This is a genomic window from Streptomyces sp. NPDC024017 (assembly GCF_040638895.1).
Taxonomy (GTDB): domain Bacteria; phylum Actinomycetota; class Actinomycetes; order Streptomycetales; family Streptomycetaceae; genus Streptomyces.
In genome coordinates this window covers 55587-109595 of record NZ_JBEZYZ010000009.1, presented here as the reverse complement: position 1 = coordinate 109595, position 54009 = coordinate 55587, and the positions used below count along the sequence as shown (strand labels likewise).

Genomic DNA, 54009 nt, shown 5'->3' with positions numbered 1-54009 from the left:
AGCACCACGAGGTCCGGCCGGTCACGGGTGACCGCCCGCAGGGCGGACGGCCCGTCCGCGGCTTCGACGACGAGAAACCCGTCTGCCTCCAGATAGCCGCGCACGGTCATGCGGATCTTGGGCTCGTCATCGACGACCAGAACGCGCTGCGTACTCATCGTGCTCGCTTTCCATCGCCGAGTTGAGAAGAGGGAGGGGAGAGACCGTCATGGCCGCGGGGGCGCCGGCGGCATGGAGGCAGAGGACCTCGAATGCGGCAAGCGTACGGTTTCTGTCGTGGCCGTCCCCCTGTGTCCCTCGTCGGCGCAGGGCGGCCGCCAGGCTCCGGCGGACGGCGCAGTGGGACGGGATGTGCACGACGTCGGAACCGATCTCCTTCAGCGGCCGGGCGGCGGGCCGGGGGGCGTCGATTCCCGTCGGTGGCCCCTCCGTCGGCCGCCGGTGACCTTTGCCCAGAGCGCTGCCCGCGCCTCGTCGGCGGGGCAGCGGGCGGCTTGGTGTGCGGTCGCGGCTCAGCGCGAGCCGGCGCGGCGTATACGCGCCCGCAGCTTCGGGAATTGCTCGAGGGCGTTGGTCCGCTCGAGAGCGATCCGCCTGCGCCGGCTGTAGATCTCGTCGACGGTAGGTTCGGGGTCGCCTGTCTTGAGATTCGGCAGGCTGCCCTTGAGGAAGGGCATCGTCTCGACGTTGTCGGCCGCGTAGAGGTGTCGGGTCGCGGGCCAGTCGCTGCCGAACATGATGTGGTCGGCGGGCACCAGCGACGACAGCGGCTGCAACTGCGCGGCGGTGAACGCCTGTGCGTCGTCGAAGAACATCCGCTTGATGTACTTGAGGGGGCCTTCCGGCAGCACCTCGTTGAACGGCGGGAAGGCCGAGTGCCGGGTCGCCAGCCGGTAGGCCAGGAACGGCAGAGCTCCGCCGCTGTGCGTGAAGTGCCAGCGGATGTTCGGGTAGTCCCGCAGGACACCGTTGTAGATCAGGCTGGTCATCGCACGGGTCGCGTCGAAGGTGTACTCGAAGACGTTGTTCCCGGCCGGGATGTCGGGCCCGAAGCAGAGCTTGGGGGCCGGGTTGTTCTCCGGGCCTGTCGGGTGGACGTAGACGTAGGCACCGCGTTCGTTGAGGATCTCGTACAGGGGCGCGAACGCAGGGTCCCCCAGGTAGGTGCCTTTGTAGTTGGTGAGCAGGCAGATGCCGTCGAGATCCAGTTCGCCGAGCGCGCGGTCCACCTCGGCAACCGATCCCTCGATGTCGGGCATCGGGGTGACCGCGAAGATCCCGAACCGGTCACCACGGGTCTGCACGAGCTCGCGGGCGTAGTCGTTGACCGCGCGGGCGGTGGCACGCCGGTCGTCGACCGGACCGAGGGTGATCTGGAGGTCGCCGAACGACAGCACGCTGGCCTGGATCCGGTACTGGTCCATGAAGGCCAGGTGCCGATCGACCGACCAGGGACCGTACGCCCCGGTAATGGCGCCGAGCAGGCCATAGCGCTTCAGGTAGTCGTTGTACACGTCCGGGGAGTAGTGCGCGTGGGTATCGATGCGCCAGTTGCCCTTCGGCAGTCCCGAGCCGGACGGCGCTGCCTCCGGAGTAGCCATGGCAGCCGGCACCGTGGCCGCCGCCCCGACAAGCGCCGCGGCCGAAGCCCCTTCGATCATCCTTCGGCGCGAGATGTTCCGTCGCAGGTTCATGTCCCGTTCCCTCTTCATGCTGTGTGCGAGTCAGGTCGTATGTGTGTGCGTCACTGCGCCGTTGCCAGGCCGGGCACGGCCTGCGCAGGACGGCGATGGTCCGTGCAGGACGGAGATGGTCCGCGCCGTCATGCAGACCGCTGCCTCCACGCGCGGGCGTGCGCGCGGTGCAGACCGATCGCGGAGCGCAAGCGGGTAGCCGCTCCTCTGCCGGGCCAGTTGCCGCCGGCAGATCGATCAGGCGCTCATGCGTGGGAACCCCATGGCGCCGACGTAGCCGCGCCTGCGCGCAGTCGGCTGTGGAGCGGACCCGCGACCGGCGTCACCGGCCCCGCCGGCGCTGCCGCCACGAAGGTCAACAGATCAACGCTGTCCACTGGCGGGACGAGGAGTACGTGCATGACGGCCAGACAACTGCCGCCTCATAAAGCACGTACCACTCAGCACATGAAGCTTCCATGAAGCCGGCCGCCGGGCCGGCGGCCATGTTGGGTGTGCACGAGTGCTCGGCAGCGGGGCGGCGAGGCGCACTCGGTCTGAACGCGGTTGTCCCGGTCGGCCTCTGTCAAGAGCTCTCGGTGACTACTACGCGGAGTCCTGCGGTGCGTCACCACACTGCAGCATGGTGAGCCACTGGGCCACGACGGCGTCGATGAAGGCGTCGGTGACCTGGCCGCGGTCGAGGAAGAGCCGGGCGAGGACGGGCCCGTACAGCAGGGTGAACTCGTCTTCGCTGATCTCGACGCCCGAAGGCTCCAGCAGCCTGTTGAAGCCGGCGTAGCGGTCTTCGCCGATGCGGACGAGCGCACGGGCGCTGTCGGGGTCGTGGTCGGCCTGGGCGGTGACGGCCAGAGCCGCGGTGCGCACGGACGGCACGCTGACGCCGGCGCGCAGGCTCTTCAGCCAGGCGGTGGCCACGGCGCCCACGTCGCTGCCCGGTTCGGGGTAGGTGCCGAGGCCGGGACCTTCGAGGACGAGGTCGAAGAGCAGTGCGGCTCGGGTGGGCCAGTGCCGGTAGAGGGTCTGACGGGTGACCTCTGCCCGCTCGGCCAGCAGGGCATAGGTCAGCCCGGCGGGTCCGACCTGAGGCAGCAGTTCCCGGGCGACGGCCAGCACGCGGTTGCGGGTGCGCTGCACGCGCGGGTTGCCCGGGGTCGGCTGACGACGGTGGAGGGGCTGCTTCATGCCACCACCCTACCTGCAAATCATACATTGAGTGTGATTGAGGTCACAGCTCGAGCCGAATCATACGCTTCGTGTGATAAACCTAAGAGGGTAATCACACGCACTGGATGATTCTTGCGTGTCGGCGCATTCGAAAGGCAGACGGTCATGTCACCTCGCAACCTGATCGCACCCACGTTCTCCCGCACGCGCCTCGGCTCCGGCCCCGGCCTGCTACTCGCCCACGGCGCCGGCAGCAGCCTGGCCGGCACCTACGGCCCCGTCCTGGAAGCCCTCGCCGCCCGCCACACCGTCGTCGGCATCGACTACCCCGGCAGCGGCGACACCCCCCGCTCCACCACCCCGCTGTCCGTCGACGACCTCGCCGACCAGCTCGTCGCCGCCGCCGACGCAGAAGGCATCGACCGCTTCGCCGTGTCCGGCTTCTCCCTCGGAGGCCCGGTCGCCATCCGAGCCGCCGCCCGTCACCCCGAGCGCGTCACCGCACTCGTCCTGACCGCCGCCTTCCCGCACCGCGACAACCGGCTCGCTCTCGCCTCCTCTGTCTGGAGCAAGATCGCCGCGTCCGGCGACCGCGAGCTGCTCGCCGAATTCCAGCTCATGATGGCCCTCGGCACCCAGGCGCTGGAGTCCATGCCGTCCGAGCAGCTGCGACAGACCCTCGGCTACGTCGCCGCCGGCGCGGCCGACGGCAGCTCCGAGCAGACCGACCTCGTCGGCCAGGTCGACGTCCGTGACGACCTCGCCGGCATCACGGTCCCCACCCTGGTCATCTCGACCACCGACGACCGGCTCACCTCCACCGCCCTGCACCGCCACCTCGCCGAAACCATCCCCGACGCCCAACTCGCGGAAATCGCCACCGGCCACCTGCCGATGCTGGAACGGACCGAGGAGTGGCTGCAGCTCATCACCGACTTCCTCGACAAGCACCACGCCTGAACGCACACCACGAGTGGGGCCACGCACCGACCATCGGCGTAGCCGCCTTACCCGGACCACCCACTGATCACGACTCACCAATACGCAAACGGGCCGCCTCCCGGTCCCGGATCACTTGAATCCCTGTGGGTTCGTAGACCCACTGCCCCCTCGATTTCACGGAGAAATCATGCTCAAGTTCGGCAACCTCGACGAGTCCACCCACTTCCACGACCAGCAGAAGGAGAAGGCCGGCCCGGTCACCATCATCAACACGTTTGTCGCCCCGGAAGGCAAGGAGGACGAGGTGGTGGCCGCCTGGACGGACGACGCGGAGTACATGAAGAAGTCGGGGAGCCTTCTTTCGGTGCAGCTGTACCGGGGCATCGGCGGCAGCCGGCTTTTCACCAACGTCGCGGTCTGGAAATCCACCGAGCACCTCCGTGCGGCGCTCGGCACGCCGGAGTTCGCCTCACACCTGGAGCGCTACCCTGCCGGCACCGTCGCCTACCCGCACCTGTACCAGAAGGTCGCCGTCGAAGGCGTCTGCGAAGGGGAATGACGACCGCTGCCCGATTCCGGCCTGCCGTTCGCCACGCACACGACGTGCGGCAATCCCTGGGTGGCGGACGGCTCGCACCGATGACGCCGATCTGTTCCCTCTGACCGACCGGCCAGGGCTCGAATGGCTGGTCCGTTGGTCGGGACGGATCGACGGCGATGGCGGTACCTGGAGTTGTTCCCCAGGTACCGCCGGAAGGCCGGCAGGGAGCTACGCACGCCTACCAGCCTTCGAGGATCGTCATTACACCTCTCGGGCCAGGTCGTTCACCGGGCTCGTCCGGTGAGCACCGACACCGCCGAAGGACATCCCGGTGAAGGTGCGGTTGTAGTGGTGCACGAGAACGGCCCCGGCCCACTGCCTGGCACACCCGCGGGACGCGGTCTGAACCAAGATCCGACCACCCGGGCCAGCAAAACCATTCCTCAATAACCAGGGGCTCCAGCGGAGCCCCCGTGGTGGCCACGCGCACTGTGACACGGAGAACTGAATGGTGCCCCGCCACATGTGCAAGGAATTGGCGCACATCGCTGCCTCATCGGCGGCCTGAAAGCCAGCACCGGACTCAACCGTGCTGGCTGGGCAACAGACGAGAGCTCGCCTCAACACGAGGAAGAAGGCCCAGAGGCGGTAGTGTTCACAGACCGTAGTCACCCCCCCCCGTTTCGCAGGCGAACCACCGCGCGTCGCTCCGTCATGGCACCCGTGCGATGTGGCCTCATCTGGGAGCCGCTCCTCCCCCGCCGCCGCACGCACGTACCCTGCTCTCAGCGCTGCGGCGGACGGTCAGCGGCGCTCATGCCAGTTGCCGGCCGAGGCGTGTAGTGCTTCTCGAGTGCGGCGATTTCGTCGTCCGTCAAGGTGATGTCGAGGGCCGCGGCGGCATCCACCAGCTGTCGCGGTTTGGAAGCCCCGACGATCGGGGCGCTGACGACTGGATTCGCCAGGACCCACGCGAGCGCGATCGTGGCCATGGACACCCCGCGCGCCTGGGCTACCGACTGCACCGCGTTGACGATCTTCCGATTTGACTCCTCTTCGACGAACAGGCGCCCGTACGCGGGGTCGGTTTCGGATCGACGGGTTTCCTCACGCCACGGCCGAGTAAGCCGACCGCGTGCCAGCGGGCTCCAGGGGATACTCCCGACACCCTGATCGGCGAGCAGGCCGAACATCTCCCGTTCCTCTTCACGCATGAGCAGGTTGTACTGGTCCTGCATGGACACAAACCGCGTCCACCACCCGTGCAGGTCAGCGGTGTACTGCAGCTTGGAGAACTCCCACGCCAGCATCGACGATGCGCCGATGTAACGCACCTTGCCCGCCTTCACGACGTCATGAAGGGCCTCCATCGTCTCCTCGGCGGGCGTCTCGTAGTCGAGGCGATGGATCTGGTAGAGATCCACGTAGTCGGTGCCGAGCCGGGTCAGCGACGCATCGATCTGCTCCATGATCGCCTTGCGTGATGTTCCAGAGCCACCTGGGCCGGCGTGCATCGGGTAGAAGACCTTGGTGGCGAGCACGATGTCCTCGCGGCGCGAGTACTTCTTGATCGCGCGCCCCACAATCTCTTCCGAGCTGCCGAAGCTGTAGGCGTTGGCGGTGTCCCAGAACGTGATGCCCAGTTCGACAGCCTGCCGGAAGACCGGCTCTGATTCCTCTTCGCCAAGTGCCCATTTGCTGAATCCACTCGCGGTGTCCCCGAAGGTCATACAGCCGAGCGCGAGACGGCTGACAACGAGCCCTGAGGTTCCAAGTCGCGTGTATTTCATACGTACTCCAGTTGACGAAGGGTGTCGTTCTTGGTGTCGCGGTACTCGATCAAGCCGGCCGCCCTCGACGCCCCGCTCGCCGAATTACCAGGCGTACGCTTCGGGGGCCTCACCTCCGGGACCCGGCCAGATCTCGTCGAGCTCTCGAAGGGTCGCAGGCGACAGGGTCAGGTGCGGGGCTCGCAGTGTCTGGTGCAGCTGCTCCGGCGTTCGCGGCCCGACGATGGTGGTGGCGACCGCCGGGTTGTGCAGCAGCCACGCGAGGGCGACGTCGGCAGGCCGCTCGCCGAGGTCCGCGCACAAGGCTTCGTACCGTTCAAGCTGTGGCCGGTGCTGTTCGACGGTGGCCAGGAAGTCGGGAGACGAGCGTCGACCGCTGTCGGCTTTCTGCAGGGCGCCGCCGAGCAGGCCACCGTCCAGCGGGCTCCACGGGATCAGGCCCAGGCCGTAGTGGCGCAAGGCGGGGATCAGTTCGAGTTCGACTGTGCGGGCGTTGAGGTTGTAGAGGCTCTGCTCGGAGACGAGGCCGAGGAAGTGCCGCTTGCCGGCTTCCTGCTGGGCGGTGGCGATGTGCCAGCCGGCGAAGTTGCTGCTGCCGACATAGGTGACCTTGCCCTCGCGGACGAGTTGCTCCATGGCCTGCCAGATCTCTTCCCATGGTGTCGAACGGTCGACGTGGTGCATCTGGTACAGATCGATGTGATCGGTCCGCAGCCTTCGGAGGCTGCCTTCGGCAGACTTACGGATCTTGTAGGCGGAGAGGTACTTGTCGTTCGGGCCGGTCCCCATGGGCTGGTAGAGCTTGGTGGCCAGCACGATCCGGTCGCGCCGGCCACCGCCTTGAGCCAGCCACCGGCCGATGATCTCTTCGGAGAGGCCGTAGCCCACTTCCATGTCGGGCGCCTGCGGGCCGCCGTACACGTCGGCGGTATCGACGAAGTTGATGCCTTCCTCAACTGCCCGGTCGAGGATGGCGAAACTGGTGGACTCGTCCGTGACCCAGCCGAAGTTCATGGTCCCCAGGCCGAGCGTGCTCACCTTCAGGCCTGTCCGGCCGAGGTGTTGATACGTCATCGTCATCGGTGGTTCTTCCATCTGGTAATGGCAGTACGTCGTGTGGTCGACCAGCGCCCAGTCGGTCACTACCGGCCGACATGCCAGCCGGCTGGTCCAGGAACCAGCTTCATGGTCGGCGTCCCGCATCCATGGACGGCGACTACATCACCCGCTGAACTTCGATGCTGCTGGTCGTGGCACCTCCTGTACGCGGGCGCCCCGATACAGCACGAGGGGTGACACCGCTGCAGCGGCCTCACCCCTCGCGTGGTCAGGCCAGCGTCGCCATGTCGATCACGAAGCGGTAGCGCACGTCGGAGGACAGGACGCGCTCGTACGCCTCGTTGGTCTTCTCGACCGGGACGACTTCGATCTCCGCTCCTATGCCGTGCTCGCCGCAGAAGTCGAGCATCTCCCGGGTCGCGGACGACGAAGTCCTCGTTGACGACGATGTGGGTGCTGTACCCGCCCTGGGTGGCAGTGCCGTCCCGGCCCATGGAGCCGTAGGTGAGCGTGGTGCCGTTGAGGCAGTACCGTTGAGGCAGGAGTCGCAGGTACGGCAGGAGTTGACCATGCAGCCGACGCCGACGCGATCACCGACAGCGTGCTTGGCGACCCCCGAGCCGACCTGGGTAACGACTCCCGCGATCTCGTGACCGGGGGCCACGGGATAGCGCACCGGGCCCCAGTCGCCACGGACGTGATGGATGTCCGAGTGGCAGATGCCGACGTACTTGATCTCGATGAGAACATCGTGCGGGCCGACTTCGCGGCGCTCGATGGTGGTCCGAGTGAGCGGTTCGGTCGCGGACGTCGCGGCGTACGCGTTGACGGTGAACACGATTCTCCAAACGGGGACGGAACTGGCCGTGGCCGCAGCAACCACGGTCGTCGCGGCATCCCTGTAGGCATCCTTTGCCGCCATGGATCGCACCTTCAGGGACCTGCATTTCACCGGGCCGCGTATGCATCATTCGACCGAATGTGAGGATCCCCAGCCGAGGTCGCTGCTGGCTACACAAAAGGTTGGCACGGTCAGCTATCCGTGCGTAGGGGAAGGATTCATCCAAGGGAGGAATCCTTCCTCCCTTAAGGATTGACTTCGTGGGTATGCCGGTTGATGGCTCAGTGAGAGAAATGTGCTGAGGTTGAGCCAGTTCCCACCCCGAAGTACTGCGGTCGATCGAGCCTTCGGGCCAGCACCCCGCTCTTCGTCGAAGCCGGGTGGCCGTCCGCCGCGTGAGCCCTTGCGTAGGCGGGCGGCCTGGCTGTCGGTCTTCTCCGGGATGGTGTGCCGGACACCTCGACGCCGCAGGTACTCACGACAGGGCCGATTGAGGCCGCGTCGACAACCGTACGTACGCGGAGCTGCCGTCCGGCCTGCCGAGCCGGGCCATGCCGGCGAGGTTCGTCTCGACGATGCCCGGTTCCATGTGCTGCACGGAGGAGAGGCATCACCTACCCGCCAGTCTCGACTGTCCTAAGCTTGCGGATCCGTGTAGCGAGCCGCAGGGGTGGGCCGGAAGCCGCCCGCGATCAGAGCGGTCTCCGCCGTGAGCAAGGCGTCCAGAGCGGAGTCCTGGTCCTCCAGACCAGGGACGCAGACGGTCTCACCGAGACGCAGACCCGCCAGGCTGGCCGAGGCCACGTCCTCAGGCAGCATGGCCTGGGGGTTGCCGCGTGAGACGCCACCGTTCCACTCCGTTGCCACAATGCTGGGGCACACCACCTGGACGCGGACCGGGGTATCGGCGAGTTCACCCGCGAGCGTGCGTGTGAATCCCAGGGTGGCAGTCTTCGCGGCGACGTAGAGCGTGCGCCGGGGTGCTCGCGCCCGCGCGTCGTCCGCACCGCCGACGCCGCCGAGGGTGCTGCCCGCACTGAAGGCGAGGAGCGAGGCGACAGTGACGACGGCGCCTTCGCCTGCCGCGAGCATTCCGGGAAGTGCGGCGCGGACCAGCTGGATGGGGGCGACGGCGTTGAGGGTGAGCAGGCTGTCGATCTCGGCCGGGTCGACATCGGTGAGCGGGGCGTAGCCGCCGGCGCCGGCGTTGCTGATCAGCATGCGTACGTCGCCGGCGGCCAGGCGGTCGGTGACAGCGGCGATGCCGTCGTGGGTGGCGAGGTCGGCCGGCAGCACCTCGACGGTCGCTCCATGGGTGCGGAGTTCCTCGGCGAGGTCGGCAAGCCGGTCGGCGCGTCGCGCCACCAGGACGAGGTCGTGGTCGTCCGCCAGAAGACGGGCGTAGGCGACGCCGATGCCGGAGGAGGCGCCAGTGATGAGGGCGAGGGTGCGAGTCATGGGACCAGTGTCTCTCAAGCATTGGGCGAGTGTCAAACGCTTGATAGCTGTGAAGTGTCGTATCCTTCTTCCGTGATACGACACAACGACGAGCCCGTCGGGCCCCACGCACTTGACCGGGTGACCTGGGCGTTGCGCCGCGCGGAGCTGGCGGTGCAGACACTCAAGGAGCAGCGGCTGCGCCCGCTGGGCCTGGCGGCCTCGCACTACACGCTCCTGATCTCCGTGCATGCCGAACCAGGGCTGACCGGCGCCGAGCTGGCCCGCCGCCTCAACGTGACCCCCCAGGCCGTCGCCTCACTGGTGGCACGCCTGGAGAGCCGCGGACAGCTGGAGAGACGCGAGCACCCACGCCACCGGCACGTCCAGGAACTCCACCTCACCGACGCCGGGCGGGAGACGCTGCGCGCGGCCGACAAAGTGATCGCCGACATCGAGCTGCAGATCACCGATGACCTCGGCCCCGAGGAGACCACGCAGTTGCGGGCGTTGCTCGACCGGGTGGCCGAGACGGTTCGCGAGGACCGACCCCGCGGTCCCGTCGACTGAAAGTCACCCGGCCAAGCGGTGGCCTCCCCGCTGACCCGCTGGAAGGACCGGAGGCCCTCTCCTTCCTGCGACTGGTACGTACGCCACCGCCACGCGAGAGCTCCACACCGCCGGCACCTGCCCCGGCGCTCTCGCCTGACTGCCCGTCGGGCAGTCAGGCGTGCCCGGGTCACGTGTCACGCAGCGCCCGGTGACCGGTTGGTGGGCTGGACGAGGCCGATCTCGTAGGTGTAGATGACCGCTTGGACTCGGTTGCGCAGTTCGAGTTCGGCCGGGCAAAGACGCTCATGACGACGAACAAGCCCGTCGTCAAACGTGAGGGCGCTGTTTCCGGCGGGATAGGTACCTCGCGCGATGTACGACATCAGCCTCTCGGCGGAACCAAGAGTTCTTCATGCGCTTGTACATACTCAAGCGCTTGACATCTACCCAGGTGCCGTAGTCTCATCGCGTGACACACGAAGACGAACAGCCGATCGCCGCCGACGCACTGAACCGGGTGACCTGGGCGCTGCGGCGAGCGGAGTGGGCCGTGCAAGCGCGCAAGGATCAGCGGCTGCGGCCGCTGGGCCTGGCAGCCGCGCAGTACGCCGTGCTGATGAGCGTCCATAGACATCCCGGCCTGACCGGCGCGGAGCTGGCCCGCCATCTGAGCGTCACCCCACAGGCGGTGGCCTCCCAGGTGGCCCGCCTGGAGAAGCGGGGCCTACTGGAACGCCGGCCCCACCCGCGCCACCGCCATGTGCAGGAGCTTCATCTCACCGACGCCGGCCGCGACGCCCTGCGCCCTGCCGATGCCGTGATCGTGGAGATCGAACAGCGGATCGCCAAGAAGCTGGGACCCGAGAAGACCGCGCAACTGAGGGAACTTCTCGATGAGGTGGGCGACGTACTCCGGGAGGCGTGAGTGGGTGGGACCGCCTACCCTCGACCCCCTCGACTTCCAGATACTGCAAGCGCTGCAGCTCGACGGGCGTGCCCCGTTCAGCCGTATCGCCGCGGTCCTCGGAGTCTCCGACCAGACCGTCGCCCGGCGGTATTGACGGCTGCGCAACACCGTTAACGTGCGGGTGCTCGGTATGACGGACGAGAACCGCATCGGCCGACGGGCGAGTCGAGGGCCGAACACCCGCACCGGGAGAGCGACAGGCCGGAATCCCGCCGCGTTCACCACCACCGTGACATCGCCTTCCGGCAGCTCGCCGAACGCGAACGCACCGGATGCGTCGGTCGTTTCGGCGGCCAGTTCCTCTCCCCGCACCCCCGTCACCGCCACCGTCGCACCCTGCACGGGCCCCCGTCTCCGGCGGTGACCACCGTGTTCATCGCGTGTGCGAGTGTCGCAGCGGAGAGGCCGACGGCGTTGCTCGCCGGTCTGCTCCGAAGAGAGCGATGTTCACCCCGCGCCTACCACAGGAACCCGCCCCAGAGATGCGGCATGACGGCCATCTCGAGTCGATGGTCAACCTTTCGATCACGGCGGGCGACGGCGAGCGTCACTCCAAGGTCGCTGCCGCCGGCAGCGGCGTACTGCGTGCGTGGTACGGACAGTGACCGCCGTGGGGCGACGCGAGAACCGACCGCCTTGCAAGAACCTTGAGGCCTCGAACCGGAGGTGGATTGTGATCGAGGTGAACAACCTCAGCAAGAGGTACGGGGACAAGCTGGCGGTCGACGCGTTGAGCTTCACCGTGCGTCCTGGAGTGGTCACGGGATTTCTCGGACCGAACGGGGCGGGCAAGTCGACGACGATGCGGATGGTCATGGGTCTTGACCGGCCGTCGTCCGGAACCGTCCGCGTCAACGGCCGCCCCTACGAACAGCACAAGGCCCCCCTGCAGGAGATCGGGGCGCTGCTGGAGGCGAAGTCGATCCACCCCGGGCGCTCGGCGTATCAGCACCTGCTCGCGCTGGCCGCGAGCAATGGCATCGGCAAGCGGCGGGTGCTGGAGGTGATCGACATGGTCGGCCTGACGGAGGTGGCCCGCAAGCGTGCGGGCGGCTTCTCGCTGGGCATGGGGCAGCGGCTGGGCATCGCCTCGGCGCTGCTCGGCGACCCGCGGATCGTCATGCTGGATGAGCCGGTCAACGGACTCGACCCCGAAGGCGTGCTGTGGATCCGCAACCTGTTGAAGGACCTCGCGGACCAGGGACGGACCGTCTTCGTCTCCTCTCACCTGATGACCGAAATGGCGTTGATCGCCGAGGACCTCATCGTGATCGGGCGCGGCCGGCTGCTGTCCGCGGGCCCGCTCGCCGACTTCGTCGCCCAGTCCTCCAGCCGCAGCGTGCGGGTGCAGTCACCGCAAGCCGCGGCTCTGCGGGACCTGCTGGTGGGTGACAGCGTCTCGGTCACCAGCAGCCGGCCCGGCGTGCTGGACGTCCAGGGGCTGGAGGCCGCCGAGATCGGCGAACGCGCCGCGGCCGCCGGGCTGGTGCTGCACGAGTTGTTCGTCCAGGAGGCGTCCCTGGAGGAGGCGTTCATGGAGCTGACCCGCGACGCCGTCGAATACCACGCCGCCACCGCCGAATTCGCCACCACGGGAGGGACGAACTGATGAGCACCGCGGCCCTCGGCACACAGGACACACAGCAGACGGCCGGGACCACCGGTCGGCCTGCGGGCGGTTTGCGGGTGACCTTTCCGCGCGTCGTCCACATGGAATGGATCAAGCTGCGATCGCTACGCTCGACGCTCTACACCCTGGCGATCACCGTGGCCCTGGTCGTCGGCCTCGGACTGCTGTTCAGCAGTGTGGTCGGCTCGGGAGACGGTCCCGGAGAGGACGATTTCGGCGACCCGACCTCGATCAGCCTGGGCGGCGTGATGCTCGCCTCGCTGGCCGTCGCGGTGCTCGGGGTCCTGATGAGTGCCGGCGAGTACGCCACCGGGTCCATCCGCGCCACGCTGGCCGCGGTCCCCTCACGCCTGCCGGTGCTGTGGGGCAAGGTGGTCGTCTTCGCCGCGGTGAGCTTCGTGCTCATGTCGGTCGCGGTCCTGGGTGCTTTCCTGGCCGGTCAGTCGGTCCTGTCCTCCCGCGGTCTGGACAGCACCGCGCTGTCCGATCCAGGGGTGTTGCGGGCGCTGGCCGGCGCGGCGGTCTACCTGGCCGGCGCCGGCCTGATCGGCCTGGCGGTCGGCGTCCTGCTGCGCAACACCGCCGGGACGATCACCCTGGTGGTGGGGGCGCTGTTCGTGGTGCCCGGCCTGATCCAGCTCCTGCCGAGCAGCTGGAACGACGCCATCGGCCCATACCTGCCGTCGAACGCGGCGAACGCGGTCATGTCCGTGCAGACGGCCAGTGGCTCGCTGTCGCCCGGGGCCGGGCTCGCGGTGTTCGCCGGTTACATTGTCGTGCTCCTGGCCGGCGCGGCCGTCATGCTCAAGCGACGTGACGCGTGAGCCCGGTTGCCGCGGGCTCCCCGTCAACCTGCTCGTACGCCGTCAGGCGTGAGGACGGGCGGCCGCATCCGCCCGAACCAAGGATCCGTACGAAGGAACGGTGAAGCCGTGATCGGACCGGCGTCGCTGCGCCGGGTGACCGGCGCGCACCCGCGCCTGCTGGATGCCGCCCTCGCCGCCCTCGTGAGCGGTGCCGGGCTGCTGTCCCTGTTGTTCGGACAATGGCCCGACGGCGAACGACCGACAGGTGCCGACGCCGTCGCGGCGGGGGCCGCGTTTCTGCTACTGCTGGCCCGCCGCCGGGCACCGCTGCCCGTCCTGGCGCTGACGGTGCTCGGGGAGGTGGCCTTCACCGTCCTCGCGTCGTATCCGTCGCGGGTGCTGAAGATCGCCGCGTTGATCGCGGTCTACACCGTGGCCCGAACGGTCCGTCGGCGGATCGCCTTGATCGCAGTCTCGGGCACGGCCCTCGCCCTGTACGCCGTCATCACCTATGCGACGGATTCGGCCACCGGCCCGGAGGCCGGCGCCGTGTTCGCCTGGACCGGGATGTTCGCCGCCGTCGGGGCCACCGTACGCACCTGGCAGGATTACGTCGCCGCGATGGAGGAGCGAGCGCTGCGGGCGGAGGCGAGCAAGGAGGAAGAGGCCCGCCGCCGGGTCGCCGAAGAGCGGCTGCGCATCGCCCGGGAACTCCACGACGTGATCGCCCACCACATCGCCCTGATCACCATTCAGGCAGGGGTCGCCGGTCACTTCCTGCGAGGCCGGCCCGATCAGGCCGAGGTGGCGCTCGCTCACATCCGTGACGCCGGCCGCACGGTCCTGGACGAACTGGGCCCGCTGCTGCACGTACTACGGCAGACCGGCGACGAGACGGACCCGGCGGAACCCGTGCCCGGCCTGGCCCGCCTCGGAGGGCTCCTCGAATCGCTGACCGCTGCCGGGCTGAGCGTCCGCCACCGCCAGGCCGGCCATCCGCGCCCCCTGCCGACCGCCATCGACCTGGCCGCCTACCGCGTCATCCAGGAGGGGCTGACCAACGCCCACAAGCACGGCGCGACCCCCGAGGCGGACCTGCTCGTCGACTACGGGCCCGACGAACTGCGCATCCGGATCACCAACATTGACTTCGGCCTGTACGCGGCGTCGGCCACGACGGGCACCGGACACGGGCTGACGGGCATGCGCGAGCGCGCCCACGCGGTCGGCGGCAGCCTCCATGCCGGAGCAGACGCCGACGGTCGCTTTCACCTCGCCGTGCGTCTGCCTCTGCCCGCAGCCGGACCACCGACCGAAACCCGCACATCAGATGGGTCCGGCGCGGCCCCGCGCGCGACCGCCGCCGAGGGGAGGCAGAGATGACCATCCGCGTTCTGCTCGCCGACGACCAGGCCCTCGTCCGCACCAGCTTCCGCATGCTCATCGAGTCGGAGCCGGACCTGGAGGTCGTAGGAGAGGCGGCAACGGGCGAAGAGGCGGTCCGACTGGCCCGCAGCGCCCGTGCCGACGTCGTGCTGATGGACATCCGGATGCCCGACATGGACGGCCTCGCCGCCACCCGTGCCATCTCGGCGGACGAAGACCTCGCGGGCGTACGGGTGCTGATCCTGACGACCTTCGAAGCCGACGAGCACGTCTTCCAGGCGCTGCGGGCCGGGGCCAGCGGGTTCCTCGGGAAAGGCGTGGAGCTCTCCTACCTCCTCGACGCCATCCGGCTGGTCGCCCGCGGAGAGGCACTGCTGTCCCCCAGGGCGACCAAGGCACTCATCGCCCACTACCTTGCGACACCCGACAGGACGAGCGCTCCGACCCCAGAGCTGACGAGCCTGACCGACCGCGAGCGCCAGGTGCTCGTCCTCGTGGCCGCCGGCTTCTCCAACGACGACATCGCCGAACAGCTCCACATCTCGCCCGCGACCGCCAAGACCCACGTGAACCGCATCATGAGCAAACTCGGCGCTCGCGACCGCGCCCAACTCGTCGTGATCGCCTACCAGACCGGCCACGCCCACCCCGGCGCATGAGCGACCGCACACCACTCGTCACGGCGCCGTCGCCAGGCCGGGCAGAGGCTGCGCAGGCTGGTGGATGGGGCCGGTGCCGTGCGACAGGGGCCGACCCGTGCCGCGGTTGGCGTCGGCGATGATCTCCGCGGTGATGGAGATCGCTGTCTCCTCGGGAGTACGGGCGCCGAGGTCCAGGCCGATCGGCGAGTGAAGACGGGCCAGTTGCACCTGGGGGACGCCGGCTTCCCGGAGCAGGCCGATGCGGTGTTCGTGGGTGCGTCGCGAACCCATGGCGCCGACGTAGCCGACGGGGAGGGTCAGTGCCAGGCGCAGCAGGGGGATGTCGAACTTGGCATCGTGGGTGAGGACGCAGACGGCGGTGCGGGCGTCGGTCTCGGTGGCCGCGAGGTAGCGGTGGGGCCAGTCGGTGACGACTTCATCGGCGTGCGGGAAGCGGGCGGCGGTGGTGAAGACCGGGCGGGCGTCGCAGATGGTGACGGCATAGCCGAGGAAACGGCCGGCTTGGCTGAGGGCGGAGGCGAAGTCGACGGCGCCGAAGATCAGCATGCGGGGGCGGGGTGCGTGGGCGTGGACGAGGACGGTCAGCTTCCGAGGGCACGTGCCGGCCTCGCCACCCACCCCCATGCAGGCTGTGCGGCCCGCCCGCAGCAGCGCGCGGGCCTGCGCCACGACCTGTTGGTCGTCACCCCCGGAGCCGAGCGTGCCGTCGTGCGGCCCCTCGCCAGGGACGTGGAGCGTACGGCCGACGAGCTCGTCGGGGCCGTCGACGATGTGGGCCACGGCCGTGGGGCGCCCCGCGAGCACGGCTTCGAAGGCTGCGACGAGGTGGGGCTCGGCGGCGGGTTCCACGCGCTGGACCAGGACCTCGATCTCGCCGCCGCAGGTCAGGCCGACGGCGAAGGCATCGTCGTCGGAGTAGCCGAAGGAGGCGCGGACGGGCGGCCCGGCGTGTGCAAGGACCTGTTGGCACAGCTCATAGACCGCCGCTTCGACACAGCCGCCGGAGAGGCCGCCGACCGCGGTGCCGTCCGTGTCGACGGCGAGGGCGGTGCCGACAGGCAGGGGCGTACTGCCGCTGACATGGACGACGGTGGCGAGGGCGAAGGTGCGGGTCTCGCGGCACCACCGGCGCAACGTGTCCGCGATGTTCAGCATGGCGGGCTTCCCGTGAGATGGGTGACTTGGCGGGCCGCCGCCGCGCCCTGGGAGGGGAAAACACGGCGGCGGCCCTGGTGCCCGGCGGTGTGGCGTCTAGAGCCGCCGGACAGCCCAGGTGGCCGGGTGGGGCACTCCCGGCCACCCGGAGGTTCAGAGCAGGGTCTCGGGCTTGATCGGCAACTCGCGGACCCGCCGGCCGGTGGCGTTGAACACCGCGTTGGCGATGGCGGGCGCCACTCCGACGATGACGATCTCGCCGAGCCCCTTGACGCCGATCGGGTCGGCTTCGTAGTCCTCACCCTCGATGAAGATCGCCTTCATGTCAGGCATGTCGGCGTGGCTCGGCACGAGGTAGTCGGCGAGGTTGGCGTTGACGATTCTCCCGTCGCGGTGGTCGGTGACCGTGTGTTCGAGGAGCGCCTGGCCGATGCCGCCCACCATGGCTCCGATGGCCTGGCTGTCGGCGAGTCTGGGGTTGATGATCCGGGCGGCGTCGTACACGCCGACCATGCGTCGCACCCGTACCAGGCCGAGGCGGGCATCGACGGCGACTTCGGCGAAGGTCGCGGCGTAGGCGTAGAAGGAGAACTTCTCCGTTTCCGGCGCACCGGCGTACGTGCCGAGCGCTTCGAGGTGGGTCCGGTTGTTGCGGGTCAGGAGCCGCCGATACGTCTCGCCACGCCCGGGGGCATCCTGCACGTACAGTCGGCCGCCGCGTACCACCACATCGGCGGGGTCGACACCGTACAGCGGTGAGGCCTCGTCCTCGACCGCGAGCGCGATCGCCTGCCTGCGCAGCTTGTCGCAGCCGTCCTGGACGGCTGATCCGACACTGGCCATGGTCTGCGAACCGGCGTGGACGGGCGCCGGGGGCATGAGAGAGTCACCGAGCCCGAAGGCCACCTGACGCATGGTCAACCCCAGGGCGTCGGCGGCGACCTGGGCCATGGAGGTGGCCGTGCCGGGGCCCATGTCGCTGGTCGCGGACTGCACGAGGGCGGTGCCGTCGGCGTCGAGCCTGACCGAGGCCTGGGCCTGGCTGCGCTGGGTGTCGTAGACGCCGGCGGCCATCCCCATACCGATGAGCCAGTCGCCGTCACGCGTCGAGCGGGGCCTGGGGTTGCGCCGGTGCCAGCCGAACTCGCGGGCGCCCGCGCGGTAGCAGTCGCGCAGGCGGCGGGTGGAGAACGGCAGATTGGTGGACTCGTCGTCGGCGGGTTCGTTGCGCAGCCGCAGCTCGATCGGGTCCAGGCCCAGTTCGTGGGCGAGTTCGTCCATCGCCGTCTCGACGCAGTAGGCGCCGCTGGCGTAGCCCGGACCGCGCATGAACCACGGCGTGCTCACGTCCAGCGGGACGTGGTGATACGCCTGGCGGACGTTGGGCGTGCTGTAGAGCATCTGGCCGGGACCGAGAACGTGTTCGTTGTGCCTTTCGTAGCGGGAGCTCTCGGTGCGAACCTCGTGCGCCGACGCGGTCAGGCGGCCTTGCCGGTTGCCGCCGAGGCGCAGTTCGTACTCGTATGCGGGCCGGAATCCCACGCCGAAGTACAACTGCCTGCGGGTGAGCACGAGTTTCACGGGGCGTTTCACTTCCCGGGCGGCCAGGGCCGCGATGACGACGTGCACCCAGGTGCGCGCGGCGCTGCCGAAGGCGCCGCCGACGAACGGCGAGATGACGCGGACGCTGCTCGGCGGGATGCCGAACTCACCGGACAGGGTGAACACGGCGCCCTGCACGTACTGGGTCTTGTCCCAGACGGTGAGCCGGTCACCGTCCCAGCGGGCGACGGTGGCGGCCGGTTCGATCGGGTTGTGGTGGTTGCGGGCCATCCGGTACGTCACGTCCAGTCGGACAGGGGCGGATTCCAGGGCTCGGTCGGCGTCGCCGCGTGCATAGGTCTCGGGGTCGTCGGCGGGTTCGGCGTCGCTGATGTCGGTCGAGACAGGCTCCGCGTCGTAGGAGACCTGCACCAGGCTCGCGGCGTGCTGGGCGGTCTCCAGCGTGGTCGCCACCACGACCGCGACGGGTTGTCCGAAGAACCGGATGCGGTCGTCCTGGAAGGGACGCAGCCGCTGGCCCGGCGGGAATCCCCCTTGTACGGGCGGCAGTGTGGGCGCGTTGAGGTGACTGATCACCTTCAGGACGCCGGTCTGGGCTTCGGCGGCGCGGCTGTCGACGCCGGTGACACGGCCCCGGCCGACGCTGCTGTCGATGATGACGGCGTGCACGACCCCGTCCGGGCTGTTGTCGGCGGCGTACTTCGCTCCCCCGGTCACCCTCAGCCGTGCGTCGACCCGGGGCACCGCCGCGCCGACGGCTGCTTGTGGCTGGCTCATTTCGTGCCTCCTACAGCGCTCAGCTGGCGTTCGACGGTGCGCTTGAGCAGCTCGGCCTTGAAGCCGTTGTGCGTGAGGGGGTGGGCCCCGTCGGCCGCGTGCTCGGCCGCCTCGGCCCACAGCCGGTCGGACGGGCGTCGGCCGATGAGGTGGCGCTCGACAGCGGGCAGCTTCCATGGAACGGTGCCCACGCCGCCTGCGGCGACCTTCGCCTCGCGGATGAAGCCGCCACGGATGTGCAGCGCCACCGCGGCCGAGGTGAGCGCGAACTCGTAGGACTGCCGGTCGCGCACTTTCAGGTAGCCGGATTTCAGAGGGCGCGGGTGGGCCGGGATCTCCACGGCGGTAATCAACTCGCCGGGGCGGATGGCGTGTTCGCGGTTCGGAGTGCTGCCCGGCTTGAGCAGGAAGTCGGCGAAGGAGACGGTGCGTGCGCCGTCCGGGCCCAGCAGGTGGATGGTGGCCTCCAGGGCGGCGAGGACCACCGCGAGATCGGAGGGGTGCGTGGCCACACACTGGTCGGAGGTGCCGAGGATGGCGTGGCTGCGGTTGTAGCCGTTCCGTGCGGCGCACCCGGAGCCGGGCTCACGCTTGTTGCAGTCGGCGGTCACGTCACGGAAGTACGTGCAGCGGGTGCGCTGCATGATGTTGCCGCCTATGGTCGCCATGTTCCGCAGTTGGGCCGAAGCGCTCAGTTCCAATGCCTGGGAGATGACCGGGTAGGCGGCGCGCACCGCGGTGTGGGCTGCGGCCTCGGTCATGCTGACCAGGGCGCCGATGCGCAGGCCCCCGTTCTTGGTGACGGTGACCTCCCGCAGCGGCAGGGCACTGATGTCGACCAGCGAGCCGGGGCGTTCGACGGTCTCCCGCATCAGGTCGACGAGCGTGGTGCCGCCGGCGATGTAACGCCCGCCGCTCCGGCCGGCGTTGAGTGCCTCACGCGTGTTCGTGGCCTTGGTGTAGGTGAAGGGATACATGAGGATCAGGCCTTCCGGCCGGCGGCCTGCTCGACCGCGCGCTCGATCTTGACGTAGCAGCCGCAGCGGCACAGGTTGCCGCTCATCCACTCCCGGATCTCCTCCGCGGAGCCGGTGTGACCCTCCTGGATGCACGCGACGCCCGAGACGATCTGCCCCGACGTGCAGAAACCGCACTGGAAGGCGTCCTGGTCGATGAACGCCTGTTGCAGCGGGTGGAGGCGGTCGCCCTTTGCCAGGCCCTCGATCGTCGTGACCTCGGCGCCCTCCAGCCGCACCGCCAGTGTCAGGCAGGAGTTGACCCGGCGCCCGTCGACCAGGACCGTACAGGCGCCGCAGGCACCGGCGTTGCAGCCCTTCTTCGAACCGGTCAGGTCGAGATGCTCGCGCAACAGGTCCAGCAGCGAGGTGCGGTTGTCGACCGTGACGGTGCGGCGGACGCCGTTGACCGTCAAGGAGACATGGCTGCCGGGCGACGCCTCGGCGGCCGCCTCCTCGGTGGCGAGCGCGGGCGGCCCCGCGCCCAGGCCGCCCACCACGACGGCTCCTCCTGCAGCGGTGGTCGTGGCGATGAAGGTACGCCGGGTGGGCGCGGAGGGGGGCTCGACGGGAGGAGTCTCGGCTTGGATGGGACGTTCGGTGGACATGTCCACTCTCCCTCGATGGGGGTGCGGGTGGTTGTCAGGGGTGTATCCATGGCCGTGCCGCTCCGCGAAGGTGCGCCATGCCCATTGCTGAGGCGGGCCGCTGTTCCCTCGTGACGGCGGGAGAAGAGTGGTTGCCGTCGGACGGCAGGACGGATGCGGCCCCAGGGTTGCGCCGGACGCGGCGCACTGGTCCTGGCGCCGGGAGGCACAGCGCCTCCCCGCGCGCCCGGCGGGACTGGTAGAGCAGCGCGAAGCTGCCGGCTCCGGCGCAGCATGCCGGCCGCCGGACGTCACCGGCGGTCACACGGTTCGCCACGGCTGCACCGACCGCGCCAAGATCGACAGCCAGGTCGTTCCGCCGGTCCGGCCACAGGGCTACCGGGACGAAGTCGCAGTCGGCGGCCGGAGGCGGGGCACAGGCGGCACCGCTGACCGAGGAGTCGCCCGTGATCAAGGCCGGGGTTCGGTACACAAGCTAAGCATTAACCCCCTGATTCCCACCAAGCAAGCGTGAGTGCATCAAGCACCTTGATACCTTCGATGACCGGTCGCGACCTTCCCGGCCACGCGCACTGCCGTGCGGATCACCTTCAACGCGCCGGTGCCGGTCAGCCGCTGCCGCCACGGCGGCGTCACGCCTCTTCGGAGCCCTCACCATGCCGATCCAACGACGGCAAGGCATCAGGATTGAGCTCTGCAAGCACGCGGAGCAGCAGGGAATGAACGACGGTCCGCTCAGCGGGCGCAAGGACCGCGAGCGCTTCCCTGTCGAGTCGTTCCACCACCTCCCGCGCCTGGTCGGCGAGCGTCGCGCCGCTGTCGGTGACGACCAGCTGAACGGTTCTGCGGTTCGAAGGGTGCTCGTAGCGAGCCAGAAGGCCGCGGTCCACCAGTGCGTTGACCGCGGTGCCCATGGACTGGGGAGTGAAGCCGGTGCGACGCGCGATCTCCGCTGCGGAGATGCCCGGCGTCCAGGCGGCGTGCTGCAGCGCGTTGTGCTGCGCCGCCGTGAGGTCGAGCGCACGCAGCGCCCTCCCGAGACGCGCCCCACGCTCGTCAGCGATCATGCACAGCACCCATGCCCAGAGGAGAAGCAGCCCGAAGATAGGGGCCGCCTACCACTCCGACGTGATCACCCCCGGCGCGACGTCGGACTGGAGATCCTCCGACGAGGCCAAATGAACGGGGAACTCCGTACCGACGTCGGTCTGGAACCGGCCATCGACATGTTCGTCGGCCCCCTGCTCATCCGCTCGTTCACGCACCATGACCCCGACCTCCCAGGCGGCTGTCGACACCGTCCTCCACGGCCTACGGCCCGTCAGCTCCCCGAGCGGTTGCGCTGCCGGCCGGAGGCCGATCCCGGCACTGGTCGCGACACCGAACCGTCCCGTGAAGGACAGCAACCGCCTGATCCTGCCGACTCCGGCACTTCGCCGCGGATCTGCCACTGAATGCCGCGCGAGCGCACCTGTTCGATCCAGCTGGTGACCGCTTCGGCATCGAAACCGAACTGCGTGATGATGTCGCCGCTCGAGTTCGGCCGCTGCGCGCCGGGAGCACGATAGGCGATCACCTCGTCCCCTGATCGAAGGGGTTGACGCCGACGGCACGAACCGCGCTGCGCCCCCGGCCCGGGCCGGGCTCCGGGACGACGGTGACATCGATCACCGACAGGACCTCGGGACCGCGGTACGCGCCCGCTACCGCATGCCCCCGTCCCAGGCGGTCGGCGTCAAGATTTTGAACGGAGCGCTCCGCTCCGATAAGTTGGATGTACTACACATCGTTCCGCGAGCACGGAGAACACATGAAGGCGACACCCAAGCCGACGGCCCTGGTGACCGGCGGCGGCCGGGGAATAGGCGCGGCGACCTCGCGGGAGCTCGCGGCTCGGGGATACCGCGTGACCGTCAACTACTTCTCGGACCGTCAGTCGGCCGACCGAGTGGTCAAGGACATCGAGGCCGACGGCGGCGAGGCCTTCGCTCTGCAGGGAGACGTGCGCGACCCGGCGCAGGCTGTGGAACTGCTGCGGCGCACCGCGGTGGAGGGGCGTCTCGACGTCCTGGTCTGCAACGCCGCCCCCCACTTCACCCCCACACCGGTCCAGACCCTCGCCTGGGACGACTTCCACGCGAAGCTGACGGGCGAAATGGCTTCCGTCTACACCCTCACGCAGCAGGCACTGGCGATCATGGGCGCCCAAGGGCAGGGCCGGATCGTGTACGTCTCCAGCGCCGTGGCCGAAGGCCCGTCCGCCCCGGGCATGACCGCCCATGGCACCGCCAAGGCCGCCCTGAACACTTTCGCCCGCTTCGTCGCCCACGAGGCCGGCCCGCTCGGCATCAACGTCAACGTCGTGGCACCGGGCTTCGTCCGCACCGAGGGCAGCGCCGGTATGCCGCAGGAGTTCCAGCGGCGCCTGGCGGAGCACACCCCGCTGGGGCGGGTCGCGGAACCGGAGGATGTGGCCCGGGCGATCGCGATGCTGGTCGGCGAGGAGGCCGGCTTCGTCACCGGCTCGATCCTCACCGTCGACGGTGGGTTCGGCGTGGCACGCATGTAGGCGTGACACGCACGCAGGCGTGACACCCACGTAAGGGAGAATGCTTCGCCATGGGTGACACGCACACGGGTACGCCACGCGGCCGCCAGCGGGAGGCGGACCGCAACGACGCCCGCCTCATGCAGGCCGCGCGCGAGGTCTTCGCCGAGCAAGGCTGGGACGCCCCCGTCTCGGAGATCGCCCGTCGAGCCGGAATCGGCATGGGCAGCCTCTACCGCCGCTACCCCAGCAAGGAACTGCTGGCCCAGCGGATGCGCATCGCAGGGATGGAACAGCTCGTCACCCAGGCACGCACGGCACTCACCGAGGAACCCGACCCCTGGGCCGCCTTCACCCGCTTCCTGCGGGACGCGCTCTCGGCCCAAGGGCAGGGCGGTCCGCTCCTCCCCCTGGTCGGCGGCCGCCTGCCGGCCACGGACGACGTCGTGGCCGCAGCCGGTCGGCTGCGCGCCGCACTCGACGACCTGGTGGGAGGCGCACACCGGGCAGGTGTGCTGCGTGCCGACTTCACCTCCGCGGACATCCCGTTGCTGCTCGAACACCTCACCGCACGGATCCCCGTCGCCGGTGAACGTGCCGCCGCGCTCCACCTGCGATACCTCGACCTGGTCCTCGCCGGGCTGCGCACCTCGGCCGCCGACCAGCCCACCGATCTGCCGGGCCCGGCTCCGCACTGGGCGGAACTCAGCGAGCTGTGGAACGCACATGAAGGGTAGGTGAGCCCACAGCTACCGAATGGCGATGTCGGCGAGCTCGGGCAAAGACGAGTGCCTCGCGCACTTAATTCCTGCGGCCAGCCCTTTGCGCCAAACCCACGGGGAGAATCGCTTACCCGGAGAACGGTAGGCAGGGGAAATTTTCCTCCCCCTCACAGCGCGCTCTTCCGATGCAAAGCTTGCTCACGCACCGAGTAAGACATTCGAGGAGCCGCATCACCATGTCCCATTCCGGCCGCCCCACGATCGCCATCGCTTTTCATTCGGGCTACGGCCACACGGCCGTCATCGCCGAAGCCGTGGCGCGTGGCGCAGCGGAAGCCGGCGCCGAGGTGGTCTCGATCTCCGTCGACACCATCACCGACGAGCAGTGGGCGCAGTTGGACGCCGCTGACGCGATCATCTTCGGTGCCCCCACCTACATGGGCACCGCCTCCGCGGCCTTCCACGCGTTCGCCCAGGCCAGCACCAAGCGCTGGTACCCCCAGACCTGGGCGGACAAGCTCGCCGCGGGCTTCACCAACTCCGGTGCCAAGAACGGCGACAAGTCGTCCACCCTGGGCTACTTCGCCACCATGGCCGCCCAGCACGGCATGCACTGGATCAGCCTCGGTCTGCAGCCGGGCTGGGCGTCCACCACGAGCAGCGAGGACGACATCAACCGGCTCGGCTTCTTCATGGGTGCCGGCGCCCAGAGCCCGACCGACGCCGGTCCGGAAGCGGTCCACACGTCGGACATCGCCACCGCGGAGCACCTGGGTGGGCGCGTCGCACGCCAGGCCGCGATCTTCCGCGCCGGCCGGACCGCCCTCGCCGCCTGATCACAAGGCTTCCTTCCCGTATTCCATCCCCCACCCCCCTCAAGGAGCGAACCATGCCCGACTCGCCGAACCTCGCTCTCATCCGCCGGCTGTACGAATCCGGAATGGCCCCGGAAGTCACCAGCGAGGTCATGGCCCCGGACCTCGTCTGGGACATCACCCCGGGCTTCCCGAACAGCGGCGTGTACCACGGCTGGGACAGCGCGGCGAGGGACTTCTTCGGCGAGATGATGCCGAAGTACGAGTCCTTCGGCGCTGTGCCCGAGGAGTTCTACGCGGACGACGACGACCACGTCTTCGTCTACGGGCACTACCACGCCGAGACAAAGACCCGGAACACGGCCGACGTCCGGTTCATCCACCTGTGGACCCTCCGCGACGGCAAGGCCGTCAGCATGCGGCAGGCCGCCGACAGTCACATCCTTCAGGAAGCCCTCAAGGGCTGACACCATCACCGGGAGAGCAGTGACCATGGCGAAGATCCTTTTCGTGATCACAGCGGCCGATCACTGGACGCTGGCCGACGGAACCCGGCAGCCGGCGGGCTTCTGGGCCGAGGAGGCCCTCGGTCCGTACCAGGTCTTCAAGGAGGCCGGGTACGAGATCGCGGCGGCGACACCCGGCGGTGTGCCGCCCACGGCGGACGCGCTCAGCCTCAGCCCGGAGTTCAATGGCGGTGAGGAAGGCGCCGAGCGCATGCGGACCGCACTGCGCGAGGCCACCGAGCTGGCGGACCCGATGCGCATCGAGGACGTGGACATCGACGACTACGCGGCCGTGTTCTACCCCGGCGGCTGGGGTCCGATGGAGGACCTGCCCGACAACGCCGAGTCCGGCAAGCTGCTCAGCGAGTGGCTCGCCTCCGGCAAGCCGCTGTCCCTGGTCTGCCACGGCCCGGCGGCGCTGCTGGCCACCATAGGTCCCGACGGGACTTCCCCGTTCACCGGCTACCGCCTGACCGGCCTGTCCAACGCCGAGGAGAAGCAGAACGGTCTCGCGGACCGCGCGAAGTGGCTCCTGCAGGACCGCCTCGTGAACGACCTCGGGGCGGACTACCGCGAGGCCGATCCGTTCACCCCGTACGTCGAGGTCGACCGCACCCTCCTCACCGGCCAGAACCCGGGGTCGGCGGTTCCGCTGGCCCAGGAGCTGATCAAGGCACTGAGCTGACGCCACAGCCGTGCGCACACTCGGCGGCCCGCACGCACTTCGAGTGCGTACGGGCCGCCGAATTCTGTTGCCTGGCCGCACGGATCGGAAGCGTGGGATTCTGAAGCGTCAGCCAAGCCAAACGTAGGCAATGATGCCCCCGTCACTCTCACAACGCCGGGTTTCTGTGCGAGGCTGGAGATCATGAACCGCGACCCCCATCTGAACGAGCTGGGTGAGTTCCTGAAAGCCCGCCGTGCCGAGCTGAGTCCCACCGACGTCGGACTCCGCGGCGGGCAACGGCGGCGTGTGAGCGGTCTACGCCGTGAGGAAGTGGCCCTTCTCGCCGCGATCAGCACCGAGTACTACACGCGGATCGAGCAGGGCCGTCTCCAGGCATCGGCTCCCCTCCTGGACGAGATCGCCCAGGTCCTCCGACTGAACGAGGCCCAGCGGATCTACCTCTCCGAGCTCGCGGCCAAGCAGACGGCGCGCCCACCGGCGTCCGGCGACCGACAGCAGGTGGATCCGCAGCTCCAGCGCATGCTCGACGATCTCACCGCCACTCCGGCCTTCGTCATCGGCCGGCGGACCGACATCCTGGGCTGGAACCAGCTCGCCGCCGCGTTGTGGACCGACTTCGGGCGTTACCCGGAGCAGGAGCGCGTGTTCATCCGGCTGCTGTTCACCGAACCCTGGATGCGCGAGCTCTACGCGGACTGGGAAGAGGTCACCCGGCTGGCCATCGCTCATTTGCGCATGGAGAGCGCGCGCTACCCGGGCGAACCGCGCCTCGCCGCCCTGGTCGAAGAACTCTCCGCGCGCGACGCGCAGTTCCGTCAGTGGTGGACCGAACACGATGTCGCGATGCGGGACAAGGGCACGAAGAAGCTTCGTCACCCGGCGGTGGGCGAGCTGACGCTCGACTGGAACACGCTCACATGTGGCACGGACCCGGAGCAGCACATCATCGTGTGGAACGCCGAACCCGGTTCCCCATCCCACGACGGGCTGCGCCTGCTGGCCTCCTGGGCCGCGGACCAGAAGCAGAGGGCGTCCGACACCATCGGTTGAGCCCCTTCCTGCCGGCTCGACATGGTGTCGGTCATCGAGGCCATCGAGGCCCGGACGGAGGCGCTCGGCCACTGTCCGGTCAGTCCGCCAGCGGCACGAAGTCGTACGAGACCTTACTTCCGTCGACCTTGGTCACGGACACCAGGATGTCCTGCTTGTTTTCGTCCTTGGCCGTCACCGTGCACGCGACGCTGTCGCCCTGCCGCGCCTTCAGACCTCCGGCACAGATCACGGCTTTCGGCTTCTGTGCGAGCGAGTTCGACGCACGCGGCGCCGTCGGCGGCCTCGCCAATGGCCTCCAGGTCGGGCTGGGTGCAAGGATCAGGCGGAAGCCGGTGCGGACCATCTCCTGATCGTCCGCGATCAGCACCCGTGTCCGGGCCGCACCGCTCGATCCGTCGGCCGTAGCGCTCGCCCCGTTCGGGCCGTTCGGGCCCCTCATACGCGTGATCCTGCCACAGCCTCCAGGACCGGGAAGGTGGCGGTCACGCACCAGCCGCCGTCCGGTTCCCGGCCGCTGGTGAGGGCGCCTTCCACTGCCTCCACGCGCTCGCGCAGCCCGAGAAGGTCCCCGCCATGCCCGGTCACCCCGACTGGCGCTGCTGACCCGGCTGAGAAGCAGGCCGCTGACCTCTGCGAGCAGGCGCAGGCCAGAGATCCGAAAGCAAGGGCAGCTGGCGGGACTGCCCTACGCGGAAGCGGCCGGCGTCAGCGACTGGGCTCGGCCGTCGCCTCGGTGCTGTGAACGGCGGGCGCTGTGACGATCGCGGGCACGGCTCCCGCCAGCCGTAGAGGGGGGACGATTCTTCCCCCCTCTACCCACATCCCAGCCAAGAACCTTCCCCTTTACCCGGCGTGCGCGAGGCGGGAAGGTCGGACGCCTCAACGACCGTATGCCGAGCAATGAGGTAATTCGAATGAAGGCTGTGGGTTTCACGGAATTCGGCGGGCCGGAGGTGCTTCAGGTCCTGGAGCTGCCCGCCCCCGATACCGGTCCGGGCGAAGTGCGGATCCGGGTGCACGCCGCGACCGTCAACACGGTCGATGCCCTGCAGCGCAGCGGGCCCTCCGGGTCGTCGGACGCCCAGCCGCCGTTCGTTCCCGGCATGGAAGCCGCTGGGGTCGTGGACCGGATAGGCCCGGGTACGGACACAGATCTGAAGGTCGGCGACCGTGTGATGGCGATCGTGCTTCCGGGCGGCTCGCGCGGCGCCTACGCCGAGCAGGTCGTGGTGCCTGCGGATTCGGTCGTCCGCGCTCCGCACGGTGCGACCGACGTGCAGGCCGCGTCCCTCCCGATGAACGGCCTGACCGCACGCCTGGCACTGGACACGCTCGACCTGGAGCCCGGGCAGACCGTCGCGATCACGGGAGCGGCCGGCGCGGTCGGCGGTTACGCCGTCCAACTGGCCAAGGCTGACGGGCTGCGGGTGGTGGCCGACGCCTCGGAGCAGGACGAGGCACTGGTCAAGGAACTCGGTGCCGATGTCGTGCTCCGCCGCGGTGCCGAATACCCGGACCGGGTACGCGCCGAGATCCCTGACGGAGTGGACGGACTCGTCGACGGCGCGTCACTCAGCGGTCTCACCGCTCGGGCCGTCCGCGACGGCCGCCGAGTGGTGACGCTGCGCGGCTTCGACAGCCCCGGCGAGCGGGGCGTCGTCTTCGAGCCGATCGTCGTGTTCCGCTACGCCAGGGAGCGCGCCAAGCTCGACCGGCTCCGGCAGCAGGTGGAGGAGGGCCGCATCACGCTGCGGGTGGCGAAGACGTTGCCGGCGGAACAGGCCGCCGAAGCGCATCGGCTTCTCGCCGCGGGCGGGATCCGTGGCCGACTGATCCTCACGTTCTGAGCACGGCGGCGAGGGAGGCACAGCCGGTACGACCGGCGGCTGATGAATGCGGCGCTACGCCTCCGGCGTCATCGGACCTCCGGGGACTGGCTCGCGGCGACACGCGCAGCCGTCACCGCGGCCTGTTGTGTCAAGGTCCGGGCGAGCGCGTCGGCGCCACGTGCCAGCAGGCCCACATCGACGCCGACGGCGGTGAAATTGGTCCCGAGCTCGATGCACCGCCGCGCGAATGCGGGGTCGGTCGTCAGCACGCCGGCGGGTTTGCCCGTCGCGCGGACGCGGCCGATCGCGTGCTCGACTGCCCCGGTGACGGTCGGTGTGTTCGGGTCTCCGGCATGACCGAGGCCGGCGGCCAGGTCGGGCCGATGGAGATGCCGTCCACGCCGGTCGTCGCCTTCGCCCCGGCCGGGGACTACACCGACGAGTCCTGGAGTACGACGGCCACGATCGAGGAGTTCCATGCCGAGTTCGCCGGCTGGGACCCGCGGGTGACGGACGCGCGAACTGGCCGCCCGCGGCCGTCCGCCGTCTGAACGGCACATGTGTCGACGTTCCCGGCTACCGACCTGCCACGTCACGGACCACCGCTGTCCGGCATGCCAGACTGCGAAGAGAGCGTCGGCTCGGCCTCGTTCTTGGAGTGAGGCCGCTCTGACCCCGGACCCCGCTCAGAGACTCGACGCTGCATGGCAATGGTCCCGTCGGAGGGCGGGGTGCCACTGTGCTGACCGGCGCAGTCCAGGCTGGATGATGGAATGGCTGAAGAACAGGTGGCCCGGAAGTGGTCACCCGGCCGGTGCGGGATCGGACAAGACTTCGCCGGGCGCTCCATGGCAGTTCGGTGCGGACGGCCCACTCTTGCCACCCTCCCATCACGCCGCTGTCGCAAGGTACGGTCGGCAGTCCATGACGCGAGGAAACGCAGTCCGTCATGGGATGGGGTCCCGGGCTCAGCCGTCCCGATCACCAGCTGCTGTGCGGGGTCGGCTGTGCAGGTCAGGCTGGACCAGTCGAGAGTGAGATCGCCGACAACCGGGGGACGCAGCCTCTTGGTGCCCACCTCCAGCCCAGTCATCTGGCGACCTGCCCACCACTGCCGGAAGTCGGCGTCTGTAACCGACAACTCACCTACGAGTGCGGCCAACCGGGGGTCGCCTGGCCACTTGGCGGCTTCCAGGCGCAGTTGGGCGACACAGCTCCGGGCGATCGTCCTCCAGTCGAGGTAGAGCTCCCGGAAGCAGGGGTCGGTGAAGAGCAACCGGGCGTAGTTGCGCTTCTTCTGCGGGATCCGGCCGAAGTCGGTGAGCAGTGCGGCTGCCAGTGCGTTCCATGCCAGGATGTCCATGTGCCGCCCCACGACCAGCGCGGGGGCCGCGGTCAGCTCGTCCAGGAGGCGCCTGAGTCCCGGCTGGACTTTCTGCGTCGGCAGGCGGCGCGGATCGCACTCACCCCTCGCGGCCAGCTCGAACAGGTGGTCACGCTGGTCATCGTCAAGGTGCAAGACGCGGACGAGCGTGGCGAGCTCCGATGTCGACACGCGGGTACGTCCCTGCTCCAACCGCGCGTAGCGGCCGGTGCTGATCCCCGCGAGCTGGGCGACCTCCGCCCGGCGCAGCCCCGGCACCCTCCGGGGTTCCCCGGACTCGGGCAGGCCCACGGTACGCGGGCTGAGTTGTGCCCGGCACTCCTTGAGAAATTCTCCCAGCTCGGACGAATGTGCGTCGCTGTACATGGCAGCTAGTGTCACAGCACTCGATCGAAAAGTGAGGGGGAAGGTTTTCTCCCCGGGTCTGGGCAGTCATCCTGCTTTCCCCGAGTGAGTGACCATGAATGCCTGGCGATCAGACTGACAGGTCAGCTGACCCGATCGGCCGTGAATCCACCGGGCCGCCCGGCGGCCCACCCGGCGAGAACACGCAGTCCGTCGTACGACGGCGTGCCGGGCTCCGCCGTCCAGACGACGAGTTGCTGACCGGGATCCGTGCTGCAGGTGAGGGTGTCCCAGTCGAGGGCGAGTTCGCCGGCGACGGGATGGCGGAATTTCTGCGTGCCCGTGTTGTGGGAGGCCATGTGATGGCCTCGTCCCCACCACTGCCCGAAGTCCTTGTCCTGCACCGAGAGATCCCCGACCAGACTGGTCAGCCGCGGGTCGTCCGGGTGATTGGCGGCCAGCACGCGTAGATGGGACACGCACTCGCGGGCGACGGCACTCCAGTCCGCGTACAACGTCCGCATAGCCGGGTCGGTGAAGAGGATACGGACGTAGTTCCGCTTCTTTGCGGGCACCTTCGCGAAATCGGTCAACAGGGCGGCGGCGAGCGGATTCCACGCCAGGATGTCCATACGACGGCCGATCACGACGCCAGGGGTCGCGCTGAGGCCGTCGAGCAGGCGGCGCAACTGTGGCTGCACCTTCTGTGTGGCCTGGCGGCGGTGTCGTTCCCTCTGCCGGCCGGCCAGTTCGAACAGGTGGTCACGCTGCTCGTTACCCAGATGCAGGACATGGGCGAGAGTGGCCAGCACCGACGCGGACGGCTGGATGCGGCCCTGCTCCAGCCGCGTGTAGTAATCAACGCTGATACCGGCGAGCAGAGCGACCTCCTCCCGGCGCAGGCCGACCACACGCCGAGGACCACCGGTGTCGGGCAGGCCGACGGTGCGCGGTCTCAACTCGGCCCTCCGCGCCTTGAGGAATTCTCCCAGCGTGTTCAGATGCGCGTCGCTGGTCATGACGGCCAGTCTCGCACCGTCCGGCCTTCGCAAGGGGGGTAAGGATTTCTCCCCTGGATAAGTCAATCCCAGGGTGGAACTCTCCCCTTTGCGGGTTCGCGCGATGGTGGCAGGGTCGATGCCATGGCCGGTGACAGAAGCGGCCAACGGAAAGCATTGACCGAACAGGCGGGCCAACAACCCCCGAATGGGCATTGTTTTCCGGATGTCATCGATATTCAGTATTTCCGTGCGTCAGGCGGAGGAGGCGAGAAGAGACAGTGCGGACGGATGTGACCTTCCTCAGCAATGGCCTGACGCTGCATGGGTGTTGCGCAGCGTCGACCAGATCGCCCAGTACGACTGCTTCGCCGGCAACGAGAGCCTCGCTCCGCGCCCGCTGCTGATGATCGCGGCAGCATGGCCGCCACGGCCCACTTCAGCGGGATCGCCGTCGAACGGGCCGGGGAGCCGGAGAAGTTGTTCGTGATCGACGGCGCGTCCCACTTCTACCTGTACGACAGGGACGCATACGTCTCCCCTGCTTCCGCCAAGCTCACCTCGTTCTTCGGTGAGCACCTGAATCAGCCGCAGGTCGAAGGCCGGGCGGCCTGAATCCCCCCACACGCAAGGAGCCCCCCCCATGACCGAACGGAAGAAGTTCGCGCCGCCGGCGATCCAGGAATTCGCCCCCAAGCTGGCGGAGGTGACCGACACGGTCCTGTTCGGCGACATCTGGGAGCGGCCGGGTCTGTCCCCGCGCGACCGCAGCCTGGTCACCGTCACCGCACTCGCCGCCCTGTACCGCAACGACCAGCTCGGCTTCCACCTCGGCAAGGCGCTGGAGAACGGCGTGACCAAGGACGAGCTGGTCGAGGCCATCACCCACCTCGCGTTCTACGCCGGATGGCCCAACGCCATGACGGCGATGAACCTGCTCAAGGAGATCGTGGACAACTCCGACCAGTCCGGCTGAGGCGCACCATGGAACTGCTGAAGCAGCCCCCGACCATGAAGCTTCCTGCCGAGTGGTTCACCGGCGACGCCTACGCCGACGTGATCTACCGTGGCGAGGCCCCCTCCCGGATGCGGGCCAACATGGTCCGGTTCACTCCAGGGGCCCGCACCGCCTGGCACTCCCACGGCCTGGGCCAGACCCTCTACATCGTCGAGGGCATCGCCCTGGTGCAGTCCCGTGGCGGCGACATCATCGAGGGCCACCCGGGCGACGTCATCCACACACCCCCGGGTGAGGAGCACTGGCACGGCGCCGCGCCCGACCAGTTCATGACCCATCTCGCCCTGTGGGAGACGGACGACACCACATGGCTCGAACACGTCTCGGACGACGAGTACAACGGCCCGCGCGACAGCACCCGTACCCGTCCCTGACACCCCGACAGACCTGAGAGAACATCATGCGAGCAACCGTCATTCACGCGCCCGGTGACATCCGGGTGGAGAACGCCCCCGAGCCGAAGATCTCAGCGCCCACGGACGCGGTCATCCGCACCGTCGCCACCTGCGTGTGCGGCTCCGACCTGTGGAGCTACCGGGGCATCAACCCCGTGACCGAGCCGCAGCCGATCGGCCACGAGTACGTCGGCGTCGTCGAGGAGGTCGGCAGCGACGTTTCGACCGTCAGGCCCGGCCAGTTCGTCATCGGCTCCTTCGCCGCCTCCGACAACACCTGCCCGGTCTGCCAGGCCGGCTACCACACCAACTGCCGGCACCGGGAGTGGGTCATCGGCTGTCAGGCCGAGTACGTCCGTGTTCCCCTCGCCGACGGCACCCTCGTCGCCACCCCGGAGCAGCCGGCCGAAGAACTGATCCCGAGCCTGCTGACGCTGTCCGACGTCATGGGCACCGGCTGGTACGCCGCCAAGGCGGCCGAGGTCAAGCCCGGTTCGACGGCCGTGGTCGTCGGTGACGGCGCGGTGGGCCTGTCCGCCGTCGTCGCCGCGAAGGAACTGGGCGCCGAGCGCATCATCGCCATGAGCAGGCACGAATCCCGGCAGAAGCTGGCCCTGGAGTTCGGCGCCACCGACATCGTCACCGAGCGCGGCGAGGAAGGCGTCGCCCGCGTGAAGGAGCTGACGAACGGCGTCGGCGCCGACTCGGTGCTGGAGTGTGTCGGCACGCAGCAGTCGATGCACCAGGCCCTGCAGTCCACCCGTCCCGGCGGCAACGTCGGCTTCGTCGGCATGCCTCACGACGTGCAGCTCGACGGCCAGGAGCTGTTCTTCTCCCACGTCGGGCTGCGCGGCGGCCCCGCCCCCGTGCGCGCCTACCTTCCCGACCTCATCGACCGCGTCCTCAGCGGCCGTATCAACCCGGGCAAGGTCTTCGACCTCACCTTGCCCCTGGACGAAGTCGCCGAAGGCTACAAGGCCATGGACGAGCGCCGCGCCATCAAGACGCTCCTGCGCCCGTGACCAGGAGCCCCGGCGGTGTGGGCGCTGCCGGCGGCGTCCACCACCGCCGGCAGCGAACCAGCGGTAACCGCGTCCGCCCGTCACAGCCGAGCAGAATGGACCGACCGTCATGACCAGTGAGGCGATCGCCACCGTCGAGGCGTACTTCGAGGCCTTCGGCACGCGCGACATGGAGCGGATCCTCTCCCACTTCGCTCCCGATGCGACCTGGACGATTCCAGGGGATCCGGCACTGACACCCTGGGCCGGACACCGCACCGGGCCGAAGGAGATCCAGCAGTCCCTCACCGCGTTCTTCGCCTCCGTCGAGCCCCTCGCGTTCGAGCTGCAGACCATGGCGGAGGCCGACGGGCGGGTACTGGTACCGGGCCGGTACGCCTCTCGGTTCCATCCCTCGGGGCAGGTACTCGAAAGCGAGATGATCCTGCGTCTCACGATCGTCGACGGCCTGATCTCCGACTATCGCGTCTTCGAGGACTCACTCGGCATCACACGCACCTACCTCGGTGAGCCTCTCACCACCGCACCCTCCTGACCGCAGATCTTCTGGCACCCCGACCACAACGACGCCCGTTACTGCGCCTTCTCGGTCTCAGGAGTCCACCGCATGTCCGCCCCGCTCACGTGGTCACCACCGACCGCCGGTGGGGGCCTGGCCGGCGGCGTGTGTTCCAGACCAGCCTCCGAGCCGTCGCGGTGCTCGGTGCCCTGCCGGCGGCCAGGACGGCATCCTGCATGGCTTGCACGAAGCCTGGCCATGGCCGCCGGCAACGGCCTTCGTCAGCGCCGCGGCGAATTCCTTGCTGCGACCGGTCCGACGACCGTGACGAGCTTCCTCCTGCCCTCACCGGATCAAGGACATTGGAGAAACACCGATGACGACTTGGACGAGCGACGAGCTCGACCGCATCGCGGGGGCTGACGAGTTGGAGATGGCGCCGCTCCGGCGCGACGGCACGCCGCGCAGGCCGGTGCCGATCTGGGTCGTCCGTGACGGTGACGACCTGTACGTCCGCTCGTTCCGGGGTACGGACGGCGGCTGGTGGCACGCGGCCCGCGCGAGCCACGAGGGGCACATCCGCTCCGGCGGTGTCGACAAGAACGTCACCTTCGTCGAGGTGGCCGACTCCGAGATCAACGACCGCATCGACACCGCGTACCGCACCAAGTACGGCCGCTTCGGCGGCGCGAACGTGAACCCCATGGTGGCGGCACGCTCGACGACGCTGAAGCTGGTGCCCGGATGAGCAAGGCATTCCTGGTTCAGGCCGCTGAACTGCCGCCCATAGTCAGCCCGACACAGGAGTAAGCGCCCATGCTCGGACTCGAACTCGTCGTACTCCTGGGCGCGGCAGTGCTGGTCGGCCAGTTCGTCGCGCAGCGCTTGGGTGTTGCACCGCCTGTCGTACTGCTGGTCGTGGGTGCTCTTGTGGGGCTGGTCCCAGCCGTGCGCCAGAGTCAGCTTCCGCCGGACGTGGTGCTATTGCTCTTCCTGCCGGTGTTGCTGTATTGGGAGAGCCTCACCACGTCCACGCGGGAGATCCGCTCGAACCTGCGCGGCATCGTCCTGCTCAGCACGGTCCTGGTGATCCTCACCGCGTGGGCCGTGGCGGCCGCCGGGCACGCGCTCGGACTGCCGTGGGGACCGGCGTGGGCGCTGGGCGCGGCCGTGGCTCCGACCGACGCGACAGCGGTGGGCGTCCTGGCCCGCTCTCTGCCGCGCCGCGAGGTCACCGTGCTGCGCGCCGAGAGCCTGGTCAACGACGGCACGGCACTGGTCATCTTCGGCCTGGCGGTCGGGCTGACCGTCGGCGAGGAGCACCTCACCCTTCCCCACGTGGGCGCGCTGTTCCTCCTTGCCTACGGCGGCGGGGCGGCGGTCGGTGTGGCGGTCGCCTGGGTCAACATGAACCTGCGGCGCCGCCTGGACGATCCCCTGCTGGGCAACCTCGTCATGATCCTGGCGCCGTTCACGGCGTTCCTGCTCGCCGAGATGATCCACGCCTCCGGTGTCCTCGCGGTCGTCGTAAGCGGGCTGATCATGGCCCAGGTGGCTCCCAGCCTCATCCGCGCCGAACATCGCCGACAGGCACTGGCCTTCTGGCCGCTGGCCACATTCATCATCAACAGCGCGCTGTTCGTCCTGGTCGGAGTGGAACTCCAGTACGCGGTGCGCCACTTGAACCGGTCCGACCTCCAGGACGCCCTGATCGCGGTTTGGGTGGTCAGCGTGGTGCTGGTCGTGGTCCGGTTCGCGTTCCTGTTCTCCTCCGCCTACCTGATCCGCGTGCTCGACCGGCGTCCCGAGCAGCGGCTGCGCAGAATCAGTCACCGGGCACGCGTCGTCAGCGGGTTCGCGGGCTTCCGGGGCGCGGTGTCGCTCGCCGTGGCGCTGTCCGTACCGGAGACCCTCGACTCCGGCGTGCCCTTCCCTGACCGCGCCTTCATCGTCTTCGTCACCTCCGGCGTCATCGTGGTGACCCTCGTGGTGCAGGGACTGTTGCTGCCCGGCGTGGTGCGCTGGGCCCGGCTGCCGCGCGACACGTCCGTCGACGAGGAAGAGGTGCTCGCCGAGACCAAGGCGACCGAGGAAGCCATCGAGGCACTGCCCCAACTCGCTGACGAACTGGGCACTGCCCCGAAGGTCATGGAGTGGCTGCGCCAGGAGTACGAGGCCCACCTGGCGACCGTACGGGCCAAAGGCACGGGCTCCGACGGCGATCCCGCCCTGCTCCACAACCGCCACTACACCGACCTCCGCCTCGCCCTCATCGCCCACAAACGCTCAACCGTCGTACGCCTCCGCGATGAGCGAAAGATCGACGACACCGTGCTGCGCCGGCTCCAGGCCGCCCTGGACAACGAAGAGGTGCGGCTGGCCGGACTCGAGCAGGTGGAGTGAGCCGAGTCCGGCAACCGGCCTTACAGCAAGCCACATAGGAAGGGATCCCTCCTGCCATGTCTTCCGGCCTCATCGACGTCCACGCCCATCTCCTGCCTGACTTCTACGTCCAGCAGGCGACAGCGGCGGGCCACGCCCACCCCGATGGCATTGGCGGCTGGCCGTCGTGGTCCGTGGAAGCACACCTGGACCTGATGGATCGCAACGGCATCGAGACCGCGATGCTGTCCATGTCCTCCCCCGGCGTGCACTTCGGCGACGACAGGGCGGCCCGACTCCTCGCCCGGCGCGTCAACGAGTACACCGCCGAACTGACTCGAGACCACCCGGGCCGCTTCGGCAACTTCATGTCGCTTCCCCTGCCCGACGTGGAGGCCTCGCTGGAGGAGATCGCATTCGCTTTCGACGAACTCGACGCCGACGGCGTGGCATTGCTGACGCACACGCACGGGGTGTACCTGGGCGACCAGCGCCTCGACCCGCTCTTCGCGGAACTCGACCGCCGCCGGGCCGTGGTCTTTCTGCACCCCACGTCGCCGGTGTGCTGGGAACAGTCCGCACTCGGCAGACCGCGGCCGATGGTCGAGTACATCTTCGACACGGCCCGCACCGTCACGGACCTGGTGATGGCGGGCGTCCTGACGCGCCATCCGAACATGCAGGTGATCGTCCCCCACTGCGGTGGCGCGGTTCCCGTCCTGGCCGACCGCATCAACGAGTTCATGAGGCTGTTCCTGCCTTCGGAGGAGTCACCCTCTCTCGATGCGGTGCAGCAACTACGGGACCTGTACTACGACATGGCGGGCACAGCCTTCCCACGCCAGGTTCCCGCGCTGCTGAAGCTCGTCGATCCGGACCGCGTGCTGTTCGGCAGCGACTACTGCTGGACCCCTCCCCCGCTGGCCGATGCCCACATCGCGGCGATCGACGCGGCCGAGTCACCGGCGGAGGGGACCACGTGGCGTTCCCTGACGACGGCCAACGCCCAGCGTTTGTTCCCGGGGTCAGCGCGGTGAACGACAGCCGCCAAGGTCCCAGCGCGATCACGCGGCCGACATCACCGGTTCAGCGTTTGAGGTGAGCATCGAGTGTGCCGCCGTCCTCGGGCTTGTCCAGTCACCGTTCGGAGCGGCGAGCGTCGACCGCATTGCTCGATCCGGAATCGAGCGTCAAGAAGGACACCGGTTGCTGCAGCGGCCGCCCTGCGGCGGCGAACGTCGACCGGTGTTGGCATCAACAAGGAGGAAAAATGCACACGCGAACACTCGGGCGCGACCTCCGGGTCTCCGCCATCGGCCTCGGCGCCATGGGAATGTCCCAGAGCTACGGCCCGAACCCCGGTGATCGAGACGACATGATCGCCGTGCTCCGTGGCGCCGTCGACCGCGGGGTCACGTTCTTCGACACCGCAGAGGTGTACGGCCCCTACGTCAACGAGGAGCTCGTCGGAGAGGCGCTCGCTCCGGTGCGTGACCAAGTGGTGATCGCCACCAAGTTCGGATTCCGCATCGAGAACGGTGCCTCCGCCGGACTCAACAGCCGCCCCGAGCAGATCCGCGCCGTCGCCACGGCCTCCCTGAAACGGCTCAGGGTCGACACGATCGACCTGTTCTACCAGCACCGCGTTGATCCGGAGGTGCCGATCGAAGACGTCGCCGGCACGGTGGGCGAACTCGTGCGGGAGGGCAAGGTCCGCGGCTTCGGGCTCTCGGAGGCCAGTGCGGAGACCATCCGCCGTGCCCACTCGGTTCACCCGGTGACGGCGGTGCAGAGCGAGTACTCGTTGTGGACCCGGGATCCTGAGCCGGAGGTCCTGCCGACGTGCGCGGCACTCGGGATCGGCTTCGTGCCCTTCAGTCCGCTCGGCAAGGGGTTCCTGACCGGGGCGGTGGACGCGTCGACGTCGTTCACGGACGGCGACGTCCGCACCACCATTCCTCGGTTCACGGCCGAGAACCGTGCGGCGAACCGGGCTCTCGTCGAGCACATCGCCACCCTCGCGCAGGCCAAGGACGCCACACCGGGGCAGGTCGCGCTCGCCTGGCTGCTTGCCCAGCATCCGTCGATCGTTCCGATCCCCGGAACGAGGCGCATCGCCCGCATCGAGGAGAACACCGGCGCCACCCAGCTGCCGCTCTCCGCCGACGAACTGGCGGACCTCAACGAACTCGCCGGCCGGGTCGGGGTGCAGGGAGACCGCTACAACGAGCACCACATGTCGCTGGTCGACAAGTAGCAGGCGAACGGAAACCATCTGCGGGCGGCACACCGGTTTCGGCGGCAGCACCCGTTCGCGGCCGTTTCCGCCTGTAGCGAGCCGCCCTCCAGCATAATTGCCCAGGTCAGCAGGAGTGCAGGTCACGCCCAGGACGCCACCGGCACGAACGAACTGTCCTGCCGGAACTGATCGGTTCCGTTGGAGCGCTCCACGCGGAGTTGGTAGGCGTAGTGACGCAGGTAGTGGCCCGGGTAGTTGTACGACTCGAAGCGGACGGAGCCCGAGGCCGTGCCGGTCCGGAGGATGAACGTGGCGTCCTTGGCGAAGGTGCTCGTGCCGTCGTTCGGGTCGAAGCGGGCGCGGAAGTCCCAGTGGCGCAGATAGTTGCCGGCCGCGTCGCGGAAGGAGTACCCGCTGCCGTCGGCCAGGCCGGCGACGACCGTGAAGGTGGCGGACTGCTTCTCGGCGGTGGTGCTGGAGGCGCTGACCACGGGCAGGTTGAGGAGCGAGGACTGCTGCTGCCAGTAGCGGGTCGGGTAGTTGGCCGACCGGAAGGAGCGCGTGACGTTCCGGGACAGGCTCGGGCCGCCCGCGACCGTCTCCTTGACCACCGTGAAGTGCCGTGCCGTACCGGAGATCGCGGGCAGTGCGGCCGGGGCCGACCAGGTGGCGAAAGTGTCGTAGCTGTCGCTGTAGTAGTAGTTCCCGTCGCCGTAGCCGTCGAAGAACATGCGCCAGCCGCCGTTGTCGAGTTGCACCAGCGCCGGACCCTCGCGGTAGCTCCCCCAGCCGGCCCAGTCGCCCGTCCTGCGGATCGTGTACGGGCCGGTGAGGTTCGAGGCGGTGGCGTACTCGATGTACTTCGTCGTCTCGTTCTTCGGGAACGCGTGGTACGTCGAGCCGATCTTCACGATGAACGTGTCGATGTGGTTGGCGCCGATGCCGGAGAGGGCGACCGGTGAACTCCACGCCGTGAGCGCCGAGTTCGTGGCCCTCAGCCGGTACGGGGTGAAGATCCACTCGTCGTTCGTGGTGGAGCAGGACACGATGATGTTCACGCTGCCGTCGCTGTCGACGAACCACTCGGGCGCCCAGGCGCGGGAGAGGCCCGCGATCGGGACCGTGTAGTCGTACAGGAACGTCCAGTTGACGCGGTCGGAGCTGCGGGCGAAACCGATGGTCGTGCTGGGGTCCTGCCAGGTGTGCGTGGTGTAGGTGACGTAGTAGTAGCCGTCGGTGTGTCTGATGACGGCTGCGTCGCGGATCCGGTTCGCGGGTGGTGTGTACGCCGAGGAGCGCAGCAGCCGGAAGTCGGTGGCGTCGTCCGACTGGTACACGTTGACCGTGCCGTCGTTGCTGTTGAGGAACGGCACGATGGTGTAGCGGGTGGCCGAGCCGTTCGGGGGCGCGGCGGCCAGGGCGCTGCCGAGCAGCCCGGGGGTCTCGCCGAGCAGGACCGCCGAGGCGGGCAGGGCGGCCAGGGCGCGCAGCAGCGTGCGGCGGGACGGGGCGGCGGGGTGTGGGGTCACGGGCGGCTCTCCCTAGGACACCAGGATTCGATATACCGAACAGAGTTCGGCAACTCGATCAGACGTGGGGGCTCAGAACGTAAGGGCGCAGCGGAGGGCCGTCAATGGTTTGAACAGGGGCCGATGTGCCCAGTGAGGTAGATGCGGCCGGTGGGTGAACGTCCACTGCTGTCGTCGGCATTCCGCCACCGGCCACCGGACGTTACCGTTCGGTAGACAGCCGCTTCCGGAGGTGTCCGTATGACGCTCGACCGTTCCGAAGGCCTGGCGGAGACAGCCCGTGCGCTGGCCGCCGGGGAGGTGACGTCGCGGGCGCTGGTCGAGCGGACGCTGGCGCGGATCGAGGCGAGCCAGGCCGGTCTCAACGCCTTCCGGATCGTCCGTGCCGAGGCCGCGCTCGCCGAGGCCGACGCCGCGGACCTGGAACTGGCCGCGTCCGCCGACCGGGGCCCGGCCTCGAAGCGCGCGCACAAGCCGCTGCTCGGTGTGCCCGTCGCGGTGAAGGACGACATGGACGTGGCCGGTGAGCCGACCGCGTTCGGCTGCTGCGGGGAGTTCCCGCCGGTCGCCGAGGACGGCGAGGCGGTGCGGCGGCTGCGCGCGGCCGGGGCCGTGATCATCGGCAAGACCAACACCTGCGAGTTCGGGCAGTGGCCCTTCACCGAGGGGCCCGCCTTCGGCGCGACCCGCAACCCGTGGAGCACGGACCACACGCCCGGCGGTTCCTCAGGCGGATCGGCCGCCGCGGTCGCCGCCGGTCTGGTGCCCGCCGCGCTCGGCTCGGACGGTGCCGGTTCGGTGCGGATCCCGGCCGCGTGGACGCATCTGGTCGGCATCAAGCCGCAACGCGGCCGGGTCTCGACCTGGCCGCGCGGCGAGTCCTTCCAGGGCATCACCGTCAACGGCACCCTGGCCCGCACGGTCGCGGACGCGGCCCTGCTGCTGGACGCGGCGAGCGGCAACCACGCGCGGGACCCGCACCGGCCCCCGGCCCTCGACGTGTCCGGGGCCGTCGGCCGCGACCCCGGGCGGCTGCGCATCGCGCTCTCCCTCAAGCCGCCCTTCACGGCGGTGCCCGCCCGGCTCCTGCCCGAGGTGCGGACCCGGGTCGTCGCACTGGCCGAGCGGCTCGCCGCGTCGGGGCACATCGTGGAGGAGGCGGACCCGCCGTACGGGCAGATCGGTCTGACCTTCGTGCCACGCGCCACGGCCGGGATCGCCGAGCGCGTGGGCGAGGCGCCCTTCCCCGCGCTGCTGGACCGGCGCACCCGGGACGCGGCCCGGCTGGGCCGGCTGCTCGCCGGTGCCCCGCTGCGGGCGGCCCGGCGTGCGGAGACCGTGCTGCACCGGCGTATCGGCGGGTTCTTCACCTCCTACGACGTCGTTCTCGCGCCGACGACCGCCGCTCCCCCGCCCCGGATCGGCGCCCTGCTCGAACTCAGCGGGTTCGCCACCGACCGGGCGATGATCGCCGCCTGCCCGTACGCCTGGCCGTGGAACGTGCTGGGCTGGCCCGGCGTCAACGTACCCGCCGGATTCACGGCGGACGGACTGCCGGTCGGCGCGCAGTTGCTGGGCCCGGCGAACAGCGAGCCCCTGCTCGTGCAGGTGGCCGCCCAGTTGGAGGCGGAGCTGCGCTGGTCCGAGAAGTGGCCGTCGCCGCCGGTCACGGCACGTTCCGCTGCCGCGTGAGCGACGGCGATCGAGCAGGTACCCAGACTCCACGCAGGAGCACACTCTCCTTGAGTCAGGTGCCGAGAGGGCACCTCGTCACTCAACGGACAGAGCCCGAAGGTGCAGATGGACGACGAGCGACCCGGACGGCGGGCTCGCGGGGGCAGCCTCTAAGGTGCCCCCGTGAGCACGTTTGCCGACGAGAACGTCCCCGGCCGTCACGGCCCCTCCGCCACGGTCCAGGCCGACCCGCGCGAGGTGGGCCGTGTCCGCACGGAGTACTCCCCCGCCCACGACGGCGACCCGGACCCCGGGGAGATCGTCTGGACATGGGTGCCCTACGAGGAGAACGACGGCCGCGGCAAGGACCGCCCGGTGCTCGTGGTCGCCCGCGAGCCGGGCGGCACGTTCCTCGCCGTGCAGTTGTCCAGCAAGCGGCACGACGGCGACCGGGAGTGGGTGCCGATCGGCAACGGGCCGTGGGACCGGACGGACCGGGACTCGTGGGTCGACGTGGACCGCGTGCTGCGCCTGCACGAGGACGGCATGCGCCGCGAGGCCTGCGCCCTGGACCGTATGCGCTTCAACCTGGTCAGGCGCCGGCTGCAGGAGCGCTACGGCTGGAGCTGAAGGTCTCCTGGAAGGCGCCCAGCACCGCACGGTCCCGCGTCCGGTCCAGGACTCCGAACACCACGTGCTCGAAGGCCTCCGCGAACCGGCCGCCGGGCCCCAGCAGCGCCCGGAACGCCTGCGCCACCTGCGCGGGGTCGTTGCGGAACACCCCGCAGCCCCAGGCGCCCAGGACGATCCTGCGGTAGCCGTGGGCGACGGCCGTCTCCAGGACGCGTTCGGCCCGGACCGCGAGGGCCCGCGGCAGTTCGGGTGCCCGTTCGGGCGCCGTGCGGAGCACCACGCCCGCGTTGGGCGCGGGCGAGGTCAGGAAGCCCGCGGTGTACGGCTCGGGCAGCAAGGTGCCCCGGTCGTCGCGGAAGACGGGCACGGCCGGTGAGTGAATGACACGGTCCGTGTAGAACGGGTCGCGGTGGGCCCGGTGATGGTCGTAGAAGGCGCGGACCTCAAGGAGGCAGGTATAGAGCGCGGAGGCCCGGCACAGGGCCTCCTCCTGGGCCTGGGCGCCGTTCAGATAACCGCCGCCGGGATTCCGGGCGGAGGCGAAGTTCAGCACGGCCACGTGCCCGCCGAGCCGGCGGGCGGCCTCCAGACTGCTCTCGCCTGTGACCTCGACCAGCGTCCGCCGCGGCCCCGTCACCCGATCGGCGGGCACCCGCACCGGTTCCGGTCCGTACAGGCGCGTACCCTCGCGCGCCGCCCGCAGCTCCGCCGCGATCGAGACCTCACGCCCGTCCGGCGCGCGGTAGGCCCCGGCCGCGACGATCTGCTCGGTCTGCTGCGCGATACCGCGCAGGCGCGCGCTCACGGCGCCACCCCCGTACGCGCCGTGACCGCGTGCCGCGCGGCCGTTCTTGTCGTGCTCACGCAGGCATCGTGGGTGATGCCTGAGCCTCGGTGCAACAGGGTTTTCGCCGTGGGAGAACGCCGGGGAAAGTGCCTGGAAACACCGGGCCCGGCCGCATGACCGCCCGGGAACGCCCCGCTTCGCCCCCTTGTGCCGAGCGACGTGAGCGTCTTGGGTGGGACGAGTGATCCCGGCCCGGGCCGCCGAAGAGCCCGGACCGGTGGCATGGTGGAATCTCAGGAGGATCCCGACATGTCCGATTCGGTAAGTGGCTGTACCCGGCCACGCACCTCATTGTCCGAAGCCGAAGTCGAGGCGCTGGTCCGCGGCATCTGCTTCAAGACCGGCCCGCCACGCCGCCTCGGGGTCGAGGTGGAATGGCTCGTCCACGAGCTGCGCGCACCGCAGCTCCCCGTCACAACCGAACGACTGCAAGCGGCCTACGCCGCACTGCGAACCGTGCCTCTGAGGTCGGCGCTCACCGTGGAACCCGGCGGCCAGCTGGAGCTGAGCTCGCCCCCCGCCGCCTCGCTGACGGAGTGCATCGGTACCGTCTCCGCCGACCTCGACGCCGTCCGCGCGGTTCTGCGCCAGGACGACCTCGCCCTTGTCGGCCTCGGCCACGATCCCTGGCACGAACCCCGCCGGTTCCTGCGCGAACCGCGCTACGACGCCATGGAGGCGTGCCTGGACCGCACGGGCCCCGCCGGCCGCGCCATGATGTGCACTTCCGCCTCCGTGCAGGTGTGCCTGGACGCCGGCCACGAGGAGCCCGGGCCGCTCGGCCTGGTGCGGCGCTGGTGGCTGGCGCACCATCTGGGCGCCGTCCTGGTGGCCGCGTTCGCCAACTCCCCGCTCGCCGCTCACCGGCCGACCGGCTGGCTGTCCACCCGGCAGCTCGTGTGGACCCGGATCGGCGCCGGCCGGGCAGGCGGACCGCGGCTGGACACCGACCCGCGCGGCGCCTGGGCCCGCCACGTGCTGGACTCCCCCGTGATGTGCGTACGACGGGACGGCGGGCCCTGGGACGTCCCCGAGGGGCTCACCTTCCGGGACTGGATCCGCACGGGCGCGCCCCGGCCGCCCACCCGGGAGGATCTCGACTACCACGTCACAACGCTGTTCCCGCCGGTCAGACCACGCGGCCATCTCGAACTGCGCATGGTCGACGCGCAGCCCGGAGACGACGGCTGGATCGTGCCGCTCGCCGTGACCGCCGCGCTGTTCGACGACCCGGAGGCCACCGAGACCGCCTACCGGGCCGTGAAGCCGCTGGCGGAACGGACGCTGGGGCTGCCCGCGCCGCACAACCCGCTGTGGCTCGACGCGGCCCGCAACGGCCTGGCCGACGCGGAACTGCGCGAGGTGGCCGTCACGTGCTTCACGACCGCGCTGGACGCCCTGCCCCGGCTCGGCGCCTCCCCGGAGGTCGTCGAGGCCGTCACCGCCTTTCTGGACCGCTACGTCGTCCTGGGCCGCTGCCCCGCCGACGACCTGCTCGACCGACAGCGCGCCACGGACGGTCGCGCCCACGGGAAGGACTTCCGCTCATGACCGACACCGATCCCGCTGTCGACGCCGGGACCGTCGACCCCGAGGTGCTCCGTGAGCGGGCGGTCGCCTCACTCGTCGTCGCCCGCGACCGCACCACCCTGCTGACGAGTTGCGTGGAGGAGCCCGACCTGACCGCGCAGCACTCGCCGCTGATGTCGCCGCTGGTGTGGGACCTCGCGCACATCGGCAACCAGGAGGAGCAGTGGCTGCTGCGGGCCGTCGCCGGGCACGAGGCGATACGCCCCGAGATCGACGGCCTCTACGACGCCTTCGAGCACCCGCGCGCCGAGCGGCCGAAGCTGCCCCTGCTGTCGCCGGCCGAGGCCCGCACCTACGCGGCCGATGTGCGCGGCCGGGCCCTGGACGTGCTGGAGCGGGCCGCGTTCCACGGGACCCGGCTGACGGAGGCCGGGTTCGCCTTCGGGATGATCGCGCAGCACGAACAGCAGCACGACGAGACCATGCTGATCACCCATCAGCTCCGTACCGGCCCGCCGGCCCTGACGGCGCCCGATCCGGAGCCGGCGCCGCTGGTGACCGGGCCGTCCGAAGTCCTCGTCCCGGGTGGCCCGTTCACGATGGGCACCTCCGGCGAGCCGTGGGCCCTGGACAACGAACGCCCCGCGCACCGGCGCGAGGTGGCGCCCTTCCGCATCGACACCACCCCGGTGACGAACGGCGCCTACCAGGCGTTCATCGAGGACGGCGGTTACGACAACCCGCGGTGGTGGACGGCCGACGGCTGGGCGCACATCCGCAAGTACGGCATAGACGCCCCGCTGTTCTGGCGGCGCGACGGAAAGCAGTTCCTCAGGCGCCGGTTCGGCGTCACCGAGGTCGTCCCGCCGGACGAGCCGGTGCTGCACGTGTCCTGGTACGAGGCCGACGCCTACGCCCGCTGGGCGGGACGCCGGCTGCCCACGGAGGCCGAGTGGGAGAAGGCGGCCCGGCACGACCCGGCCGGCGACCGCTCGATGCGCTACCCGTGGGGCGACGCCGACCCGGGCCCCGAGCACGCCAACCTCGGGCAGCGGCACCTGCGTCCGGCGCCCGCCGGGAGCTACCCGGCCGGTGAGTCGCCGCTCGGCGTACGGCAGTTGATCGGCGACGTGTGGGAGTGGACGGCGAGCGACTTCCTGCCGTACCCGGGGTTCAAGGCCTTCCCGTACAAGGAGTACTCGGAGGTCTTCTTCGGGCCCGAGTACAAGGTGCTGCGCGGCGGTTCGTTCGCGGTGGACGCGGTGGCCTGCCGGGGCACCTTCCGCAACTGGGACTATCCGATCCGGCGGCAGATCTTCTCCGGATTCCGCACGGCCCGGTCGGAGGACGTCTGATGTGCCGTCACGTGGCGTACGTGGGGCCGCAGGAAGCGCTGGGCCGGCTCCTCGTGGATCCCGCGCACGGGCTGTACCGGCAGTCGTGGGCGCCCCGGCACCAGCGGTACGGGACGGTCAACGCCGACGGTTTCGGCGTGGGCTGGTACGCCGAGGGCGACCCGGTGCCGGCCCGCTACCGCCGGGCCGGGCCGATCTGGGCGGACCTGTCGTTCGCCGATCTCGCCCGGGTCGTACGGTCCACCGCGCTGCTCGCCGCGGTGCGCGACGCGACGCTGTCGGGCGCGGACGCGGAGGCCGCGGCGGCCCCGTTCGCCGCGGGGACCTGGCTGTTCAGCCACAACGGGGCGGTCCGGGGCTGGCCAGGCTCGCTGGCCTCGCTGTCCCGGACGCTGCCGCACGAGGACCTGCTGTCCCTGGAGGCCCGCAACGACTCGGCGCTCGTGTGGGCGCTGGTGCTGGCGCGGCTGCGAGGCGGCGACGAGGAGGGCCAGGCGATGGCCGACACGGTCCTGGAGGTAGCCGCCGCGGCCCCCGATTCGCGGCTCAACCTCCTGCTCACCAACGGCGACACCATCACCGCGACCGCCTGGGGCGACACCCTCTGGTACCTCACCCGGCCCGGCGGCGGCACCGTCGTGGCCTCCGAGCCCTACGACGACGATCCGCACTGGCAGGAGGTCCCCGACCGCACCCTGCTCGCGGCGAGCCGCACCGACGTGCTGCTCACCCCGCTCAAGGAGCCGACCGACGCCTCCGTGCCCTCCCCCTCGTTGAAGGAGCCCCGTACGTGAGCCCGTTCCGCCTCACCCGCACCCTGCCCGAGGACGCCACGGACGCCGCGCTGCGCGCCGACGTCCACCGGGGTCTGACCGGCCACCCCAAGACGCTGCCGCCGAAGTGGTTCTACGACGCGCACGGCAGCGACCTGTTCGAGAAGATCACCGAACTGCCCGAGTACTACCCCACGCGCGCCGAACGGGAGATCCTCGTGGCCCGCTCCGGCGACATCGCCGCGGCGACCCGGGCGCGCACCCTGGTCGAGCTCGGCTCCGGCTCCTCGGAGAAGACCCGGCATCTGCTCGACGCCCTCACGGTCCTGCACACCTACGTCCCGGTCGACGTCAGCGAGAGCGCCCTCACCCAGGCCGGGCAGGCGCTCGCCGCCGAGCGGCCGGGGCTGGACGTGCACGCGCTGATCGCCGACTTCACCGCGGAACTGACCCTGCCGGACACACCGGGGCCCCGGCTGGTGGCGTTCCTCGGCGGCACGATCGGCAACCTGCTGCCCGCCGAACGCGCCGCGTTCCTGGCGTCCGTACGCGCCCTGCTCGCCCCGGGCGACGCCCTGCTGCTGGGCACGGACCTGGTCAAGGACGAGGAGGTGCTGGTCCGGGCGTACGACGACAGGGCCGGGGTGACGGCCGCGTTCAACAAGAACGTCCTGACCGTGATCAACCGGGAGCTCGGCGCCGACTTCGAGCCGGACGAGTTCGACCACGTGGCGCGGTGGGACGCCGAGCACGAGTGGATCGAGATGCGGCTGCGTTCCCGTACGGCGCGGACGGTGAAGGTGCCGGCCCTCGATCTCACCGTCGACTTCGCGGCGGGTGAGGAGATGCGGACCGAGGTGTCGGCGAAGTTCCGGCAGGAGGGCGTGCGCGCCGAACTGTTCGCGGCGGGGCTGGACCTGAGCCACTGGTGGACCGACGGCCCGGGCCGGTTCGCGCTGTCGCTGAGCGTGGCGCGCTGACACCGGGGAACCCGGGGCGGCGGCGACGGCGGGAGACGACGTCTCGCGCTTCGCCGCCGCTTGGGGCACGGTGGAATGACGCGTGACACTCCCGTCACAGGAACGTCATGGGAAGAGGAGCAGCGGTATGTCGAACCACACCTACCGGGTCACGGAGATCGTCGGCACCTCGCCGGACGGCGTCGACCAGGCCATCCGCAACGGCATCGAACGGGCCTCGCAGACGCTGCGCAACCTGGACTGGTTCGAGGTGACGCAGGTGCGCGGCCAGCTCGAGGACGGGAACATCGCGCACTGGCAGGTGGGCCTGAAGGTGGGCTTCCGGCTGGACGAGTCCGAGTAGGTCGCGGCGAACGGTCCCCCCGCAGGCGCCTCAGGTGCGCCCTTCGCGCTCCTGCGCCGCCTTCATGTCGGCGGACCGGGTCACCCAGTCGGCCCGTACGACGGTGAAGCCCGCGCGCCGGGCGTCCGCGCAGACCAGTTCGTCGTCGTCCACGAGGACGCGGACCTCGCGCGTGCGGGCGAGCCGCCGCAGGATCTCCAGCTTGGTGAACCGGGCCGGCCGGCGATCGGCGTCCCGCCGCATGTGTACGCGCCCCTCGGGCAGCCCCTGGGCGGCGAGCCAGTCCAGCGTGTCGCGCCGGCAGCGCTCGGGCCGCCCGGTGAGGTAGACGATCTCGCACTCCCGCGCCCTCTCCCGGACCAGCGCGATGCCCTCCGGGACCGGCGGGTCCTGCGGCGCCGCCGAGAAGAACCCCTCCCAGTCCTTCGGCCTGCGCTCCAGGAACTTCTGCCGGTGCGTGGTGTCGGCGAGGGTGTTGTCCAGGTCGAACACGGCCAGCGGGGCCTTGCTGCGGTCGTCACTCACGCCGCCCAGCCTAAGCGCATTTGAGACAGCCTGAGCCGGAAAATGGTCCGCACTGTTCTAGCAGTTGATGCCTCAAGGACAGCACTGACATACTCCGCTCTCAGCCTCGCCACCACCCGTGGCGGGGCTGGTCGGGGATCTCCACACAGAACCCCGAGGCCGTCCGCGTGAATCCGAACAGCGAGCTTTCCGGATTCACGAGCCCCCCACAGAGCCCGCACCCCCACCGCGCGTCCGGCATCCCTTCACCCTGCCCGAAAACCGGACGCGGCCACTGACCCGCCGGGGTCGAGTGCGGGGCACGATGCAGCGAAGAAGGTGCGCCTGTGCCCGAATATTCACCACAGCGGGACGACACTCCCACATTCCCGCTTCCGCACATCGAACATACTCCGCCGTCTCGTATATCCGACCTTCCCGAATTCCACTCTCTGCGCCGCGCACAGCGTCGGTTCGGCATCAGGGCGACCGTCCTGTCCGTCGGTGGATTCCTGCTGTATGTGCTGCTGTCGAGTTTCGTGCCCGCGGTGATGAACCAGCCGCTGTACGGCCGCCTCACACTCGGACTCACCCTCGGCCTCGGCCAGTTCGTCGTCATGGGCGTGACCGCATGGTGCTACGTCCGGCACATGCGCACCCGGGTCGATCCGCTCGCCCGCGGCCTGAAATCCCGGCTCTATGAGACCGGGAGCCGCCGCGCCCGTCCGGCGGCGTCCCCGCAGGGGGTGGCCGGGCAGCCGCTCCGGCACGGAACGAGGGGGTTCCGCACGTGGTGACCGCCGCCGCCATCGACGACGACAGCCTGCAGCTGACGTTCGTCCTGTTTCTGACCGTCGTCGTGATCACCCTGTTCACGGCGCTGCTGACGGCTCCTCAGCGCGACGAGATCAGCGAGTTCTACCTCGGCAACCGTGCCATGTCGCCGCTGCGCAACGGCCTCGCCATGTGCGGCGACTACCTGTCCGCCGCCACCCTGCTGGGCAGCACCGGGCTGGTCGCACTGACCGGGTACGACGGGCTGATGTACCTCGGTGGCACCACCGTCGCCTGGATGATGGTGCTGCTGCTGATCGCGGAACCCCTGCACCGCACGGGCAAGTTCACGCTCGGCGACACGGTGGCGCTGCGCCTGCCCCGGCAGCAGCGGCCGGTGCGGGTCGCGCTGGCGGTCTGCATCCTGGCCATCGCCACGCTCTACCTGGTGGCCCAACTCGTGGGCAGCGTAACCCTGCTGACCCAGTTCACCGGTGTGCCGAGCGGCACCACCCGTACCCTGTGCGTGGTCGTGATCGGCGTCTTCGTGATCCTGTACGCCTCCCTCGGCGGCATGCCGGGGGCGACGGTCATCCAGATCATCAAGGCCGTGATGCTGGTGGTGGGCGTGCTGTTCACCGCGGGCTGGGTGCTGCACCACTTCGACTGGAACCCCAACGCGTTGCTGGAGAGGGCGTCCGAGCGCAGCGGTTCCGGCCTGAGCTTCCTCCAGCCCGGGTTGCGCTACGGCGGCACCGTCAGCAACAAGCTGGACTTCCTCAGCCTCGAACTGGCCATCGTGCTCGGCCTCGCCGCCCTTCCGCACGTACTGATGCGGCTGCTCACCCCGCGCAACAGCGGCGTCCTGCGCTCCTCCGTGCTGTGGGCCGTCGGCCTGGTCGGAGCCGTCTGCTTCGGGGCCGGCATCATGGGCCTCGGCGCCACCGCGCTGCTCGGCCGGGACACCATCGAGAGCACGGACCGCACCGGCAACGCCTCCGTCCTGCTGCTCGCCCACGAGCTGGGCGGCAGTGTCCTCACCGCGCTGCTGACCTGTCTGGCGTATCTGACGCTGCTCGCCGTGGCCGTCGGCCTCACCCTGGCCGCGGCCTCCTCCCTCGCGCACGACCTCTACAGCGAGGTGATCCGCAAGGGCCGGGCGAGCGAGACGGAGGAACTGACCGTCGCCCGGTTGTCCGGGGCGGTCATCGGTGTCCTCGGCATCCTGCTGGCCCTCGTCGCCTGGGGGGCGAACACCGCGACGCTCGCGTTCCTGGCCTTCGCCATCGCGGCGTCCGCGATCCTGCCGACGATCATCTACACCCTCTTCTGGCGGCGCTTCAGCGCGAAGGGCGCCCTGCTCAGCCTCTACGGCGGCCTGCTCTGCTCCGTCCTGCTGGCCACCTTCTCCCCGGTCGTCTCCTCGACGCCGGGCTCGTTCTACCCCGAGGCCGACTTCGCCTGGTTCCCGCTCCAGAACCCCGGCATCGTCTCCATCCCCGTGGGCTTCCTCCTGGGCTGGCTCGGCACGGTGCTCGACAAGGGTCCGGCCGAAGAGGCCGCCGCGCACGAGGAGTTCGAGGTGCGGATGCTCGTGGGCGCCGACGACTGACACGCCTCTCCGGGGCAGCGGTGGCCGGGCACCGGGACGCACATTGTTAATGGGATCCATTTTCATGTAGCGTCCTCGGTGCCCGATCACGAGGAGGAGTCCCATGGCTGTCCCGAAGCGGAAGATGTCCCGCAGCAACACCCGTCACCGCCGCGCCCAGTGGAAGGCCGCCACCCCGACACTGGTCCCGGTCACCGTCGACGGCGTCCGTCACCTCGTCCCGCAGAACCTGGTCAGGGCCTACGAGCGCGGCCTGCTACGCCCCGACGGCTGAGCTCGCCGTCTCCGCCCACAAGTGCGCCCGGACCCGGCGCAGCCAGGCCTCGACCGGCGCCTCGTCGGGCTCGTCCGGCAGCGCCGTGGGCCCTTCGTCGAAGGCGGCCTCGTAGTGCCTGAGCAGCGGCAGGGCGGCGGACGGGTCCGCGGCGACGCGCTCGCCGAAGGCGTGGTACTCGTCCGGGTTCTCGACGCGGATCGTCAGCCGCCCGGTGGTGTACAGCTCCAGGCCCTGCCCGCACAGCCGTTTCAGATGCCGCGCGTGCTTCGCGGTGCGCTTCCGGGTGTCGGCGGAGAACGACCCGTCGCCGCGCGTCTCCAGCCGCCGGAACTGCTGGGTGGCGTACCCGAGGTAGGCGTCCCGGACGCGCCGGGCGCTCAGGAACGCCGTGCGGATGCCGATGAGCTCGTCGCCGAGCGGGGTGCGCACCTCGTACAGGTCGTCGGGGAGCCACACCAGCTCCATCGCGGTCGGGTTGCCGCCGAGGGCCAGCCGGCACCACTTGGCGGCCTCGTGCAGGGTGCGGTCCGGCGCCGTGCTGACGTGCGACTCCTTCGGCCGGCGCAGACCGTGCAGTTCCTCGGTGGGCGCGGCGAACAGGCCGAGGCGGTCGATGTCCGAGCCCGGGCGGGCGAGACCGTAGGCGGTGGAGCCGACGATGCCGGAGAGCAGGACGTTGGGGACGGTCATGGTCGGCCGCCTTTCGCTACGGGGTTCGAACATTGTCCTGACGTGCCAGGACGCGGTCACCCGGTTTTCCGGGCGGTGGTGTCCCCGCGCCGCGGCGGAATACCGGCGGCCCCGCCCGGCGTAGAACCTGGTATGGATCCCGTGCGCCTCTCCGTCCTCGACCGCTCCCGCACCCGCGAGGGGCACACCCACCCCGAGGCGCTGCGCGACACCGTGCGGCTGGCGCGGGAACTGGAGCGGCTCGGCTACCACCGGCTCTGGGTCTCGGAGCACCACGGCGTGCCCGGGGTGGCCGGTTCCGCGCCGACCGTGCTGGCCGCCGCTGTCGCGGGCGCGACCCGGACGATCCGGGTCGGCACCGGCGGGGTGATGCTGCCCAACCACCGGCCGCTGGTCGTGGCCGAGCAGTTCGGGGTGCTGGAGTCGCTGTTCCCCGGACGGATCGACATGGGCCTCGGCCGGTCCGTCGGCTTCACGGACGGGGTGCGCAGGGCCCTGGGCCGCGACAAGGGCGACGCCGAGGACTTCGAGGCCCAGCTCGGGGAGCTGCTCGGCTGGTTCCGGGGCACCTCCCCCACCGGGGTGCACGCCCGCCCCGCCGAGGGCCTGACCGTGCCCCCGTTCGTCCTGGCCATGGGCGAGGGCGCCGGCATCGCCGCCCGCTCCGGCCTGCCCATGGTCATCGGCGACCTCAGGAACCGGGACAGGATGCGGCGCGGCATCGACCACTACCGCGGGCACTTCCGCCCCTCCGCCTGGGCCCCGGAGCCCTATGTCGTCATCTCGGGCACGATCGCCGTGGCCGGCACCCCCGAGGAGGCCCGGCGGCTGCTGATCCCCGAGGCCTGGTCCATGGCGTACTCCCGCACCCACGGCACCTTCCCGCCGCTGCCGCCCGCCGAGCGCGTGGAGGCACGCACGATGACCGCCAAGGAGCGCGGCTTCTACGAGTCCGGCCTGACGGGTCACATCGCCGGGACCGAGGAGCAGGTCGCGCACGAGCTGGAGACGGTGCTGAAGGAGACGGGCGCCCAGGAGGTCCTGGTCACGACCAGCACGTACGACCGTGAGGCCCTGCTGGACTCCTACCGGCGGCTGGCCGCGATCACCTCCGGTTAGAGTCGTTTCCCATGCACGACCCCCATGACCCGTTCGTCCGTGTCCGCGGTGCCCGCGAGCACAACCTCCAGGGCATCGACGTGGACATCCCCCGGGACGTGCTGGCCGTGTTCACCGGTGTGTCCGGTTCGGGGAAGTCGTCGCTGGCGTTCGGCACGATCTACGCGGAGGCGCAGCGGCGCTACTTCGAGTCGGTCGCGCCCTACGCGCGCCGGCTGATCCACCAGGTCGGCGCGCCGAAGGTCGGGGAGATCACCGGTCTGCCCCCGGCCGTCTCGCTCCAGCAGCGCCGGGCGGCGCCCACCTCGCGGTCCTCCGTGGGCACCGTCACCA

General features: G+C 69.8%; 58 protein-coding genes and 4 pseudogenes (2 of these 62 running past the window's edge). 38 read left to right on the top strand and 24 right to left on the bottom strand.

All coding sequences use genetic code 11. From position 1 onward, the window contains the following. The 3 genes from AB0G20_RS24770 to AB0G20_RS24760 all read right to left on the bottom strand — a co-directional run. Positions 1–158: the beginning of a response regulator transcription factor gene (locus AB0G20_RS24770; RefSeq protein WP_361306056.1), read on the bottom strand. Its footprint begins 547 nt before the window's first position; the window shows 158 of its 705 coding nt (coding positions 1–158); it begins with the start codon at positions 156–158; its stop codon lies beyond the left edge, outside the window. A gap of 354 nt (positions 159–512) precedes the next feature. Continuing rightward, on the bottom strand, positions 513–1601 hold the full coding sequence (locus AB0G20_RS24765; RefSeq protein WP_361306054.1) for an amidohydrolase family protein: 1089 nt from the start codon (positions 1599–1601) through the stop codon (positions 513–515). Between the two features lie 678 nt (positions 1602–2279). Next, entirely contained in the window at positions 2280–2879 is a 600-nt protein-coding gene (locus AB0G20_RS24760; RefSeq protein ID WP_361306052.1) for a TetR/AcrR family transcriptional regulator, read from the bottom strand. 147 nt (positions 2880–3026) lie between these two features. Between AB0G20_RS24760 and AB0G20_RS24755 the strand changes: the two genes are divergently transcribed. Next, complete coding sequence (locus AB0G20_RS24755) at positions 3027–3821, top strand: alpha/beta hydrolase (RefSeq protein WP_361306050.1); 795 nt, start codon at positions 3027–3029, stop codon at positions 3819–3821. Positions 3822–3990: 169 nt separating this feature from the next. Beyond that, on the top strand, positions 3991–4362 hold the full coding sequence (locus tag AB0G20_RS24750; RefSeq protein ID WP_361306048.1) for an antibiotic biosynthesis monooxygenase family protein: 372 nt from the start codon (positions 3991–3993) through the stop codon (positions 4360–4362). Between the two features lie 767 nt (positions 4363–5129). Here the strand turns inward: AB0G20_RS24750 and AB0G20_RS24745 are convergent. The 5 genes and pseudogenes from AB0G20_RS24745 to AB0G20_RS24725 all read right to left on the bottom strand — a co-directional run bounded on the left by AB0G20_RS24745 (position 5130) and on the right by AB0G20_RS24725 (position 9492). Next, positions 5130–6134 (bottom strand): aldo/keto reductase, encoded by a 1005-nt coding sequence (locus tag AB0G20_RS24745; protein ID WP_361306046.1) that lies wholly within the window; start codon positions 6132–6134, stop codon positions 5130–5132. Between the two features lie 84 nt (positions 6135–6218). Further along, a complete protein-coding gene (locus AB0G20_RS24740; protein WP_361306524.1) occupies positions 6219–7208 on the bottom strand; it encodes an aldo/keto reductase in 990 nt (329 codons plus the stop codon). A 253-nt stretch (positions 7209–7461) separates the two neighbouring features. Continuing rightward, entirely contained in the window at positions 7462–8031 is a 570-nt protein-coding gene (locus AB0G20_RS24735; protein WP_361306044.1) for an alcohol dehydrogenase catalytic domain-containing protein, read from the bottom strand. A 366-nt stretch (positions 8032–8397) separates the two neighbouring features. Next, positions 8398–8505, bottom strand: a pseudogene (locus AB0G20_RS24730) (IS5/IS1182 family transposase); the annotation flags it as partial. A gap of 165 nt (positions 8506–8670) precedes the next feature. Next, the gene (locus AB0G20_RS24725) at positions 8671–9492 is read right to left on the bottom strand and encodes an SDR family NAD(P)-dependent oxidoreductase (protein WP_361306042.1); all 822 of its coding nucleotides are present in this window, start codon (positions 9490–9492) and stop codon (positions 8671–8673) included. A gap of 72 nt (positions 9493–9564) precedes the next feature. Between AB0G20_RS24725 and AB0G20_RS24720 the strand changes: the two genes are divergently transcribed. After that, positions 9565–10041 carry a MarR family transcriptional regulator gene (locus AB0G20_RS24720; RefSeq protein WP_361306040.1) on the top strand — a complete coding sequence of 159 codons (477 nt, stop codon included), beginning with the start codon at positions 9565–9567 and terminating at the stop codon, positions 10039–10041. A 176-nt stretch (positions 10042–10217) separates the two neighbouring features. Here AB0G20_RS24720 and AB0G20_RS24715 read toward each other — a convergent pair whose 3' ends face one another. Beyond that, positions 10218–10406, bottom strand: a complete 189-nt coding sequence (locus AB0G20_RS24715; RefSeq protein WP_361306038.1) for a hypothetical protein — start codon at positions 10404–10406, stop codon at positions 10218–10220. Positions 10407–10492: 86 nt separating this feature from the next. Here AB0G20_RS24715 and AB0G20_RS24710 point away from each other — a divergent pair, with 86 nt between their 5' ends. Together AB0G20_RS24710 and AB0G20_RS24705 are read left to right on the top strand one after the other, a co-directional pair. Next, entirely contained in the window at positions 10493–10948 is a 456-nt protein-coding gene (locus AB0G20_RS24710; RefSeq protein ID WP_361306036.1) for a MarR family transcriptional regulator, read from the top strand. Then, positions 10917–11147: pseudogene (locus AB0G20_RS24705) on the top strand (AsnC family protein); the annotation flags it as partial. The gene AB0G20_RS24710 and the pseudogene AB0G20_RS24705, both read left to right, overlap by 32 nt. Before the next feature lie 14 nt (positions 11148–11161). Here the strand turns inward: AB0G20_RS24705 and AB0G20_RS24700 are convergent. Next, a pseudogene (locus AB0G20_RS24700) lies at positions 11162–11335 on the bottom strand (carboxypeptidase-like regulatory domain-containing protein); the annotation flags it as partial. A 328-nt stretch (positions 11336–11663) separates the two neighbouring features. Between AB0G20_RS24700 and AB0G20_RS24695 the strand changes: the two are divergent. From AB0G20_RS24695 to AB0G20_RS24680, 4 genes are all read left to right on the top strand, one after another. Then, entirely contained in the window at positions 11664–12599 is a 936-nt protein-coding gene (locus tag AB0G20_RS24695; RefSeq protein WP_361306034.1) for an ATP-binding cassette domain-containing protein, read from the top strand. Beyond that, on the top strand, positions 12599–13444 hold the full coding sequence (locus AB0G20_RS24690) for an ABC transporter permease (RefSeq protein ID WP_361306032.1): 846 nt from the start codon (positions 12599–12601) through the stop codon (positions 13442–13444). Before AB0G20_RS24695 ends, AB0G20_RS24690 begins: the two co-directional genes overlap by 1 nt. 108 nt (positions 13445–13552) lie before the next feature. Beyond that, positions 13553–14809 (top strand): histidine kinase, encoded by a 1257-nt coding sequence (locus AB0G20_RS24685; RefSeq protein WP_361306030.1) that lies wholly within the window; start codon positions 13553–13555, stop codon positions 14807–14809. Then, a complete protein-coding gene (locus tag AB0G20_RS24680) occupies positions 14806–15471 on the top strand; it encodes a response regulator transcription factor (protein ID WP_361306028.1) in 666 nt (221 codons plus the stop codon). The genes AB0G20_RS24685 and AB0G20_RS24680 overlap by 4 nt, the downstream gene beginning before the upstream one ends. 18 nt (positions 15472–15489) lie before the next feature. Here the strand turns inward: AB0G20_RS24680 and AB0G20_RS24675 are convergent, their stop codons facing one another. The 6 genes from AB0G20_RS24675 to AB0G20_RS24650 all read right to left on the bottom strand — a co-directional run bounded on the left by AB0G20_RS24675 (position 15490) and on the right by AB0G20_RS24650 (position 22169). Next, a complete protein-coding gene (locus tag AB0G20_RS24675; protein ID WP_361306026.1) occupies positions 15490–16629 on the bottom strand; it encodes an XdhC/CoxI family protein in 1140 nt (379 codons plus the stop codon). Between the two features lie 153 nt (positions 16630–16782). After that, the gene (locus AB0G20_RS24670; protein ID WP_361306024.1) at positions 16783–18969 is read right to left on the bottom strand and encodes a xanthine dehydrogenase family protein molybdopterin-binding subunit; all 2187 of its coding nucleotides are present in this window, start codon (positions 18967–18969) and stop codon (positions 16783–16785) included. Beyond that, complete coding sequence (locus AB0G20_RS24665; protein WP_361306022.1) at positions 18966–19946, bottom strand: xanthine dehydrogenase family protein subunit M; 981 nt, start codon at positions 19944–19946, stop codon at positions 18966–18968. The genes AB0G20_RS24670 and AB0G20_RS24665 overlap by 4 nt, the downstream gene beginning before the upstream one ends. Before the next feature lie 5 nt (positions 19947–19951). Further along, complete coding sequence (locus tag AB0G20_RS24660; protein ID WP_361306020.1) at positions 19952–20593, bottom strand: (2Fe-2S)-binding protein; 642 nt, start codon at positions 20591–20593, stop codon at positions 19952–19954. 632 nt (positions 20594–21225) lie between these two features. Then, the gene (locus AB0G20_RS24655; RefSeq protein WP_361306018.1) at positions 21226–21660 is read right to left on the bottom strand and encodes a MarR family transcriptional regulator; all 435 of its coding nucleotides are present in this window, start codon (positions 21658–21660) and stop codon (positions 21226–21228) included. 254 nt (positions 21661–21914) lie between these two features. Continuing rightward, entirely contained in the window at positions 21915–22169 is a 255-nt protein-coding gene (locus AB0G20_RS24650) for a hypothetical protein (RefSeq protein ID WP_361306016.1), read from the bottom strand. A 234-nt stretch (positions 22170–22403) separates the two neighbouring features. Between AB0G20_RS24650 and AB0G20_RS24645 the strand changes: the two genes are divergently transcribed. The 6 genes from AB0G20_RS24645 (at position 22404) to AB0G20_RS24620 (ending at position 26922) form a co-directional block, all read left to right on the top strand. After that, a complete protein-coding gene (locus AB0G20_RS24645) occupies positions 22404–23162 on the top strand; it encodes an SDR family oxidoreductase (protein WP_361306014.1) in 759 nt (252 codons plus the stop codon). A 50-nt stretch (positions 23163–23212) separates the two neighbouring features. Then, positions 23213–23878, top strand: coding sequence for a helix-turn-helix domain-containing protein (locus AB0G20_RS24640; protein ID WP_361306012.1), 666 nt, complete (start codon positions 23213–23215; stop codon positions 23876–23878). Between the two features lie 221 nt (positions 23879–24099). After that, positions 24100–24699: a flavodoxin family protein gene (locus AB0G20_RS24635; protein ID WP_361306010.1), complete on the top strand. Its 600-nt coding sequence runs from the start codon at positions 24100–24102 to the stop codon at positions 24697–24699. 53 nt (positions 24700–24752) lie between these two features. Further along, positions 24753–25145, top strand: a complete 393-nt coding sequence (locus AB0G20_RS24630) for a nuclear transport factor 2 family protein (protein WP_361306008.1) — start codon at positions 24753–24755, stop codon at positions 25143–25145. Positions 25146–25170: 25 nt separating this feature from the next. Beyond that, positions 25171–25869 (top strand): type 1 glutamine amidotransferase domain-containing protein, encoded by a 699-nt coding sequence (locus AB0G20_RS24625; RefSeq protein WP_361306006.1) that lies wholly within the window; start codon positions 25171–25173, stop codon positions 25867–25869. 183 nt (positions 25870–26052) lie between these two features. Then, the gene (locus AB0G20_RS24620) at positions 26053–26922 is read left to right on the top strand and encodes a helix-turn-helix domain-containing protein (RefSeq protein ID WP_361306004.1); all 870 of its coding nucleotides are present in this window, start codon (positions 26053–26055) and stop codon (positions 26920–26922) included. Between the two features lie 79 nt (positions 26923–27001). Here AB0G20_RS24620 and AB0G20_RS24615 read toward each other — a convergent pair whose 3' ends face one another. Then, a complete protein-coding gene (locus AB0G20_RS24615; RefSeq protein ID WP_361306002.1) occupies positions 27002–27364 on the bottom strand; it encodes a DUF4333 domain-containing protein in 363 nt (120 codons plus the stop codon). Between the two features lie 475 nt (positions 27365–27839). Here AB0G20_RS24615 and AB0G20_RS24610 point away from each other — a divergent pair, with 475 nt between their 5' ends. After that, a complete protein-coding gene (locus AB0G20_RS24610) occupies positions 27840–28772 on the top strand; it encodes an NADP-dependent oxidoreductase (protein ID WP_361306000.1) in 933 nt (310 codons plus the stop codon). Between the two features lie 68 nt (positions 28773–28840). Here AB0G20_RS24610 and AB0G20_RS24605 read toward each other — a convergent pair whose 3' ends face one another. Then, a complete protein-coding gene (locus tag AB0G20_RS24605; RefSeq protein WP_361306522.1) occupies positions 28841–29128 on the bottom strand; it encodes a hypothetical protein in 288 nt (95 codons plus the stop codon). On the opposite strand from AB0G20_RS24605, the gene AB0G20_RS24600 reads away from it, so the two are divergent. Continuing rightward, entirely contained in the window at positions 29108–29305 is a 198-nt protein-coding gene (locus tag AB0G20_RS24600) for a hypothetical protein (protein ID WP_361306548.1), read from the top strand. The two genes, AB0G20_RS24605 and AB0G20_RS24600, sit on opposite strands and share 21 nt — an antisense overlap. Positions 29306–29664: 359 nt before the next feature. Here the strand turns inward: AB0G20_RS24600 and AB0G20_RS24595 are convergent. Together AB0G20_RS24595 and AB0G20_RS24590 are read right to left on the bottom strand one after the other, a co-directional pair. Continuing rightward, positions 29665–30504 (bottom strand): annotated as a pseudogene (locus AB0G20_RS24595) (helix-turn-helix transcriptional regulator); the annotation flags it as partial. Between the two features lie 122 nt (positions 30505–30626). Next, positions 30627–31502, bottom strand: coding sequence for a helix-turn-helix domain-containing protein (locus tag AB0G20_RS24590; protein ID WP_361305998.1), 876 nt, complete (start codon positions 31500–31502; stop codon positions 30627–30629). A 399-nt stretch (positions 31503–31901) separates the two neighbouring features. Here AB0G20_RS24590 and AB0G20_RS24585 point away from each other — a divergent pair, with 399 nt between their 5' ends. From AB0G20_RS24585 to AB0G20_RS24545, 9 genes are all read left to right on the top strand, one after another. Next, positions 31902–32096 (top strand): hypothetical protein, encoded by a 195-nt coding sequence (locus AB0G20_RS24585; RefSeq protein ID WP_361305996.1) that lies wholly within the window; start codon positions 31902–31904, stop codon positions 32094–32096. 28 nt (positions 32097–32124) lie between these two features. Next, on the top strand, positions 32125–32457 hold the full coding sequence (locus tag AB0G20_RS24580) for a carboxymuconolactone decarboxylase family protein (protein ID WP_361305994.1): 333 nt from the start codon (positions 32125–32127) through the stop codon (positions 32455–32457). Positions 32458–32465: 8 nt separating this feature from the next. Then, a complete protein-coding gene (locus AB0G20_RS24575; protein WP_361305992.1) occupies positions 32466–32873 on the top strand; it encodes a cupin domain-containing protein in 408 nt (135 codons plus the stop codon). A gap of 26 nt (positions 32874–32899) precedes the next feature. After that, entirely contained in the window at positions 32900–33916 is a 1017-nt protein-coding gene (locus AB0G20_RS24570; protein ID WP_361305990.1) for a zinc-dependent alcohol dehydrogenase family protein, read from the top strand. Between the two features lie 109 nt (positions 33917–34025). Continuing rightward, on the top strand, positions 34026–34451 hold the full coding sequence (locus tag AB0G20_RS24565) for a nuclear transport factor 2 family protein (protein WP_361305988.1): 426 nt from the start codon (positions 34026–34028) through the stop codon (positions 34449–34451). A 340-nt stretch (positions 34452–34791) separates the two neighbouring features. Continuing rightward, the gene (locus AB0G20_RS24560; protein WP_361305986.1) at positions 34792–35163 is read left to right on the top strand and encodes a DUF2255 family protein; all 372 of its coding nucleotides are present in this window, start codon (positions 34792–34794) and stop codon (positions 35161–35163) included. A gap of 68 nt (positions 35164–35231) precedes the next feature. Next, complete coding sequence (locus tag AB0G20_RS24555; protein WP_361305984.1) at positions 35232–36818, top strand: Na+/H+ antiporter; 1587 nt, start codon at positions 35232–35234, stop codon at positions 36816–36818. A 56-nt stretch (positions 36819–36874) separates the two neighbouring features. After that, positions 36875–37834, top strand: a complete 960-nt coding sequence (locus AB0G20_RS24550) for an amidohydrolase family protein (RefSeq protein ID WP_361305982.1) — start codon at positions 36875–36877, stop codon at positions 37832–37834. Between the two features lie 233 nt (positions 37835–38067). After that, a complete protein-coding gene (locus AB0G20_RS24545; RefSeq protein ID WP_361305980.1) occupies positions 38068–39054 on the top strand; it encodes an aldo/keto reductase in 987 nt (328 codons plus the stop codon). A gap of 122 nt (positions 39055–39176) precedes the next feature. Here AB0G20_RS24545 and AB0G20_RS24540 read toward each other — a convergent pair whose 3' ends face one another. Beyond that, the gene (locus AB0G20_RS24540; RefSeq protein ID WP_361305978.1) at positions 39177–40565 is read right to left on the bottom strand and encodes a glycoside hydrolase family 43 protein; all 1389 of its coding nucleotides are present in this window, start codon (positions 40563–40565) and stop codon (positions 39177–39179) included. A gap of 240 nt (positions 40566–40805) precedes the next feature. Here AB0G20_RS24540 and AB0G20_RS24535 point away from each other — a divergent pair, with 240 nt between their 5' ends. Together AB0G20_RS24535 and AB0G20_RS24530 are read left to right on the top strand one after the other, a co-directional pair. After that, positions 40806–42257 carry an amidase gene (locus AB0G20_RS24535; protein WP_361305976.1) on the top strand — a complete coding sequence of 484 codons (1452 nt, stop codon included), beginning with the start codon at positions 40806–40808 and terminating at the stop codon, positions 42255–42257. Between the two features lie 165 nt (positions 42258–42422). Next, on the top strand, positions 42423–42869 hold the full coding sequence (locus AB0G20_RS24530) for a type II toxin-antitoxin system PemK/MazF family toxin (RefSeq protein ID WP_361305974.1): 447 nt from the start codon (positions 42423–42425) through the stop codon (positions 42867–42869). Here AB0G20_RS24530 and AB0G20_RS24525 read toward each other — a convergent pair. After that, the gene (locus AB0G20_RS24525) at positions 42832–43677 is read right to left on the bottom strand and encodes a TIGR02452 family protein (protein ID WP_361305972.1); all 846 of its coding nucleotides are present in this window, start codon (positions 43675–43677) and stop codon (positions 42832–42834) included. The genes AB0G20_RS24530 and AB0G20_RS24525 overlap by 38 nt on opposite strands. A gap of 291 nt (positions 43678–43968) precedes the next feature. Between AB0G20_RS24525 and egtA the strand changes: the two genes are divergently transcribed. The 5 genes from egtA (at position 43969) to AB0G20_RS24500 (ending at position 48700) form a co-directional block, all read left to right on the top strand. Next, positions 43969–45270: an ergothioneine biosynthesis glutamate--cysteine ligase EgtA gene (gene egtA / locus AB0G20_RS24520; protein WP_361305970.1), complete on the top strand. Its 1302-nt coding sequence runs from the start codon at positions 43969–43971 to the stop codon at positions 45268–45270. After that, entirely contained in the window at positions 45267–46604 is a 1338-nt protein-coding gene (gene egtB / locus AB0G20_RS24515) for an ergothioneine biosynthesis protein EgtB (RefSeq protein ID WP_361305968.1), read from the top strand. The genes egtA and egtB overlap by 4 nt, the downstream gene beginning before the upstream one ends. Next, positions 46604–47398, top strand: coding sequence for an ergothioneine biosynthesis protein EgtC (gene egtC, locus AB0G20_RS24510; RefSeq protein ID WP_361305966.1), 795 nt, complete (start codon positions 46604–46606; stop codon positions 47396–47398). The genes egtB and egtC overlap by 1 nt, the downstream gene beginning before the upstream one ends. Next, on the top strand, positions 47395–48357 hold the full coding sequence (gene egtD / locus AB0G20_RS24505) for an L-histidine N(alpha)-methyltransferase (RefSeq protein ID WP_361305964.1): 963 nt from the start codon (positions 47395–47397) through the stop codon (positions 48355–48357). The genes egtC and egtD overlap by 4 nt, the downstream gene beginning before the upstream one ends. A 127-nt stretch (positions 48358–48484) precedes the next feature. Next, the gene (locus tag AB0G20_RS24500; protein WP_361305962.1) at positions 48485–48700 is read left to right on the top strand and encodes a dodecin; all 216 of its coding nucleotides are present in this window, start codon (positions 48485–48487) and stop codon (positions 48698–48700) included. A 30-nt stretch (positions 48701–48730) separates the two neighbouring features. On the opposite strand, the gene AB0G20_RS24495 is transcribed toward AB0G20_RS24500, so the two are convergent. Further along, the gene (locus tag AB0G20_RS24495) at positions 48731–49225 is read right to left on the bottom strand and encodes a hypothetical protein (RefSeq protein ID WP_361305960.1); all 495 of its coding nucleotides are present in this window, start codon (positions 49223–49225) and stop codon (positions 48731–48733) included. 326 nt (positions 49226–49551) lie between these two features. Between AB0G20_RS24495 and AB0G20_RS24490 the strand changes: the two genes are divergently transcribed. The 3 genes from AB0G20_RS24490 to rpmF all read left to right on the top strand — a co-directional run bounded on the left by AB0G20_RS24490 (position 49552) and on the right by rpmF (position 51864). Further along, entirely contained in the window at positions 49552–50001 is a 450-nt protein-coding gene (locus AB0G20_RS24490; RefSeq protein ID WP_361305958.1) for a DUF485 domain-containing protein, read from the top strand. Further along, positions 49995–51590 (top strand): cation acetate symporter, encoded by a 1596-nt coding sequence (locus AB0G20_RS24485; RefSeq protein ID WP_361305956.1) that lies wholly within the window; start codon positions 49995–49997, stop codon positions 51588–51590. Before AB0G20_RS24490 ends, AB0G20_RS24485 begins: the two co-directional genes overlap by 7 nt. A gap of 103 nt (positions 51591–51693) precedes the next feature. Then, positions 51694–51864 carry a 50S ribosomal protein L32 gene (rpmF, locus tag AB0G20_RS24480; protein WP_031108795.1) on the top strand — a complete coding sequence of 57 codons (171 nt, stop codon included), beginning with the start codon at positions 51694–51696 and terminating at the stop codon, positions 51862–51864. Here the strand turns inward: rpmF and AB0G20_RS24475 are convergent. After that, positions 51847–52557 (bottom strand): nucleotidyltransferase domain-containing protein, encoded by a 711-nt coding sequence (locus AB0G20_RS24475; RefSeq protein WP_361305954.1) that lies wholly within the window; start codon positions 52555–52557, stop codon positions 51847–51849. The two genes, rpmF and AB0G20_RS24475, sit on opposite strands and share 18 nt — an antisense overlap. Before the next feature lie 132 nt (positions 52558–52689). Between AB0G20_RS24475 and AB0G20_RS24470 the strand changes: the two genes are divergently transcribed. Both AB0G20_RS24470 and AB0G20_RS24465 read left to right on the top strand, forming a co-directional pair. After that, complete coding sequence (locus tag AB0G20_RS24470; protein ID WP_361305952.1) at positions 52690–53676, top strand: LLM class flavin-dependent oxidoreductase; 987 nt, start codon at positions 52690–52692, stop codon at positions 53674–53676. Between the two features lie 11 nt (positions 53677–53687). Continuing rightward, on the top strand, positions 53688–54009 hold the 5' portion of the coding sequence (locus AB0G20_RS24465; protein WP_361305950.1) for an excinuclease ABC subunit UvrA. Its footprint extends 2018 nt past the window's final position; the window shows 322 of its 2340 coding nt (coding positions 1–322); it begins with the start codon at positions 53688–53690; the stop codon falls past the right edge of the window.

Excerpts from the sequence above, each read along its gene's own strand:
- AB0G20_RS24765 (WP_361306054.1), bottom strand. The coding sequence starts at position 1,601 with ATGGCTACTCCGGAGGCAGCGCCGTCCGGCTCGGGACTGCCGAAGGGC.
- AB0G20_RS24760 (WP_361306052.1), bottom strand. The coding sequence starts at position 2,879 with ATGAAGCAGCCCCTCCACCGTCGTCAGCCGACCCCGGGCAACCCGCGC.
- AB0G20_RS24755 (WP_361306050.1), top strand. The coding sequence starts at position 3,027 with ATGTCACCTCGCAACCTGATCGCACCCACGTTCTCCCGCACGCGCCTC.
- AB0G20_RS24750 (WP_361306048.1), top strand. The coding sequence starts at position 3,991 with ATGCTCAAGTTCGGCAACCTCGACGAGTCCACCCACTTCCACGACCAG.
- AB0G20_RS24745 (WP_361306046.1), bottom strand. The coding sequence starts at position 6,134 with ATGAAATACACGCGACTTGGAACCTCAGGGCTCGTTGTCAGCCGTCTC.
- AB0G20_RS24740 (WP_361306524.1), bottom strand. The coding sequence starts at position 7,208 with ATGACGTATCAACACCTCGGCCGGACAGGCCTGAAGGTGAGCACGCTC.
- AB0G20_RS24725 (WP_361306042.1), bottom strand. The coding sequence starts at position 9,492 with ATGACTCGCACCCTCGCCCTCATCACTGGCGCCTCCTCCGGCATCGGC.
- AB0G20_RS24715 (WP_361306038.1), bottom strand. The coding sequence starts at position 10,406 with ATGTCGTACATCGCGCGAGGTACCTATCCCGCCGGAAACAGCGCCCTC.
- AB0G20_RS24690 (WP_361306032.1), top strand. The coding sequence starts at position 12,599 with ATGAGCACCGCGGCCCTCGGCACACAGGACACACAGCAGACGGCCGGG.
- AB0G20_RS24680 (WP_361306028.1), top strand. The coding sequence starts at position 14,806 with ATGACCATCCGCGTTCTGCTCGCCGACGACCAGGCCCTCGTCCGCACC.
- AB0G20_RS24675 (WP_361306026.1), bottom strand. The coding sequence starts at position 16,629 with ATGCTGAACATCGCGGACACGTTGCGCCGGTGGTGCCGCGAGACCCGC.
- AB0G20_RS24670 (WP_361306024.1), bottom strand. The coding sequence starts at position 18,969 with ATGAGCCAGCCACAAGCAGCCGTCGGCGCGGCGGTGCCCCGGGTCGAC.
- AB0G20_RS24665 (WP_361306022.1), bottom strand. The coding sequence starts at position 19,946 with ATGTATCCCTTCACCTACACCAAGGCCACGAACACGCGTGAGGCACTC.
- AB0G20_RS24660 (WP_361306020.1), bottom strand. The coding sequence starts at position 20,593 with ATGTCCACCGAACGTCCCATCCAAGCCGAGACTCCTCCCGTCGAGCCC.
- AB0G20_RS24655 (WP_361306018.1), bottom strand. The coding sequence starts at position 21,660 with ATGATCGCTGACGAGCGTGGGGCGCGTCTCGGGAGGGCGCTGCGTGCG.
- AB0G20_RS24645 (WP_361306014.1), top strand. The coding sequence starts at position 22,404 with ATGAAGGCGACACCCAAGCCGACGGCCCTGGTGACCGGCGGCGGCCGG.
- AB0G20_RS24640 (WP_361306012.1), top strand. The coding sequence starts at position 23,213 with ATGGGTGACACGCACACGGGTACGCCACGCGGCCGCCAGCGGGAGGCG.
- AB0G20_RS24635 (WP_361306010.1), top strand. The coding sequence starts at position 24,100 with ATGTCCCATTCCGGCCGCCCCACGATCGCCATCGCTTTTCATTCGGGC.
- AB0G20_RS24630 (WP_361306008.1), top strand. The coding sequence starts at position 24,753 with ATGCCCGACTCGCCGAACCTCGCTCTCATCCGCCGGCTGTACGAATCC.
- AB0G20_RS24625 (WP_361306006.1), top strand. The coding sequence starts at position 25,171 with ATGGCGAAGATCCTTTTCGTGATCACAGCGGCCGATCACTGGACGCTG.
- AB0G20_RS24620 (WP_361306004.1), top strand. The coding sequence starts at position 26,053 with ATGAACCGCGACCCCCATCTGAACGAGCTGGGTGAGTTCCTGAAAGCC.
- AB0G20_RS24615 (WP_361306002.1), bottom strand. The coding sequence starts at position 27,364 with ATGAGGGGCCCGAACGGCCCGAACGGGGCGAGCGCTACGGCCGACGGA.
- AB0G20_RS24610 (WP_361306000.1), top strand. The coding sequence starts at position 27,840 with ATGAAGGCTGTGGGTTTCACGGAATTCGGCGGGCCGGAGGTGCTTCAG.
- AB0G20_RS24600 (WP_361306548.1), top strand. The coding sequence starts at position 29,108 with ATGACCGAGGCCGGCGGCCAGGTCGGGCCGATGGAGATGCCGTCCACG.
- AB0G20_RS24590 (WP_361305998.1), bottom strand. The coding sequence starts at position 31,502 with ATGACCAGCGACGCGCATCTGAACACGCTGGGAGAATTCCTCAAGGCG.
- AB0G20_RS24585 (WP_361305996.1), top strand. The coding sequence starts at position 31,902 with ATGGCCGCCACGGCCCACTTCAGCGGGATCGCCGTCGAACGGGCCGGG.
- AB0G20_RS24580 (WP_361305994.1), top strand. The coding sequence starts at position 32,125 with ATGACCGAACGGAAGAAGTTCGCGCCGCCGGCGATCCAGGAATTCGCC.
- AB0G20_RS24575 (WP_361305992.1), top strand. The coding sequence starts at position 32,466 with ATGGAACTGCTGAAGCAGCCCCCGACCATGAAGCTTCCTGCCGAGTGG.
- AB0G20_RS24570 (WP_361305990.1), top strand. The coding sequence starts at position 32,900 with ATGCGAGCAACCGTCATTCACGCGCCCGGTGACATCCGGGTGGAGAAC.
- AB0G20_RS24565 (WP_361305988.1), top strand. The coding sequence starts at position 34,026 with ATGACCAGTGAGGCGATCGCCACCGTCGAGGCGTACTTCGAGGCCTTC.
- AB0G20_RS24560 (WP_361305986.1), top strand. The coding sequence starts at position 34,792 with ATGACGACTTGGACGAGCGACGAGCTCGACCGCATCGCGGGGGCTGAC.
- AB0G20_RS24555 (WP_361305984.1), top strand. The coding sequence starts at position 35,232 with ATGCTCGGACTCGAACTCGTCGTACTCCTGGGCGCGGCAGTGCTGGTC.
- AB0G20_RS24550 (WP_361305982.1), top strand. The coding sequence starts at position 36,875 with ATGTCTTCCGGCCTCATCGACGTCCACGCCCATCTCCTGCCTGACTTC.
- AB0G20_RS24545 (WP_361305980.1), top strand. The coding sequence starts at position 38,068 with ATGCACACGCGAACACTCGGGCGCGACCTCCGGGTCTCCGCCATCGGC.
- AB0G20_RS24535 (WP_361305976.1), top strand. The coding sequence starts at position 40,806 with ATGACGCTCGACCGTTCCGAAGGCCTGGCGGAGACAGCCCGTGCGCTG.
- egtA (WP_361305970.1), top strand. The coding sequence starts at position 43,969 with ATGTCCGATTCGGTAAGTGGCTGTACCCGGCCACGCACCTCATTGTCC.
- egtB (WP_361305968.1), top strand. The coding sequence starts at position 45,267 with ATGACCGACACCGATCCCGCTGTCGACGCCGGGACCGTCGACCCCGAG.
- egtC (WP_361305966.1), top strand. The coding sequence starts at position 46,604 with ATGTGCCGTCACGTGGCGTACGTGGGGCCGCAGGAAGCGCTGGGCCGG.
- AB0G20_RS24500 (WP_361305962.1), top strand. The coding sequence starts at position 48,485 with ATGTCGAACCACACCTACCGGGTCACGGAGATCGTCGGCACCTCGCCG.
- rpmF (WP_031108795.1), top strand. The coding sequence starts at position 51,694 with ATGGCTGTCCCGAAGCGGAAGATGTCCCGCAGCAACACCCGTCACCGC.
- AB0G20_RS24475 (WP_361305954.1), bottom strand. The coding sequence starts at position 52,557 with ATGACCGTCCCCAACGTCCTGCTCTCCGGCATCGTCGGCTCCACCGCC.
- AB0G20_RS24470 (WP_361305952.1), top strand. The coding sequence starts at position 52,690 with ATGGATCCCGTGCGCCTCTCCGTCCTCGACCGCTCCCGCACCCGCGAG.